We start from the raw sequence: 55,675 nt of genomic DNA on the forward strand, positions 1-55,675 counted from the left end.
GTACGTGAAGACCGGCGAGTACGTGCGGGATCCGAACGAATCCCTGCTGCAGACCCGGCCGGTGGCCAGCGACCTGAAGATCACCGAGCGCCAGGTGGTGCAGGGCGACACCGAGTACACCGAGCTGCAGGCCAGCTTCGCCATCACCGGCCCGGTGGGCGACACCGTGGTGCTTTCCGATCTGGACGGCAATGCGGCGCTCGAGGAAGTGGCCAGGACCGTCACCCGCACTGCGACGTGGCGCATCCCGGGGGCCGGCACTTATCCCGTAACCGTGCGCCCCTACAGCCCGGACGGCAGCGCCGGCGTGGCGGCCTCGGTGATCTACACGACCCGGGGCGCCGACGCGCCGCCGGTGCTGGTGGACTTGTTCGACGTTGAGCAGCTGAGCGGCGGTGTACGCCGCTATACCTGGGGCTTCTTCAGCGACACCATCCAGTCGGCCAACTTTGCCGGCGTGGAGATCCGCTACATCGCCGGCACGCACGCGGCACCGGCGTGGGATGAAATGACCCCGCTGGGCGACGACGGCTATCACGCGTCTGCCTTCGAGGCTGTCCTGCCGCCGGCGGGCGAGTGGACCTTCGCCTGCCGGTCGCGCAACACCGCTGGCACCTTGTCCACCGGCATGCAGGTGCTGGCCAAGACCCTGCCGGCGAACCTGGGCGAGGTCATCGGCGGTATCGAGGACTCGCTCGAGGAGCAGATCCAGAAGCAGGTCGAGCAGCAGCAGCAGATCGACCGCGATCGCGCTGACAGCATTGCGCGTGACGCCGCTGAGGCTGCTGAGCGGGCGGCTGCCTTCGCGCAAGCGCAGGTCAACCTGGTCAACGAATCGGCCCTACGCCTGGCCGACGTGCAGAGCGTCCGGGACCGGGTGGTCGCCGTGGCCGAGGACGTGGCCGAAGAAGAGGCCGCCCGGATCCAGGCGATGCTCAACGCGAAGCTGGAATGGAAGGCCGATATCGCGGTGGAGACCACTGCGCGGCAGAGCGATGTCGAGTCGCTGGCGCGGCAGGTGTCGTCGGTCGCCGCCGGCAGCGGCACGCAGTTCGACAGCAAGCAGGTGTGGTACTTCGACGCCACCGTGGAAGGCTGGACCGGCAACGGCACGCCGACCATCGTGGACGGCTGGCTGCGGCCGGCCAACCAGGCCAGCAATCCGTACATCACCTCGCCGGCCGCGCTTGCGGTGGACGGCGCGGCGTACCGCTTCATCAAGTTGCGCCTGCAGCGCGTTGGCACCCCAACCTGGCGGGGCCTGGTCCAGTGGATCACCAACGCGGACACCACCTGGAACACCGCCAAGTCGGTGACCATCCCGGCGCCGAACTTCGACGCCAACGGCATGGCCACCTTCGACGTGGACAACGTGCCGTGGAATGGAGCCTCGCCCGTCAGGCAGATCCGGCTGTCGCTGGCCAGCAACCAGACGGCGACCGCCTACCTGCTGTTCGATTACATCGCCATCGGCCGCCCGACGCCCGGCGCCAGCGTTGCGCTGGTCCAGCAGGAGACCTTGGCGCGCCAGACCGCTGACGCCACCGAGGCGACCCAGCGCAACACCCTGGCGGTGCAGTTGCGCGGCGACTACGCCGGCAACGACGCCGCGGCCGCGCAGGGCATGATCGGGCAGGTCAACTCGGCGCGGATCGAGGGCGACCGGATCATCACCGAGCGCACCAGCCTCATCGAAGGCCGCCTGCCGGCGGGCAACGGCCAGCTGGCCAGCCAAGCGTCGGTCAGCGATGTAGAGCGGGCCAGCATCGAGCGCGACAACGCCAACGCCCAGTCCATCACCAACGTCAAGAGTGGCTTGGACGGCGTGCTGCGCAGCTTCAATGCCATCCCCAATGGCGCATTCGACGTTGACACTTCCAGCTGGGCGGCTTCCGGCTCGGGGAGCAGCTTCAGTTGGGACCCGCTGGAGAAGGCGCTGCGCTCCGGCGCAGGGTCTATTCGGGTGGCGAACACGACGCCGATCACCATCAACCCCGGCGACGCGATCACGGTCAATTTCAGGACCAAGAGCAGCGACGACATCACGGGCACGGATTCGGTCACCGTTGGGTTCATTCCCAGCCTGGGGAACCCGACTGGGTGGGTGCAGAGCTGGTCGAACTGGATCAATGCGGTCGGCGGCGCGTGGGCATCGCGGTCCTACACCTGGACCGTTCCGAGCACCTTCAACCCGCAGCAGCTCTATCTGCGCTTTGCCGCCGGCAGCATCCGTCCGCTCACCAGCGCCTATGTGCTGATCGATGACGTGGTGGTGCAGACGCCAGGCAGCATCGGCGACCTGCAGACCCGGGTTGCGGCCAATGCCCTGTCCACCGCCGCGCTCACCACGGAGGTGACCAACGTAAAAGGCCAGGTGACGGCCCAGGGCGCGGCGCTGACCCAGACCCAGCAGGAGGTGGCGGGCAAGGCGTCCAACGCGGCCCTGCAGAGCCTGACGGGGCGTGTAGACGTCCACGATGGCCAGATCAGCAGCCAAGGCGCGGCGATGACTGCCGTGCAGTCGCAGTTGGGCAACATCGGCGGCGACAACCAGATCGGCAACAGCAGCTGGGACGGGACCAACGGGCTTGGGAGCAGTGCCGGCTGGACCTCCGGAAGTGGAGGCACAGGAAGCGCCACGATTGCGCGCACTTTCGTGGATTCGATTCTGCCCAACAGCACGAAGGCCTACCGTTGGGACATCGCCAACCTGCCGACCTCGGGTTACTACGAGACCGTCAGCAATGGAAGCGTTCAGCCTTCGCGCATCGACGCTAGCAAGAAGTTCGTGCTCACCGCCTACGTGCGCGGCACCCCTGGCGTGCGTGTGTTCCTGCAGATGCGCATCTTCAGGGCCGACGGCACGTCCGTATACAGCGGCACGCCCGGCGGCGAGCCCTACGTGGTCACCGAGAACTGGGAACGCAAGCAGCTGGTGGTGACGGCTCCGGTCGGCGCGGTCACCGTGCAGTGCTACGTGCGCGTGTACGGCGCCAATGTCCCAGACCAGTGGTTCGAAGTGGACAACGTCCAGGGGCAGGTTGGCGAGGTGGCCACGGGCTACGCGCCATCGGCGGGTGAGATCAGCAGTGGGCTCGCCGCCAATGCGGCCGTCACCAGCGGCCTCTCCACGAAGGTCACCAGCCTGGAGGGCGCCGTTACCGCTCAGGGCAACTCGATCACCAATGTGCAGGTCGATCTTGCCGCGGCCAACGTGAATCTGGACCGCGCGTTGCGCTCTGGCAGCAACATGGTCGTAGACGGCAGCTTCGAGCTGCGCCCGGTCGGTACTGTGATCCACTCCTGGGCAGTCAGCGTGGCCGGCGGCCGCACCGGGGCCAACGCACTGCAGCTGAGCTTCGCGTCAAATGTTCGAAGCACGCAAATCCAAGTCTTCGAAGTTCAGCCTGACCGCGTTTACTACTGCGAAGCGTGGGCCAAGCGAGTAGGCCCGGCAGCGGGCACGGTGCAGCTTCGTTTCCAGCTGAGCGACAACGGCGCGTTGCAGACCTACCCGCCCTTCCAGTCGTTGAACCTGAGTTCCATTTCTGAAACCGAGTGGACGAAGGTCAGCGGCTACTTGCGGGTGGCAGCCGGGAAGAACCGCGCGGTCCTGCAGTTGAACAGCGCAGCCGCCACCACGGCAGCCACGCAGCTGCTGTGGGATGACTTCGTGCTGATGGATGTGACAGAGGCCTACAACGCCCAGCAGACGGCCACGGCGGCGGCGCAGGCTACCAGCACGCTTGACGGCAAGGTCACGCTGATCGACAGCGTCGTCACCGCGCAGGGCCAGGCCATCACCACGGTCAGCGCCGCTGCCGGCGCCGCCGACGCGAAGGCCGGAACGGCTCAGGCTGCTGCCCAGGCTGCAGCTGACGCGGCCGGGGCCAAGGGCAAGGTGCTGTATCAGGCCGCCGCGCCGGCTGCGGCGGATCGGCTGGCGCAGAACCTGTGGATCGACACGACGGGCAATGCCAACACGCCCAAGCGCTGGAACGGCTCTGCGTGGGTTGCGGTGACGGACAAGGCCGCTGCCGATGCGGCTGCTGCCGCGGCCGCAGCTCGCTCGGTCGCCGATGCTACTGCCAGTGGCCTGTCGGCCACCAACGCGTGGGTACAGGCCGCTGACGGCGTGCTCAACGCGCACACCACGCAGATTAACCAGGTGCAGGCAGAGGTCGGCGGCAAGGCCTCTTCTTCGGCGCTTATCCAACTGGACGCCAAGGTCAGCGCGAACATTACCGGTGGCGGCAACCTGCTGACCAACGCGTCATTCTCCGAAGGCGGGCGCAAGCCGTGGGGCTTCCTGTGGAACGACAACGGCTTCTATCAGGAAATCGAAAAGAACTATCTTGACCCCGGATTCTGGCCCAAGGGAATGAACAGCTTGGGATTTCGTGGCCCGGGTTTCCCGCCCGCCGGGCAGAGCCGCTTCGGTCTGGTGGCGAACGAAAATGTGATTGCCGCACAGCCGGGCAAGCGCTACATCGCATCGGTGTACTTGAATGGCCATCGCTGCGCTACGTGCTGCTATCTCGCGTTCTATGACAATGCGGGCAACAACGTGGGCGAGTGGACCGACCCTGAGCGAGTCGGTTACTCATTGGGCGGCAGCCCGTCGTTGGCCGAAATGCCGCGCCAGTTCGTGTCACAGATCGCACCACCGACCACGCGCACCGTCCGCATGGGCTGGCGTGCCCGGGCTCACGCGGACTTCGGTGGCGATCCGTACTTGTGGGCTGTTCGCCCGATGTTGGAACAGGTTCCCGACAATCAGACCCAGCCGTCACCTTGGTCCGCTGGCGGTTCGGAGGACCATGCAAGCATCAACCTGATGACCGACGTGAACGGCAACGTCAGCGGCATGCAGGTGAAGAACAGCGGCACGACCAGCGAGATCAACCTGCTGGCCAGCGTGCTGAATGTCCTGAGCCCAGGCGCGGTTGACGGGCTGGAGCTGCGCGACGGCTATCTCCGTGTCTGGCGGGGCAACGTCCAGCGCATCGTGGGCAACGGGTTCGGCCCCGACGGCTTGATGGACTACTTCGGTCCCAACGTCGGCGCCGGCAATGCCAGCAAGGGCATTGCCACGATGTGGATGGACGTCAACGGCAATGCCTACTGGGGCGGCGCCTTGGCGGCCGGTGTGCGGCGCAATGCCAACCAGTCCACCAGCATCCAGACCGTGGGCAACAACGTCCAGGTGGGGCCTTTCGACACCAACGGCGGCAACAAGAACGTCGTGGTCAGCTTCCAGCGCAACATCAGCCGGACAAAGTGGGCAGGTGGCAACACCGGGTTCGTCGCCGGCGGGGGCTCCAACTACGCCGTCATCCAGGTGTTCCGCCAGGTGGAAGGGCAGGGCGAAGGCTTGTGGGTTCAGTTCACGGTGGGCGGTGACGTGAACATCTTCAACCAGCTCGACGGCAGTGACAGCGCCGAGTCGTACTGGTCCGGGTCGTACACGTTGAACGACCAGAGCGACGGCACCGCTCGCCGTACTTACCGGGCAGTGGTCGCCGACTACGGCGAGCGAACCGTTACCCACCAGTCGGGCTCCTTTGATACGCAGAACGTCACCCAGAGCCTGTCGCTGGTTTCCATCGAGCAGTAACGCTGCAGGGCCGCCGGCGCGTGCGCGGTCCATCTTTTCCAAGAGGTGGCACACATGAATTTCGATACCGTATTGAACCTCCGCACCGAGAGCGCTGGCCAGCGTGGCGTGGTCATCCTGCAGTTCGTCCCGCAGCAGGCCATCGGCACGCAGCAGCTCACCCTCTCCACTGCACCCGCGACCGCCGCAGCCATGGAGGTCGGCGCCCGCTACAACTGGACAGCCGTGAAGGTTGAACCAGGTGAAGGCGGCACCGGTGGCGCGTCGACCGCCATGAGCTTCGCGGCCACGTTGAACCAGCGTACCGAGTCCGCGAGTCAGCCTGGCGTGGCCACCCTGCAGTTCCTGCCGGAGGCCAGTATCGGGGCGCCCCAGCTGACCATGACGGTGCCGCTGGCCGTGTCTTCCCCGCTCGAGGTCGGCTCCACCTACCGCTTTGAGGCGGTCAAGGTCGAGGAGCCGGACGCCGAGGCACAGGCGCCAGCTGATCCGGTCGAAGAGGCTGCGTAAGGGCCTGGCAACGCCTACGCAACGGCCGCGAGCAAATCCGGCACGTTGTTCCTGGGCGAGTTGACCGCGCGACTGACGCGGTAGGCCTCCATCGCCGGAGCCTCGCTGGCCAGCAGCATCGCCAGGGCGTCGTCGGGTTCCGCGGCCATCCACTCGTCCACCTGGTCAGGTTGCAGCCACACCGGCATGCGGTCGTGGATGTCCGCTGACACGCCGCTGCTGTCGCCGGTGATGATGGTGAAGGTGCCGAGGTTGCCCTCGGCTAGGATAGGGCTGGTGTCTTCCCACAGGCCGGCAGCCAGCAGCGGCCCGGCCGCGTGCAGGAACCACGGATCCTTCTTCCCGTCCTCGGGGCTGACCGACCATTCGTAGTAGCCGGCCATGGGCACCACGCAACGGCGCTTCTTGAACGCAGTCCGGAACGCCGGCTTTGTGGCCACGGTTTCGATCCGGGCGTTGATGGTCGAGCCCTGCAGCCCCTTGGCCTTGGCCCAGAAGGGCAGCAGACCCCATGCCAGCCGGGTGACTTGGCGGCCCGTGCCGCGATCGAGGATGACCGACGCGCGCTGGGTCGGTGCCAGGTTGTGGCTGGGCGGCAGCTCGAGTAGGTCCTGCGCCAAGTCGGGCAGGCCGAGCTGGTCAGGTTTGAATATCGGGGTCTGGACGAATCGGCCGCACATGGCTCTTGTCTAACGCGCCGATTGTGAGCTGTCTGCGAAAGCATGCTGTAGCAGCCGTCACGACCGCATAGCTGCCGAGTGCGTATCGTGGAGGCCCCCCTAGGGAGGTGGTGATGCCAGTTCGAGCTCTGGTTTACGTGAGTCAAAAGTCCGAACGCTTGGGCGAGCACGACTTGGATGCACTTGTCTCGGATGCCGCGAATTTCAACGCGACAGCTGATGTCACCGGCATCCTCCTGTTCGATGGGCAGAGATTCCTGCAGTACCTAGAGGGGCCCGCGGCCGGCGTAGAAGCTGCCTTCCGGCGTGTATGTGGTGCCACCAGCCACAAAGAGATAATGCTGCTAGCCGGGGGGATCGTCGGCGCTCGCTTCTATCCGTCCTGGTCAATGATGCTCATCGGCGCTGACCGCTCAAGCCTCGGCCAGATTGCCTCGGGGGATTGGAACGGCTTCGTGCGGAGGGGAACAGTCGCGCGGCCCACTGCGGTGGATCACATGCTTACGCTTACCGAGAAGGCCTAGGCACGCTCGCTCATGCGCGAGCGATCAAGCCTTTTTGGGCTGGTTGCCAAGTCCGGCATTTGCAACCGCCTCCCGGGCGCCACAGCTCGGGCAGATGAGGATGACTCCCCCGGGGAGATGCCGGGCTGCATCTATATCCGCAGTCGTAATGATGACTAGTTCATACTAGGCACGAGCCATTAAATTGACCTCTAGCTTAACCACGGGCAGGCTCACAGCAAGCACAGGGGATTGTTGCATTTCGCTCACGCCAGCTCAGGGACCGCTGTGCCAATTCAGGCTATCTCGTACACCAGTCGGGCAAGCCCTGCGCTTGGGCTCGATGCCGTCGACCAGCTGGCGCGCTCTGCCGCAGCCTTCAATGTGCAAGCAGGAGTGACCGGACTGTTGCTTTTCGACGGCAGTCGATTTTTACAGTACCTCGAAGGTCCTCGAGACGGCATGGCAGTAGTCTTCGCCAGGGTGCAGAACTCCCGCTCTCACTTCGACTTGGCCGAGCTGGGGCGCGGCTTTCCTGGCCGGCGCTTTTTCCCGTACTGGTCGATGCAGCTATTGCCGGCGGAGCCGTCGGATATCCACGGCGTGGCCGACGCTGACTGGTCACGGCTTGTGCTGCGGAAGTCTCGGGACGAGGGAGAGCCGGAGTCTGGCGTTGAGCGTTTGGCGCGTCTCACGGTTCCCCACTGGGTCGACCGGCCCTTGGCCCCCTGAGGGGGGGCGGATGGTATCGGCCCGTGAGACTGGCCCGGCCTATGCTCCGGCCCCATGGATGCCGACACACAGACCCTGACATCGATGCCCGAAGGCTTCTGCTGGAAGCCGCGGTGCCGTCTGGACACGCTGCCGACGGGGTTATTCCTGCACGGGGTGCAGGTGGCCTCGATGCAGCAGCGTGTCGACGGGTCGTGGCTGGCTAGGCTGAATCCCGAGGATGGGCTGCATGCCCCGCTGCTGCTCAGGCCGTGCAGCTCGTTCGATGCCGGCCGGCGCGGGTGCGAGCTATGGGCCTTGCGCCATGAGCAGGTGCTGCGCCGGAAGGTGGCGAAGAAGCTGCAGTGGATCCAGGACCACGTCGTGCTGCGGGGCAGGGGGAAGCAGCTGGACCCAGGCGACGTGATGGGGCACCACTGACGCAGTCAGCTGCCGTTGCCTGCGTATCGGTTCATGCGACGGCACCTCATCACCATAGGTCCATGGCAAATACGAACATCAGCAAGGCGCGCTGGGCGCGCGCACGCAGTGCCTCGCTCGAAGAACAGGCCAAGTTGTTGGAGCGGGAGAAGGACGGAGGGTGGGAGGCACGTGCGCGGAGGCGCAGAAGCGCTGATCGCCTGCGGACCGAGGCGGCGACGATGAGGCAGATTGCCGCTCGCTTTGACCCCGCTGGCGCCTGCGAAGTGTCACCCTATGAGACTGTAACTATCTGATCTATATGGGCGTGGAAGGGCATGTTTGGCGCGGCCGCCGAAGGTCGGTTTTCCGCTCCAATCATCCGCTTAGCCCAATCAGGGCTGCTGCCTGGGGGGAAGACGTTCGAACTATGGACAGGTAGTTGTGTCAGAAAGGGAAATCAACCCACTCCATTAGCTCTGTCAGAGTTGATTGGTACTTGGTGTTACCTCTCGATTTATGTGCGCGCGCGAGCTGTTTTAAATGCGCGGTCGCTTTCGGCTTAGTATCTTCGGGCAGAGTCGGAAGCTCAAAGGTCAAGTACTGCGTTGCATTTGGCATTGCCTCGCTAGTTAGCACTTGCTTGAGAGAAGCGCTAAGCCACCCTCCAACCTGTTCAGGGCTGAGAAAGCGTGCTAAACCCTGGGTCTGACGGAAATCTCCATCGGTCCGTCCAACAACGTTGCCGATTAGGTAATCGATTACGATGCTCCGATCCTCCGACTCGAGATGCTCGATGTCAGCTGGGCGGAAGAAGGCCTCACTGAAAAGCATGATCTCCGCCTCGGCACCGTCATGTACAAGGTCTTTAAATTGCTTCGCTGCGGCTTGCTTGATCGCCAGCGGGGATTGCTCAACAGCTAGCCGATACGCTCCCGATATTCTTGAAAGAACAGAGCGATCGACCAAGTAGAGCGAATCATCGAGACTATGCTTCGTGTATGCGTCGGGCAGGACGCTGGCGATCAGTCTCTCAGTCTCCGATTGACGCATGGCGCGCACCAAGTGAACCAGGATCGGCATGCATCCACTGTCTGTCTCGATCTTTCTGAGTAGCTGGTCAGCAGTGAGTCCGCTTTGAGCACTGCGAACAGACGAGATCTCGCCGGCAATCTTAGTTACCAGCGCGGCAGAAATCATTGCATTGCTCTGGTCGGGCGCTGTTCCCTTATTGCGCAATATCCGACCGGGATGAATCAGGTTGCGGTAGTCTTTGATTGCGCCGCAAACCTTTCCAGTTGTTTCCGAAAGCTGTTTGGCACCCACGCATGCATCGATCGCTTGGTCAAAAGTCATGTTATGTGGACTTTTTTCCCCCTTCTTCGTTCCTACCCACTCCAGATGCTCAACCAGCAAGGCCTCAACGATGCTGCCAGCCAACACCAGAGCTGCTTTCCACGCCCCGCTTGATAGGCATTTTTCAAGCTCCTCGTGGTCATTCGTGAGCAGCTTTCTGTAGCTCTCCGTGGTGATGTAGTCAAAAGCCGGTTGCGTAAGTTCGTGCGTCGCCATCTCGGATAGGCTCACTAATTCGGAAATTCGGATGCGGGGCTAGTAAAAGCCAAGGGTCAGCGACTGCGGCTACGTCTGATACTGCCATATCCGAGCGCACGGAGGAGGCTGCACGCGGCGGGCGCAAAGCGCTTCGGAGCCGGGTGAGGGTCGCGGATCTCGAGCATGGATGCTGCGCTGAGTTGCCGTCAGGTATGCGATGCAGTACCGTTAAGCTTTGGTACGACACCGGACGTCAAATTGTCAATCCCTGCTTGGACTTCGTCTGGTTTTCTTCCGCCACATGACGCTCATGCTCCTGTGGCCGCGAATCCGCGTTCCCCCTACAAAGTGACAGTTGCAGACCTGGCGACTCAGCTTGTGGGCACGCAAGCAAGACGTCAGATTGTGGAGGGGCTTCTAAAGTATAGGGCTGGGCTTCACGCGGTGGGCTTGCAAGAAGGTTTCCAGTGGATTGATGGTAGCTTTTGCTCGGATGTCGAGATGCTAGAGGGAAGGCCGCCGGGAGACATCGACGTCGTTACGTTCGTAAGGGTTCCCGCTCACGTGGATCCAGGTCAGGTTGTGGCCGCTCATCCAGAACTTTTCGAAGCCAATCTTGCCAAACAAACATTTATGTGTGACGCGTATGTCGTGAGCCTTGATACGTCGCCTCACTTGCTCGTTGCTCAGTCCGCATATTGGTCTGGGGTCTGGGGCCACACGCGAAGCGGTGCGTGGAAAGGGTTTTTGCAGGTTGACCTAGATCCTGCCTACGATGGCGTGGCGTCCGGCTTGCTGGCGGCGAACGGAGTAGCCCCGTGAGAAACTCTGAGAAAGAATCAGTTCGAAGTGAAATTGCAGAGGTTAGCCGGCTTTTGGAGTTGGTCGGTGATGATGACGTCTTTTCAAGGCTTGGCCTTGAGCGGCGACGCCAGGAGTTGATCGCAAAGATCGATGCGGCGCCAGCGACGCACTTCCAGTCCCAGCTTACGTTCAAAGGATCACCGGTCGTCGGCACTTATGGCATATCGGCGGCATTCGGTGCAAAGGCCGTTGCTGCTTTCAGCGATGCAGTTTCGGCAGTTGGCGCATCCCTTCGAGGTAACTTGGCTCCGCGGGGGCCGGTAACTGCTCGAGAGGACTTCGACATGCTGATCACCGGGACTGCGATTGGTTCCTTTGGGTTTGAGCTGGAAGGCAGGAATCCGGCATTAATCGAAGGCGGCAACGTGGAAGACGCGGTTTCGAAGGCCATTGCGCTGTTAGAGGCATCATCGGTTGAAGAGGATGATGCTCTCGCCGAGGTGGCTGTTGATCTCGATCGCCGGGCTATCGTCGCGGTCCGCTCATTTGCTGATGTTCTAGCCGCCCACGGGGCTCTGTGCACCGTTGCTACAGAACGTAGAACCTTCACTTTTAACAATCATCTCGAGGTCCTGCAGAGTGTCGCTAGGCTTAGCGATGAGAACATCGTTGAGGCTGACGAAGTGCTGTATGGCGCATTGCTGGGCGTTCTTCCGGTCACGCGCTCAATTGAGTTCCGTACGGAAGTTGGCGAGGTGATCAGGGGTAAGGTAGACCGATCAGTAGGGGATCTGAGTGACCTCCATCAGACCCGGATGGTCCGCTCGTCGATCAACGTCAGGACTACCAAAGTTGGCGACGGCAAGCCGAAATACTTGTTCCTTGGCCGGCCGGTTCCTGTGGAAGGTGGGCTGCTTCGAGAAGACCCCGAACAGTAGGTTTCACGCTTACGGTCAAGTGCGTATAACCCGCTTCAATATCCGCAGTAATCAGCCCACGCCTCCATCATCTTGCGCCTTTTTTCGAGCATCGTGCCTCGCTTGTAGGCTGCCTTGGCCTTGTCTCGAATACGGTGTGCGAGCGCTGCCTCAGATAGGTCATCAGGAAATTCGGTCGTTTCTCCAGCCCAGTCCTTGAACGTGGACCGGAATCCGTGGACGGTAATATGGCCGAAGCCCATGCGTTTCAGCAGGGCTGACATGGCGTTCTCACTCAGTGGCTCCCCGCTCAGATCGTTGGGAAACAACAGCTTCCCGCTGGACCTCATCTCTGCGATTGCGAGGGCCGGTTTTGAGAGCGGGACCGTGTGCTCAACTTTTGCTTTCATCCTTTCGCCAGGCACGGTCCATGTTCCATTGGAAATGTCTAGTTCCGTCGGCACAGCCCCCAGCGTCATGCCCGTTCGTGCTGCTGTTAGGATCGTGAACTCCAAGGCACGCGCAGCCTCACCCTGGCGATCGCGCAGTTCGGCCATGAAACCGGGCAGCGCGGCGTAGGGAAGGGCAGCAAAATTCTCCACCTTGGTCACCGCGGTGGGCCTGGGCAAGATCATCGCCAGGTGTCCCTTCCACCGAGCTGGGTTCTCACCACTACGCTTGCGCTGGACGGTGGCGGCGTCAAGGACCGCCTCAATTCGCTGCCGCACCCGACTGGCGGTCTCGGTTTTAACCGTCCAGATCGGCCGAAGCACTGCAAGCACGTGATCAGTGTCGATGCGATCAACGCGCATGTTGCCGAGCAGGGGGCGGGCGTAGGCCTCCAGCGTGTTCGTCCACTGGTCGGCATGTTTGGGATTTGACCAGCCGGAGCGGCGCTCTTGGATATAGGCTTCTGCTGCCTCCCAGAACGTGGGTATCGCTGCCGCGACGACCGACGCAGCTCGGCGGTCAGCGAGGGGGTCGGTCCCAGCCTGTATCATCGTGCGGGCAGCGGCCGCTGCTTCACGTGCTTCGGCCAGGCCAATGACGTGCAGGGGCCCGAGACCCATTTCTGGCCGGCGACCCTCGAAGCGGTAGCGGAGCACCCAGCTCTTCGCCCCAGAAGCGGTGACCTGCAGGTACAGCCCTGCGCCGTCAGCGTGATAGCCAGGGTCAGTGATTGTGGCCACGCGGCGCGCCGTCAGGCGGTTCATCTTTACTGCCATTTCTTCCTCTACCCATCCATGTACCCGCCCGCCGGCCGCCGATTGAAGCGAAGGCTAGCGAATCTCTGCGAATAGTGAGACCTAGGCGTCTCAAGGGATGAGACCTGTTTGGCGAAGAGAAGCGGACGCCTGCGAAGGGCGCAGCCACGGACTCTCGCTCCGCCATATATGAAAACGCCCGCAGATACTGTCTGCGGGCGTTTTTTTTTTCGCTCTTGATGCCGCCTCGTCGGCTTCATGCTGCGCGACCGCCTGACCCGTCATGCCGTGTTGCAGGCCACGAGAGGTCAGGTGATGCGGAGCATTACAGCGCCAGGTCGAAAACCAGCACCTCGGCATCATTGCCGTTTTCCAGTGTCAGCTGGGATTCGTCGCGCACCTGTAGCGCATCGCCCGCTTCCAGGGTGATCCCGCTGACCTGCAGCTGGCCACGCGCGACCTGCACATAGGCGCCGCGACCGCTCGCCAGGGTGTGGTTGAGGCGTTGTGCGCCATCCAGGATGGTGGCGTAGATGCGTGCATCCTGGTGGATCAGAAGCGAACCTCCGGCACCGTCCGGCGAGGCGATCAAGCGCAGCTGGCCGCGCTTGTCCTCGGGGCTGAAGTTGGTTTCCTGGTAGGACGGCGCGATGTTCTCCTGGTCCGGGAACAGCCAGATCTGCAGGAAGTGCACCGTCTCATCGGCCGAATGGTTGAACTCGCTGTGGCTGACGCCGCTGCCGGCGCTCATGCGCTGCACATCGCCGTAGCGCAGCACCGAACCGGTGCCCATCGAATCCTTGTGCTCCAGCGCGCCGCCGAGCACGTAGGAAATGATTTCCATGTTGCTGTGGCTGTGCGTGCCGAAGCCCTGGCCGCCGATCACCTTGTCTTCGTTGATCACCCGCAGCGGGCCGAAGCTGGTGTAGCGAGGGTCGTAGTAATTGGCGAAGGAGAAGGTGTGCATGGAGTTCAGCCAGCCATGGTCGGCCTTGCCGCGGGTGGCGCTCTTACGGATCTGGATCATGGTGGTGCTCCTTGTTCGATGGTTTCGACGTGGGACCTCGTGGCCGTGCAGGCCTGTGGTTACCCGTCGCGAAGAAGTATCCGCTTGCCCTAGCGCTTTGAAAAACGGATAGTTTCGCAAGCCATCATCGAAAATTTCGAATGCTCAAGCTCAGCCTCGACGCCCTGCAGATCCTGGACGCCATTGACCGTCGCGGCTCGTTCGCTGCGGCCGGCAAGGCGCTGCACAAGGTGCCCTCGACCATTTCCTACACCGTGGCCAAGCTGGAAGAGGATCTGGGCGTGCAGTTGTTCGACCGGGTCGGGCCACGCGCGGAGATGACCCCGGCCGGGCGGGCGCTGCTGGATGAGGGCCGCCACCTGCTGCGGGCGGCGCGCGAGCTGGAGCTGCGGGTACGCCGGGTAGCCTCTGGCTGGGAGGCCGAACTGACCCTGGCGGTGGACTCGATGTTCCCGACCTGGCTGCTGGGCCCGGATATTCGGGCCTTCCGTGACGTCGCGGCGCAGACCCGCCTGCGGCTGATCGGCGAGGCCCTGTCGGGTACCTGGGAAGCGCTGCTGGATCGTCGCGCGGACCTGCTGGTGGGCGCGGCGGGCGAGGGCCCCAGCGGTGGGGGCTACGTGGTGGAGCCGCTGGGCAGCGTCGAGTTCGTATTCGCGATCGCGCCGGGCCATCCGCTGGCCGCAGTGCCTGGCGTGCTGCGTCGCGAGCAGCTGGTGGAGCATTGTGCGATCGCCGTTTCCGATTCGGCGCGTCGGCTGTTGCCGCGAACCGTTGGCCTGTTGATGGGGCAGGAAACCCTCAGCGTGCCGGACATGGCCAGCAAGCTGCGGCTGCAGCGCGAGGGCATCGGCTTTGGTTTCCTGCCGGCGCCGTGCGCGCGTGCGGCGGTGGACCGGGGTGAACTGGTGATCCGTGAGGTCCAAGAGCACAAGCCGGAGGAAACGTTCTGGCTGGCATGGCGCACTGGCGAAGATGGCGCGGCCCTGCGCTGGTGGCGCGAACGGCTACGCACGCCGGGCACGCTGGAGGCCTGGTGGCACGCGATGCGCTGAGCCCGGTAGCGCCGACCCATGTTCGGCGAGCGCAGCGGCAGGTGGCGCATGCAAAAAAAACAGCAGGCCGAGGCCTGCTGTTTCTTCGAATATTGGTGCGCCCGGAGAGATTCGAACTCCCGACCGCCTGGTTCGTAGCCAGGTACTCTATCCAACTGAGCTACGGGCGCACGGTGTACTGCCTTTTACTGCTGCATCAACGGCGGCGTTGATGATCGCGTCACTGGTGCGCCCGGAGAGATTCGAACTCCCGACCGCCTGGTTCGTAGCCAGGTACTCTATCCAACTGAGCTACGGGCGCATGTGACAGCGATTTTCCTGTTACTCACACCAACGGCGGGTTGGTGTTCCTGTTGATGGTGCGCCCGGAGAGATTCGAACTCCCGACCGCCTGGTTCGTAGCCAGGTACTCTATCCAACTGAGCTACGGGCGCCCTGCAACAGGAGCGGAATTATGCGGATTACCGCTGCATCCGTCAACGCCTTTGTGAAGAATTTCAGTCAAATGAACGCAACAGCGCCTGTGCAACCGCCTGCGGCGCCTTCATCCAGTGGAAGTGGTCGGCACGCGTGCGCAGCATGGCGGCATCCAGCACGGAGGTCGTCACCCGCACGTCGGGCAGCTTGGCCAGCAGGGCCTGCATAGATCCCGTAGGTGCCAGCCAGTCATCGGCCATCAGCACGGCGCGCGCCTGTCCCTGCACGAGCCGCAGCTGGCTTTCGAGGTCCTCGGCCATGCCTGCGGCGGCATAGCGGTTGCTCAGCCCCACGCGCGACCAATCCTGGATCAGGCCGCGTGCTTCATTGCCGCCAAAGCCGAGCCGGCGGCCTGGCAGCACGCCGTTGCGCCGCGCCAGCCAAGGCAGGAAGCGGTAGGCCAGTGGCAGCAGCCAGCCGCGCGGGGCAGGGAAGCTGCGCCACCACGGCGTTCCGCTGGCCACCAGCCACAGATGCTCGAAATCGGCGGGGAAACGCCCGGCATGCAGGCACGCCAACTGCCCACCCAGGCTGTGGCCGCCTACGATCCACGGCAGCACGCGGTCTTGCTGGTCATGTTGGAACAGCAGCTGTTGGCTGGCCGGCAGGTCCTGTTCGAGGATTTCCCGGTAGCCCCAATCCTGTATGCGCGAAGGCCGCAGCGAACTGCTGCCATTGCCGCGCCACTCATGCAGGTATACCGCGATTCCCTGCGCAGCCAGCGCCTGGGCCAACGGCAGGTAATGGCGCGCGGCCACGCCCAGCGCAGGCAGCCACAGCAGGCGCGCTCGCGGCTGCGCGGGCAGGCAGTGCAGCAGGGCGAAGGCGTGTCCGTCGGCCGCCCGCAGCGAGGTGCTGTGCGCGTCCAGGGTCATGCGTGGGACGCAGCGCCGAAGTGATCCAGCACCAGCACCGTGCTGCGGCCGGGCGTATGGCCCTGTTGCAGGGCGCGCGCCACGTAATCGATGGCGGCCTCGCAGGCGTTGGCCAGGCTCAGCCCGTTGCACAGCTGGGCGGCGATCGCCGACGCCAGCGTACAGCCGGTCCCGTGCGCGTCCACCGGCAGCCGGGCATGGATGAAGGTCTCGCTGCTCACGCCGTCGAAGAAGCGGTCAATGACCCGGTTGCCCTCGTGCAGGTGACCGCCCTTGAGCAGTACCGCACCCGCACCCAGGTCCAGCAGCAGTGCCGCGGCGTGTTCGGCGTCATCGCCGTCGAGGATGCGCCGGCCGACCAGCAGCTCGGCTTCCGGGGTGTTCGGGGTGACCAGCGTGGCCAGCGGCAGCAGGCGCGTACGCAGCGCATCCAGCGCGCTGTCTTCCAACAGGCGCGCGCCGCTGGTGGCGATCATCACCGGGTCCAGCACGATGTGCGGCGGGCGATGTTTCTCCAGTGCATCGGCCACGCAGTGGATCACCTCGGCGTTGGCCAACATGCCCAGCTTGACCGCATGCACGTCGAAATCATCGAAGCAGGCGGCGATCTGGGCCTGCAGGAACGCGATCGGTGGCACATGCACGGCGGTGACGCCGCGGGTGTTCTGCGCGGTAAGCGCGGCGATCGCCGAAAGGCCATGCACGCGGTGCGCGGCGAAGGCTTTCAGGTCGGCCTGGATGCCGGCACCACCGCCGGAATCGGATCCGGCGATGGTGAGGGCGGAAGCGGGCGTGTTCGGGCTCATGGGTCGATTGTAGGGCCCCGCCACGCCCGCCTGCGCGATAGCATCCGCCGCTAGCCCTGTTTGCCGCCGTTGGCATGGAACTCGGAGAACGTGCCGAGTTCCGGATCGAACACCGCGCCCCAGAACATCGACCCGCCATCGCAGGCGCGCATCGCCTCGCGTGCCGGGTTGAGGCCGCTGCCATCAGGCAGCTTGAAGGCATTGACGTAGATCAGCTCGCGGCCGTCGGCCTCGATCCCCACGTACTGCCGGTCGAAGTCCTGTGGTGCGCTTACCTGGCCCGCCAGCTGCGGCAACTGCGCCTCCAGCTGTTCGATCTGCACGCGGCTGGGGGCCCAGTAGCCGGTCACCCGGCCGGCATCGCGGCCTGGGCTGGGGCGCGAGCAGGTGTCCAGTACCTGCGCGGCCACCACCGGGCGGGTCACCACCCAGGACTGTCCGGTCTTGACCGCCGTGGGAATGCTGGGCGGACCCTGCACGGTGCTGCAGGCGCCCAGCAGGGCACCCGCAGCCAGTGGCAACAACACACGCGTCACTCGGTTCATAGCACCTCCGATGCATAGTCGGCCAGGCGCGAACGTTCGCCACGACGCAGCGTGATGTGCGCGCTGTGTGGCCAGTTCTTGAAGCGGTCCACCGCGTAGGTCAGGCCGGACGTGGTTTCGGTCAGGTAGGGCGTATCGATCTGTTCCACGTTGCCCAGGCAGACGATCTTGGTGCCTGGCCCGGCGCGGGTGATCAGGGTCTTCATCTGCTTCGGGGTGAGGTTCTGTGCTTCGTCCAGGATCAGGTAGCGCGACAGGAACGTGCGCCCACGCATGAAGTTCATCGAACGGATCTTGATCCGGCTGGCCAGCAGGTCGTTGGTCGCGGCGCGGCCCCACGAGCCGCCTTCCTGCGGCTGGGTCAGCACTTCCAGGTTGTCGGTCAGCGCGCCCATCCACGGCGTCATCTTTTCTTCTTCGGTACCGGGCAGGAAGCCGATGTCCTCGCCGACGCTGACCGTGGCACGGGTCATGATGATTTCGCGGTAGCGCTGCTGGTCCAGGGTCTGCGCCAGGCCGGCGGCCAGTGCCAGCAGGGTCTTGCCGGTGCCGGCGGTACCGAGCAGGGTGACGAAGTCGATGTCCGGATCCATCAGCGCATTGAGCGCGAAGTTCTGTTCGCGGTTGCGCGCGCTGATGCCCCACACCGCATGGCTGCCATGGCGGAAATCATCGACCAGCGCCAGGTTGACCGTGTCGCCGGTGACCTTGCTGACGCGCAGCTCCACCTCGTCCTCGCCGGGCAGGTAGACGTACTGGTTGGGATACCAGTCCTCGTCTTGGTGCGCTTCCACTTCGTAATGCGAACGTCCCTTGTCGCTCCAGCTGCGCAGGTCGTTTGCGTGGCGCTTCCAGAAGTCTTCCGGCAGTTCGGTGGCGCCGGTATACAGCAGGCTGAAATCATCCAGCGCGCGGTCGTTCTCATAGTCTTCGGACACGATCCCGGCGATGGCTGCCTTGATCCGCAGGTTGATGTCCTTGGACACGAATACCACCGGCACGTCCGGTGATTCCTCCTGCAGGGCGAGGATCGCGCCGAGGATGGCGTTGTCCGGGATGACCTTGCCGAAGCTCTTGCCGGCGTCGAAGTGGCTGGTCTGGAAGCGCAGCTTGCCGGCGCTGTGGATGCCGCGCAGCTGCAGGCCGTTCGGTCGCTGCAGCGGGATGCCTTCGGCCAGGTTGTCCAGCCCGGACGCCTGTACCAGTTCATTGAGGAAACGGCTTACCTGGCGGGCGTTGCGGCTCGCTTCGGAGGTGCCCTTCTTGCCATTGTCCAGTTCTTCGATCACCTGCATCGGCAGGTAGACATCGTGCTCCTCGAATTTGAACAGCGCGGTGGGATCGTGCATCAGCACGTTGGTATCCAGCACGTAGATGCGCTTGCCTCGGGTCATCATCGGTTCCTGGTGGACGGGCAGGGGAAAACCACCCCGGCCTGCACGCGGGCAGGGAGGTGGCGGACGAAGTAGGCGATGGGAGTCACTGTGCCTGGGCGGCCTTCAGTGCGTGGAGCACCGCATCGGCATGGCCGGCGACCTTGAGCTTGCGCCAGGACTGCACGATGCGGCTTTCCGGGGAAACCAGGAAGGTGCTGCGTTCAATGCCGCGCACCTGCTTGCCGTACATGCTCTTCAGCTTGATCACGTCGAAGGCGCTGCACAGCGCCTCATCGCTGTCACTGACCAGCGGGAAGCGGAAACCCTGCCTGGTGCAGAAATTGTCGTGCGATTTCACCGAGTCGCGCGAAACACCGAGGACCACCGCGCCGGCCTGCTCGAACTGCGGCAGCAGGGCATTGAAATCGAGGCCTTCGGTGGTGCAGCCCGGGGTGCTGTCCTTCGGGTAGAAGTACAGCACCAGCCATTGGCCGGCGAAGTCGCCGAGAGTGGCGTGGGCACCGCCGGACAGTTCCAGCGGGAGGGACAGGGTGGTGCGGTCCAGGGTGTCGCCGTTGTTCATGGGGTCCTTGCAGAGCCTGGGTGGAGCGTACATCGAGCACGCTCGACGCTACCGCTTCATGAAACATCGCACGCCCGTGACGGACATGCGAAAAAACAGTCAGAACTTCATCGGATCCATGATCGCGTCCAGGTTCAGGTGGTCGCAGAACTCCAGGAAATCATCGCGCAGCGCGGCGATGTGCATGTTCGCCGGAACGCCGATGGTGACCTGCGCGCTGAACATCTCCGCGCCGGTCTGCATCGCGCGGTAGCGGGTGCTCTGCAGGCTTTCGATGGTGATGCCCTGGCGGTCGAAGAAATCGGCCAGCTGGAACAGGATCCCCGGCTTGTCGGCGGCGATCACTTCCACGATGTAGGGCAGCAGGTTGGACTGTGCCTGCTTGGCTTCGGTGCGGTACCAGACCAGCTTGAGGCCTTCTTCGCGCTCCAGACGGGTCAGCATGGCCTCCAGCTTGGCCACCGAATCCCAGGAGCCGGTCGCCAGCGCGGTGACCGAGACATCGCGGCCCACCGTGGACAGGCGTGCGTCCACCAGGTTGCAGCCGCTGTCGGCGATGCGGCGGGTGACGGGCAGCAGGGGGGACTCCGGATGCGTCGTGTAGGCGTTGATCAGGAGATGGTTTTCGCTGGGCGAAGGGCGCGGGGTGGTGTCGGTCAAGGCGATTCCGGGTAATGCGTGCGTGAGTCTGAATGCCCCCAACGGTCGGGGATTCACCGGTGCCCAGCATACTTGCCCGCGCTTTCGCGCCGCAAGTAACATGCAGGGCGGCCGGTGCTCAGTGCCGTCCGGTTTCTCCCCCCTACAGCCACGAGCAGCACGCCTTGTCCCTTTCCGGCCTCATCACCGCGCTGGCGACCCCCTTCCGGGCCGACGGCTCCCTCGACACCGATGGTTGGCAGCGCCTGCTGCACCTGCAGCTGGAAGGAGGCGTGCACGGCGTGGTCGTGGCGGGCTCCACCGGCGAAGCGGCCACCTTGTCCGATACGGAATACGACCAGCTGCTGGCCAGCGCGGTCGAGCGCATCGCCGGCCGCGTGCCGGTACTGGCCGGTACCGGCTTGTCCGGCACCGCCAAGACCATCGAACAGACCCGCCGCGCCGCCGCGGCCGGGGCCACCCACGCGCTGGTGGTGACCCCGCCCTACGTGCGTCCGACCCAGGCCGGGCTCATCGCGCATTACCGCGCCGTGGCCGACCACGGTGGCCTGCCGGTGGTGCTGTACAACGTGCCCGGCCGCACCGGCTGCGACATGCTGCCGGAAACCGTGGCCGAACTGGCTGGCCATCCGAACATTGTCGGCATCAAGGAAGCGGTGGGTGACAACGGCCGGGTGAAGGCCCTGCTGGCGTTGCGCAGCGCCGACTTCGCCATCCTCAGCGGCGATGACGGCACCGCCGCGCGCTCGATCCAGGCCGGGATGGACGGCCTGATCTCGGTAGGCTCCAACGCGCTGCCGGGTGCTTACCGCCGCATGTGCGAGCTTGCCGCCGCCCACGATCATGATGCGACCGGAAGCTGGGACGCGCGCCTGCAGCCGTTCCATGATTTCTGTGGTGTCGAACCCAATCCGATCCCGGTCAAGGCGTTGTTGCGCCGGATCGGCATCGGCCATGACCTGCGCCTGCCGTTGCTGCCGCTGTCGGCAGCACACCAGCCCGCGGCCGAGCATCTGGCCGGCGACATCGCCGCGCTCGAAGCCCTTTCCAGCCACTGACCCCCTCGTGGCTTTCCAGGAGATTCCCATGCGTCAATCCGTTTCCACCTTCCGCGTGCTGTCCATCGCGATCCTTGCCCTGGGCACCGTCGTGGCCACCACCGGCTGCTTCAAGAAGGGTGCGCGCGGCGATTACGCGCTGGCCCCGGAAGTGCGCCCGCTGGAAGTCCCGCCGGACCTGACCGCACCGGCGGGTGCCGGCAAGGCCGCCACCACCGGTGAGACCGGCTCGGTGCTGGCCTCGCAGGCGTCGCGTCCGGCCCCGGCCGCTGCCGCGGGCCAGGCCCCGGCCGCGCCGGCCAACAATGCGTCCGGATTCAACGTCACCGCTGGCAAGGACCAGGCCTTCACCGACGTCGGTACCGCACTGGAGGCCATCGAGGGGCTCACCATCGCCACCCGCGCCCAGTTGCTGGGTTCCTACGACGTGGCCTTCGAAGGCAGCAACTTCCTGGTACGTGTCGTGGCGGTCAATGGCGGCTCGTACGTGTCGGCGGTCGATCCGCGTGGCCTGCCGGCTACCGCCGAAGCGCCGGTCAAGCTGATCGCTGCGCTGAAGGCCAAGCTGGCTCCGTAACCCGCGCCCGCCTTGGCGGGGCTGGCGGCAGCAACGAAGAAGGGCGCCCGAGGGCGCCCTTCTTCGTTGCCGTGCGCGGGATTCAGCGCTCCAGCAGCGGCAGTTTGTCCGGCTTGCCATCCCAGTCGCCGGCATCGGCAGGCGGGTCCTTGCGCACGGTCAGCACCGGCCATTCCTTCGCCAGTTCCGCGTTCAATCCCACGAACACTTCCTGTCCAGCCGGGACGTCGTCTTCGGGGAAGATCGCGTTGACCGGGCATTCGGGTTCGCACAGCGTGCAGTCGATGCACTCATCCGGATCGATCACCAGGAAGTTCGGGCCTTCGTGGAAGCAGTCCACGGGGCACACTTCCACGCAATCGGTGTGCTTGCACTTGATGCAGTTTTCAGTGACGACAAAGGGCATGGGGGGAGGCAGATCCGTCTTTCAAGCCGCTAATTCTAGAACAGGTTGGGGTGGGGGTGGTCGAACCGGTGGAACCCGCCGGCGGCTGGCGGGTTGTGTGGACTCGGTGCGCGGGTCGGCCGGCGGGGCTGGGCGGGGGACGGCAGAAGCCGCTCCTGCGGGCCTCGTTTCGCGCCCTCCATGGCGCTCAACGCCCCCGCCCAGCCCCGCCGCCCGAACCGCTGGCAGGTTCCGTGCAAACACGCGGTAGCGCCGACCCATGGTCGGCGGGAGGTGGCCAGGCCCCCGGGATTTGATGCACTGCACATTGCCACGTGGGATCGGGGCGGCAACACTCGATGTCCATCGGTGGACATCGCGACGTGGGAGTGGCGGGTGCGGCAGGAAAGCAGTGGGGAAGGGGCGGTCTATCTGGGAATCGACGCGGGGACGCAGAGCCTGAAGGTACTGGCTTACGATCCGGCAGCACGCCAGGTGGTGGGGCAGCAGTCGCGTTCGCTGGCGCTGGACAGCGCCGAGGATGGCAGTCGCGAACAGGACGCGGCCAGTTGGACCCGGGCCCTGCAGGAATGCGTGCTGGCGCTGCCGGACGCGGTGCGTGCGCGGGTCAGGGGGCTGGCGGTGTCGGGCCAGCAGCACGGCCTGGTGGCGCTGGCCGCCGATGATTCGGTGCTGGCACCGGTCAAGCTGTGGTGCGATACCAGCAGTACCGCCGAGTGCGATGCGATCACCGCCGCCGTCGGTGGTGAAAGCGCCTGTATCGCCGCGTCCGGCAATCCGCTGCGGGTGGGCTATACCGCCTCCAAGCTGCCGTGGACCAGGCAGCATCGGCCGCAGGCCTACGCAGCGTTGGACGGCATCGCGTTGCCGCACGATTACCTCAACCTGTGGCTGACCGGCGCGCGCTTCATGGAGTGCGGTGATGCTTCGGGCACCGGGTGGCTGGATATCCGCACGCGGCAGTGGTCGCCGACGATGCTGGCGGCGACCGATCCGGATCGCGATCTCGCCGCGCTGCTGCCGCCGCTGGTCGCTGCGGATGCCACATTCGCCCTGCTGCCTGCAATAGCTGATGCCCTGGGACTTTCGGCCGGGGTGCGGGTGGCGGTCGGCGGCGGCGACAACATGATGGCGGCGATCGGCACTGGTGCGGTGCGCGAAGGGCGCCTGAGCATGAGCCTGGGCACGTCGGGCACGCTGTTTGCCTGGAGCGCCAGCCCGAAGATCGATCCGCAGGGGCGCTGGGCCGCGTTCTGTGCCTCCGATGGCGGCTGGCTGCCGCTGATCTGCACCATGAACTGCACGGTTGCCACCAACCAGCTGGCCACCCTGCTTGGCCTGCACCATGGGCAGACCGAGGCGCTGCTGCAGGCCAGCCAGCCCGGCGCGGCAGGGCTGGTGCTGCTGCCGTTCTTCAATGGCGAGCGCAGCCCGGACCTGCCGCTGGCCAAGGGCGCCCTGCACGGCGTGGACCTGCACAACCTGTCCCCGGCCAACCTGTATCGCGCGGCGATGGAGGGTGCCAGCTACAGCCTGAAACTGGGCTATGACGCGATGCGCGAGGCGGGCCTGCAGGGTGCACGGGTGGTGCTCACCGGTGGCGGCGCCAACAGCGGCGCCTGGCGCCAGCTGATCGCCGATCTGTTCCAGTTGCCGGTCGAAGTGCCGGTGCAGGCGGAAGGCGCGGCCTTCGGTGCGGCACTGCAGGCGGCTTGGGCCTGCGCTGGCGCCCGCATGCCGCTGGCCGATCTGGTCGATGCGCATGTGGTGTTCGACCCGGCCCTGTCAGCGCAGCCCGACCCCGAACGCGGTGCCGCGTATGCGCGCGGCTACCAGCGTTTCAACCATTACCTGCAGGCCTCGCTGCCGTTGTACCGCCAGCGCCTGCCCTGATTTCCCCCAGACGATGTTGCCCATGAGTTCCTCGTTCTACGTTGGCCAGCGCGAGTTCTTCCCCGGTGTCGGTCGTATTCCCTTCGAGGGCCGCGACTCGGACAATCCACTGGCCTACAAGGTGTACGACGCCGACAAGCAGATCGGCGGACGCAGCATGGCCGAGCACCTGCGCTTCGCGGTGGCCTACTGGCACAGTTTCTGTGGGGCAGGGCACGACCCGTTCGGGCCTGGTACGCGCGCCTATCCGTGGGACCAGGGCGCCACGCCGCTGGCGCGTGCCGAGGCCAAGGCCGATGCCGCCTTCGAGTTCGTCACCAAGCTGGGGGTGCCGTACTACTGCTTCCATGACGTCGACCTGGCGCCGGATGCGGACGACATCGGCGAGTACCGTGACAACCTGCGCCACATGGTCGGGATCGCCGGCGAACGCCAGCGCCAGACCGGGGTCAAGCTGCTGTGGGGGACCGCCAACCTGTTCTCGCACCCGCGCTACATGAACGGCGCGGCGACCAATCCGGACTTCGCCGTGGTCGCGCGCGCTGCGGTGCAGGTGCAGGCGGCGCTGGATGCCACGGTGGCGCTGGGCGGCAGCAACTATGTGTTCTGGGGTGGGCGCGAAGGCTATGCCTGCCTGCTCAACACCGACATGAAACGCGAGCAGGCCCATCTTGCGCGGTTCCTCGCGGCGGCGCGCGACTACGGGCGCAGCATCGGCTTCCAGGGCACCTTCCTGATCGAGCCCAAGCCGATGGAGCCGATGCACCACCAGTACGATTTCGACAGCGCCACGGTGGTGGGCTTCCTGCGCGCGCATGGCCTGGACCAGGATTTCAAGCTCAACATCGAAGCCAACCACGCGACGTTGTCCGGGCACACCTTCGCCCATGACCTGCAGGTAGCCTCCGATGCCGGCTTGCTGGGCAGCATCGACGCCAACCGCGGCAACCCGCAGAACGGCTGGGATACCGATCAGTTCCCGACCGATCTGTACGACGCGGTGGGCGCGATGCTGGTGGTATTGCGGCAGGGCGGCTTCGGCGATGGCGGCCTCAATTTCGATGCCAAGGTCCGTCGCGAATCCACCGATCCGCAGGACCTGTTCATCGCCCACATCGGCGGCATGGACACCTTTGCCCGCGGACTGGAGGTCGCCCATGCCCTGCTCACCGCGTCGCCGTTGGAGCAGTGGCGCGGCGAGCGCTACGCCAGCTTCGAAAGCGGCCCCGGTGCGGCCTTTGCCAATGGCCAGCTGACGCTGCAGGATCTGTGTGCACACGCGCAGCAGGCCGGCGAGCCTGGCCAGCGTAGCGGACGGCAGGAAGCGTATGAGAACCTGCTCAACCAGTACCTGCTGCGCTGAGCGGCAGGCGTCCATCGCAACCGGGTAAACCCATGTCCACAGCGATATCTGCTTCCTCCGGCACACAGGGCGAGAACACCGCCTTCATCGTGCTGATCAGCTGCGTGGCCACCATTGGTGGCTTCCTGTTCGGCTTTGACAGTGGCGTCATCAACGGCACCGTCGACGGCCTTCGCAGTGCGTTCAATTCCAGCGAAGCCGCGCTCGGCTTCGAGGTGGCCTCGATGCTGTTGGGGTGTGCCATCGGTGCGTTCCTGGCCGGGCGGCTGGGTGACCTGCTGGGACGGCGCAGCGTGCTGATCATCTCGGCGGTGTTGTTCCTGCTGTCGGCGCTGGGGGCCGGTGCCGCGCACGCGTCATGGCTGTTTGTCACCGCGCGCGTGATCGGTGGATTCGCGGTCGGCGCGGCCAGCGTGATGGCCCCGGCGTACATCGCCGAAGTGGCCTCGGCGCGCTATCGCGGCAAGCTCGCCACGGTGCAGCAGATCGCCATCATCAGTGGCCTGTTCGCAGCCTTCCTGAGCAACTTCCTGCTGGCGCGCGCGGCCGGGGCCTCCACCGAAGTGCTGTGGCTGGGACAGCAGGCATGGCGCTGGATGTTCTGGATGCAGGCCATTCCTTCGCTGCTGTTCCTGGCGCTGCTGCTGGTGATCCCGGAAAGCCCGCGCTTCCTGGTGGCCAAGGGCCGCAGGTCGGACGCCTTGTCGGTGCTGACGCGCCTGTACGGCGCGGTGGAGGCGCAGGCCACACTCGGTGAAATCGAGTCCAGCCTGGCCCAGGACCAGCACCGGCCTTCGTTTGCCGATCTCAAGGACAAGGACACCGGCAAGCTGCGCGGCATCGTCTGGGTGGGCATCGGGCTGGCCGTGCTGCAGCAGCTGGTCGGCATCAACGTGGTGTTCTACTACGGCGCTGTGCTGTGGCAGGCGGTGGGCTTCTCCGAAAACGATGCGCTGCTGATCAACGTGCTGTCCGGTGCGCTCAGCATCGGTGCGTGCCTGGTGACGGTGGTGCTGATCGACCGCATCGGCCGCAAGCCGCTGCTGTGGGTGGGCTCGGTCGGCATGGCGCTCTCGCTGGCGTTGATGGTGGTGGCGTTCTCCAGCGGCAGCCTGGTCGATGGCAAGCTGCAGTTGTCCGATGGCATGGGACGGCTGGCGCTGGTGGCGGCCAACGTCTACGTGGTGTTCTTCAACATGTCCTGGGGCCCGGTGATGTGGGTGATGCTGGGCGAAATGTTCCCCAACCAGATCCGCGGTTCGGCGCTGGCCGTGGCCGGTGCGGCGCAGTGGACCTCGAACTTCGCCATCACCGTGACCTTCCCGATCCTACTGGCCGGCATCGGCCTGGCCGGTGCGTACAGCATCTATGCGGTGGCCGCGTTCCTGTCGATCTTCTTTGTCTTCCGCTACGTGCGCGAGACCAAGGGCAAGGAACTGGAACAGATGGAAGGCTGAGCTGTGCAGCGGGTCCGGCGCCACGGCGCCGGGCCTTCAGCGGCCGGCCTCGACCCGACGCACAGGCACAAAAAAACCCGCTCATGGCGGGTTTCTTGCTTCCTGCTGCAGTGACTGGTGCTCCCTAGGGGACTCGAACCCCTGTTTTAGCCTTGAGAGGGCCACGTCCTAACCTCTAGACGAAGGGAGCGTTTGAAGTGTCACTGCCGGGGCAGGCGCGCTAGTATATGCATCTCGATGCCATTGGGCAATCCCGAAACTTCAACCGGAAGCGCCAACATCATTCCCTCCGTGACAACCCCGATAAGCCTGCGCGTCATCCCGCGCGACCAGCACACCATCTCGCGCAAGGACATCAGCCCCAACGCCGTGCGCGTGCTGTACCGCCTGCGCGATGCCGGCTTCGGCGCCTACCTGGTGGGTGGCGCCGTGCGCGACCTGCTGGTCAATGGCCACCCCAAGGACTTCGACGTGGCCACCGACGCCACGCCCGAACAGGTCAAGCAGCTGTTCCGCAACTGCCGCCTGATCGGTCGACGCTTCCGCCTGGCGCATGTGGTGTTCGGCCGCGAGATCATCGAAGTGGCCACCTTCCGCGCCAACATCGATGACGGCAGCGGCGACCGCGAGATGGAAAACGGCATGCTGGTACGCGACAACGTGTACGGCTCCATCGAAGACGATGCCATCCGCCGTGACTTCACCTGCAACGCGTTGTACTACGCGATCGAGGATTTCTCGGTGCGTGATTACACCGGCGGATTCGAGGACGTGCAGGCCCGCCTGATGAAGCTCATCGGCGACCCGGAACAGCGTTACCGCGAAGATCCCGTGCGCATGCTGCGTGCCGTGCGACTGGCCGGCAAGCTCGGTTTCCAGATCGAGGAAAAGACCGCCGCGCCGATCCCGCAGCTTGCCAACCTGCTCAACGAAGCCGCCCCGGCGCGCCTGTTCGAGGAAGTGCTCAAGCTGTTCCTGGGCGGACACGGCGTGGCCAGCTTCGAAGGCCTGGAGCGTTACGGCCTGTTCGATGTGATGTTCCCGGAAAGTGGCAAGGCGCTGCGTTCCAACCGCAGTGGCGCGCTGCGCCGCATGCTGATCGAAGGCCTGGCCAACACCGACCAGCGCGTGGCCAACGACGAGCCGGTGTCGCCGTCGTTCCTGTTCGCGTTGCTGCTGTGGCCGGCGTTCTGCCGCACCCAGGCCACGCTGCTCAAGCAGGGTGTGGCCGAAGAAGAAGCGCAGCGTCGCGCCGCCGACCGGGTGACCCTGCACCAGCTGACCACCATCGCACTGCCGCGGCGCTTCTCGCTGCCGATGCAGGAGATCTGGCTGTTGCAGGCGCGCTTCGGCTCGCGCCAGCGCAAGCGCGTGTTCCGCACGTTGACCCACCCGCGGTTCCGCGCGGCGTTCGACTTCCTGATCCTGCGCCAGGTGGCTTCCAGCGAACACGCAGGCGACGTGGCGTTCTGGCGCGAAGCCCAGCAGCAGTCCGGCCGTGAGCTGGAAAGCGCGCTGGACGACCTGCACACGCATGACGCCGAAGAGGTGGGCGAGGAGCCGCGCAAGCGTCGTCGTCGCCGTCGTCGCCCGGGTGCCCCCGGCGCACCGGCTGCCGAGTAAGCGGGGTGGTCAGGGCATGGATCGGCCTGGGCGCCAACCTCGGTGACGCCGCCAGCACGGTCAGTGCGGCGATCGAGGCGCTGGACGGACTGGCCGGTACCGAACTGACCCGCGCTTCGCTGCTGTACGCCAGCCCGGCCTGGGGCAACCAGGACCAGCCGCCGTTCGTCAATGCGGTGGCCTGCGTCCAGACCGACCTGCCGCCGCTGGCCTTGCTCGATGCCCTGCTGGTACTGGAAACCGGCTTCGGCCGGGTGCGTGATCCGGCCGTGCACTGGGGCCCGCGCCTGCTGGACCTGGACCTATTGCTGTATGGCGACCAGGTGATCGACCTGCCGCGCCTGCAGGTTCCGCATCCGTACCTGCACCAGCGCGCGTTCGTGCTGGTGCCGCTGGCCGAAGTAGCGCCGGACCTGGTGATTCCCGGGCATGGTCGCGTGCGGGATGCAGTGATGCAGGTAACAGCCAGCGGGATCGTGCCGATAAGGAGATAATGGAGCGGTTATCACCCCCGGTTATTTCCTGATGAGCACCCACGCAGACAGCAAGCCCTGGACCGTCCCGGCGCTGGCCGAGGCCAAGCGCAATGGCCAGAAGCTGGTCATGTTGACCGCCTACGACGCCGGTTTCGCCCGTACCTTCGACGCCAACGGGGTCGACCTCATCCTGGTCGGCGATTCGCTGGGCATGGTCGTGCAGGGGCACGATTCGACCCTGCCGGTGACCGTGGCCGACATGGTCTACCACACCGGCGCGGTGGCCCGCGTGCTGCAGCGCGCGCTGCTGATTGCCGACCTGCCGTTTGGCGCCGACGCCACCCCGGAACGTGCCTTCGATGCGTCGCTGCAGTTGCTGCAGGCGGGCGCGGAGATGGTCAAGATCGAAGGCGCCGGCTTCAAGCTGGATATCATCCGCCACCTGGTGGAGCGCGAAATCCCGGTGTGCTCGCATCTTGGACTGACCCCGCAGTCGGTGCTGCGCCTGGGCGGCTACCGCGTGCAGGGCCGTGGCGATGCTGCCCGCCAGCTGGTGGAGGACGCCAAGGCCGTGGTCGCCGCCGGTGCCAGCATGGTGGTGCTTGAATGCCTGCCCACGCCGGTAGCCGCCGAGGTCACCGCCGCTGTTGCGGTGCCGACCATCGGCATCGGGGCTGGCCCGCAGTGCGACGGACAGGTGCTGGTGATGCATGACATGCTGGGCCTGGACAGCGGCCATCGCCGGCCGAAATTCGTCAAGGATTTCCTTGCCGAAGGCGGTTCGGTAGCTGGCGCCACCCGCGCCTACGCCGAGGCCGTGCGCAACGGCACCTTCCCCGACACCGAGCACGCCTACGCCTCATGATCCAGACCATTACCGAACTTGCCCAGCTGCGCGCGACCGTCAGCGGCTGGAAGCGCGAAGGCCTGCGCGTGGCGCTGGTGCCTACCATGGGCAATCTGCATGCAGGCCACTACTCGCTGGTCGCGCTGGCACGGCAGTACGCTGATCGCGTGGTGTCCAGCGTGTTCGTCAACCCGACCCAGTTCGGGCCGAACGAAGACTTCACCCGCTATCCGCGCACGCCCGAGGCCGATACCAGCGGCCTGGAAGCGGCCGGCTGCGACGTGCTGTGGCTGCCGACAGTGGAATCGATGTATCCGTTCGGCGTGGAGCTGGCGGCCAATGTCAGCGTGCCCGGGATCAGCGGGCTGCTGGAAGGGGCGCATCGCCCCGGGCACTTCGATGGTGTCTGCACGGTGGTGTCACGCCTGTTCAACCAGGTGCAGCCCGACGTGGCCGCCTTCGGCAAGAAGGACTACCAGCAGCTTGCGGTGATCCGCCAGATGGTGGCCGACCTGTCTTTCCCGATCCAGATCGTCGGCGGGGACATCGTGCGCGAAGACGACGGCCTGGCGATGAGTTCGCGCAACCAGTACCTGGATGGCGTGCAGCGCCCGGCATCGACGACGATCCATCGTGTGTTGCAGGGCATGCGCGAAGGCTACATCACCGGGCTGTCGCGTGAGCGCATCGAAGCCGATGCGGCCGCTGCCCTGCAGGCTGCGGGATTCCAGGTGGACTATGCGGCGCTGCGTACGCCGGACCTGATCGAGCCACCGCACGAGGGTGGGCCGCGCGTTGCGCTGATCGCCGCGCGGCTGGGCAGCACCCGGCTGATCGACAACCTCGAGTTCTGAGCGCGGGGGGGCGGGGCGAGGTCGTGACCCCGTTTTTCTACAGCTGTTCCAGCGCCCGCCGGACCAGGCCCTCGCGGTACCAGGTCCTATCAGGGTAGACCGGTTGCCCGCAGGCTATCCGCGCTTCATGGATGCGCACTGCGATCTCCATCGCCCTGGTTGATTCCAGATCGAGCAGGGTCGGCTCGGGCGGCGGATCGGCCTGCCCGCTGCCGGTCGCCGGAACGGGGGCAGCACCGCACACGCAGTAGCGGAAGCCGCTGGCCACCGACCTCGCCTTGTCCGCCTGTTCGGCTTCGTCCCAGGCCGCCCGCGACAGCCTGGCTTCCAGGTTCGCGATCCTGCGCAGCATCGGGTGCGCGGCATAGATGCCGGTGGCGGGGAACTGCAGCGGCTCCTCCGCCTTGGCCGTGGCCGCGACCGGCGCCGCGGCCACGTGCCGCGCGGGCGGCCGCTCCACGCAGCGCGGCTGTGGCGCGGCCGTCGGTCGGTGCAGGTTGCGTACGGCAACCGAGCGCAGCTGTCTCGGCCGGGGTTCTGCGGGAGCATCGCCGATCCGGGTGGGACCGGAAAAGCGGCGGACGAGCTGGTCGAAATCCTTGGCACGGCTGAGGGTGGCGAACATGGCAGCTCCTGGATGGAATCCCCCAGTTCACCGCACGGTGAACCGTCGCGCTTTCGGGAATCGTGCGTGGCAGGCGGGACCTGAACCGCTGTCTGACTGGCGTCGCACGCCGCTTTCGCCAATCCCCCAGGTGGTAGAATCCCGACTTTCCTTTACCGCGTTGCCTGTGCCATGCACCTGTCCCTGCTGAAGACCAAGATCCACCGCGCCACCGTCACCCATTCGGAGCTGAACTACGAAGGGTCGATCGCGATCGACGACAACCTGCTGGCGGCCACGGGCATCCGTGAGTTCGAGCAGGTGCATATCTGGGACGTCACCAACGGCGCCCGGTTCAGCACCTATGCCATCCGTGCCGAAGCCGGCAGCGGCGTGGTCTCGCTCAATGGCGGCGCCGCCCGTCACGTGCAGGTCGGCGACATCATCATCATCGCTGCCTTCGCCACGATGAGCGAGCAGGAAGCAGACAGCTTCCGGCCGAAGCTGGTATATGTGGATGGCAACAACCAGATCTCCCATACCAACGACAGCATCCCGACCCAGGCCGCATGACAACGAACAACGGACTCGACACGCTTCACTCCCATGCCCAGCGCCTGCGTGGCGCGCGCATCCCCGACCTGCTCGCGGCCGAACCCGGCCGGGTAAAGGATCTGGCACTGCGGGTCGGTCCGTTGTACGTCAACTTCGCGCGGCAGAAATACGACGCCGCCGCCCTGCAGGCATTGCTGTCGCTGGCCGCTGACCGCGATGTCGGCGGCGCCATCGCGCGCCTGTTCCGCGGCGAGCAGGTCAACCTCACCGAAGGCCGCGCCGCGCTGCACACCGCGCTGCGCGGTGATGTGGTCGATGCGCCGGTGGCTGCCGATGCCTACGCCACCGCGCGCGAGGTCCGCCAGCGGATGGGCGAGCTGGTGCACGCGCTGGAAAGCAGCGGCGTCACCGATGTGGTGAGCGTGGGTATCGGCGGCTCGGACCTTGGTCCGCGACTGGTTGCCGACGCCCTGCGTCCGGTGGATGGCAGCCGTCTGCGCGTGCATTTCGTGTCCAACGTGGATGGCGCCGCCATGCAGCGCACGCTGAGCACGCTGGATCCGGCGCGCACCGCCGGCGTGCTGATCTCCAAGACGTTCGGTACCCAGGAGACGCTGCTCAACGGGCAGATCCTGCACGACTGGCTGGGCGGCAGCGAACGCCTGTATGCGGTCAGTGCCAACCCCGAGCGTGCCGCCAAGGCCTTCGACATCGCCTCCAGCCGCGTGCTGCCGATGTGGGACTGGGTCGGCGGCCGCTATTCGCTGTGGTCGGCGGTCGGTTTTCCGATCGCGCTGGCGATCGGCTTCGAGCGTTTCGAAGCCTTGCTCGAAGGCGCCTCGCAGATGGACGCGCACGCACTTGATGCGCCGCTGGAGCGCAACCTGCCAGTGCTGCACGCCCTGACCGATATCTGGAACCGCAACGTGCTGGGCCATGCCACGCACGCGGTGATGACCTATGACCAGCGCCTGGCGTTGCTGCCGGCTTACCTGCAGCAGTTGGTGATGGAAAGCCTGGGCAAGCGCGTGCAGCGTGATGGCCAGCCGGTCGCCAGCGATACCGTGCCGGTGTGGTGGGGCGGGGCGGGCACCGATGTGCAGCACAGCTTCTTCCAGGCGCTGCATCAGGGCACCAGCGTGATCCCGGCCGATTTCATCGGCTGTGTCCGCAGTGACAATCCCTACACGGTCAACCACCAGGCGCTGCTGGCCAACCTGCTGGCACAGACCGAAGCGCTGGCCAATGGCCAGTCCAGCGACGATCCGCACCGCGATTATCCCGGTGGCCGGCCGAGCACGTTGATCCTGCTCGATGCGCTGACCCCGCAGGCGCTGGGTGCGCTGATCGCGATGTACGAGCACGCGGTGTACGTACAGTCGGTGATCTGGAACATCAACGCCTTCGACCAGTTCGGCGTGGAGCTGGGCAAGCAGCTTGCCGGCCAGCTGCTGCCGGCGCTGCAGGGCGAGGCGGTGGAGATCACCGATCCGCTGACCCTGGAAGTGCTGGGCCTGCTGAGGTAAAACCCGGTCGCGGCCCGCGGTAGTAACGGCCGCTGGCCGTCAGGGCCTTGGTAGGTGACGACCGCTGGCCGTCAGGGCCTTGGTAGGTGACGACCGCTGACCGTCAGGGCCTTGGTGGGTGACGACCGTTGGTCGTCACGCGGTTGCCATCCCCAGGCGCTACCGTGCCTAGCGCAAAGGCTCCGGGCTCGGCCGCTTGGCCAGCTTGCGCTGCAGCGAGCGCCGATGCATGCCCAGCAGGCGCGCTGCGGCTGACACGTTGCCACCGGTCTCATGCATCGCCTGCTGGATGTGCTCCCACTGCAGCCGGCTGATCGGTGTCATCGCATCGGGCAGATCCAGCTCGCCGTCGTCGTCGGGACCGTCATCTTCTTCGCCCAGTGCGCGCAGGATCATCGGCACCGTGGCCGGCTTGGGCAGGTAATCGTCCGCGCCCAGCTTGATCGCCTCCACCGCGGTCGCGATGCTGGCATAGCCGGTCACCAGCAGGATGCGCATGTCCGCGCGCAGTGCGCGCAGCGGCTGGATCAGCGCCAGTCCGGACTCACTGCCAAGCTTCAGGTCGATCAGGGCGAACGCCGGCGGCTGCTGCCGTGCCAGCAGCAGGGCGCTGGCTGAATCCTGCGCCGTGCGCGTCTCCAGCCCTTTGCGTGCCAGGCTGCGCTGCAGGGTGCGCAGGTACAGCTCGTCATCATCGACCAGCAGGCCATCACCGTGCAGCGAGGCCGGGGTGGGGAAGGGCGTGTTCATGGGATTTCCTCGCGGGGGACCAGGGGGATGCGGAAGCCGACCCGGCTGCCGGCGCCCTGCGCCGGACGCATCCACATTTCACCGTGCAGGCGTTCAATGGTGGCGTGGGACAGGGCCAGTCCCACGCCCATGCCTTCGCTCTTGCTGGAGCTGAACAAGGTGCCGGGCAGCACCGCCTTGCGCGTGTCGAAGCCGGGACCGAAGTCGCGCACCTCGCCGACCAGATCGTCGCCCTCGATGCGCAGCGACAGCTCCACTTCCGCGCGCCCGACCTGTTCGCCGGCTTCGGCGGCGTTGTTCAGCAGGACCATCAGCAGGTGGCCCACGCCGGCATCCAGCGGCCGGGTCAGCGGGGCGTCGGGGTTGCGGGTGAGGGTGATGGTCGGGCGCACCAGTCGCCACTGTTCCAGCACCTGCAGGGCGGTGGACGGTCCGCGACCGGGGGCATCCGGCGACGCCGGCGCGGCCAGCGCCAATACCCGTTCGCGGCACTGCACCAGCAGCTCGCGCAGGGTTTCCACGTCGTCGCGCACGTCGGTGCTCTGGTTCTGTTCGGCGATGTCGTCGGCCAGCAGGGTCATCGTCGCCAGCGGCGTATTGAGTTCGTGGGCGACCGAGGCCGCATGGGTGGCCAGTGCGACGATGCCTTCGTTGCGTGCGAAGCGCTCCCGCAGCAGCGAGAGTTCGTGTTCGCGCTGGCGCAGGGCGATGGCCAGCCGCGTGGAGAACGCCAGCACGACCGTCACCGAAATCAGGAAATTCGCCACCACGCCCCACTGCTGCAGGACTTCCGGCGCGAAGTAGCCGCCTGCGGGCAGCGGCAGGCCGAACGCTGCGCTGACGCAGTAGCCGATCAGGCAGGCAGCGGCCACCGCCAGCGTCCAGCGTGCCGGCAGGGCGAGCGCCGCCAGGGCGATCAGGATCAGGAACAGCGAGCCGAACGGATTGGTGATGCCGCCACTCCAGCCGACCATCCAGGTCAGCACGGTCACATCCACCAGGATGTGTCCGAATGCGGTTACCGGGGCGGTATCAGTGCCGTGGACGCGCAGCTGGGCGTAGGTGTTGAACAGCGCCAGCACGGCCACGCCGGCCCACAGCGGAACCTGCGGCAGGGGCAGGCCAAGCACCCACGTGGCGACCAGGATGGTGGCCGCCTGCCCGGCGGTGGCCAGCCAGCGCAGGCTGCACAGGGTCTGCAGGAAGGGGGCATCTGGGGATGTCATGATGGCCATCGTATGCGTTGCCCGCGTGCACTGCCTGCGACAATCGGCCGCACATGCCACCGCGGCTGAATGGGAGTCACCCGACGGTCGCGCAGCAGCGCTAGAATATTGCGATGCATGACGCCGTTTCCCGACCGACACCGCCCGCCGAGCCCACCTCCTGGCCGCGCCGACTGACCCAGCCTGTCCGCATCGGCGGCGTGGTGGTGGGCGGTGGCAAGCCGGTGGTGGTGCAGTCGATGACCAACACCGATACCGCCGACGTGGCGTCCAGCGTCAAGCAGGTCGCCGAGTTGTGGCGGGCCGGTTCGGAAATGGTGCGCCTGACCGTCAACAACCCCGAGTCCGCCGCGGCCATTCCGCGCATCGTCGACAAGCTGGCGATGATGGGCATCGAGGTGCCGCTGATCGGTGACTTCCATTACAACGGCCACCAGCTGCTGAGCGCCGAGCCGGCCTGTGCCGAGGCCCTGGCCAAGTACCGTATCAATCCGGGCAACGTCGGCTTCGGCAAGAAGAAAGACCTGCAGTTCGCGCAGCTGATCGAGTTCGCGATCCGCTACGGCAAGCCGGTACGCATCGGTGCCAACTGGGGCTCGCTGGACCAGTCGCTGGCGGCCCGGTTGATGGATGAGAACACCCAGCGCGATCAACCGTGGGATGCCGGCCGCGTGCTGCGCGAAGCATTGATCCGGTCTGCGCTGGATTCGGCCGAAACCGCGGTCGAACTCGGCCTGCCACGCGATCGCATCGTGCTCTCGGCGAAGGTCAGTGGCGTGCAGGAGCTGATCGCGGTGTACCGTGATCTTGCCCAGCGTTCGGACTTCGCCCTGCACCTGGGCTTGACCGAAGCCGGCATCGGCAGCAAGGGCATTGTCGCCTCGGCGGCGGCGCTGGCGGTGCTGATGCAGGAAGGCATCGGTGACACCATCCGGATCTCGCTCACGCCCGAACCGGGCCAGTCGCGGACCCAGGAAGTGATCGTCGCCCAGGAGCTGCTGCAGACCACCGGGCAGCGTGCGTTCACCCCGCTGGTCACCGCCTGCCCGGGCTGTGGCCGCACCACCTCCGAGTTCTTCCAGGAGCTGGCGAAAGTGGTTCAGAACCACGTACGCGAACGCATGCCGCTGTGGAAGATCGAACATCCCGGGGCGGAGAACATGACGTTGGCCGTGATGGGCTGCATCGTCAACGGGCCGGGTGAGTCGCGTCACGCCAACATCGGCATTTCGCTGCCGGGTACTGGGGAGGCACCCGCCGCGCCGGTGTTCGTCGATGGCGAGAAGAAGATCACCCTGCGCGGCGAGAACATCGCCCAGGATTTCGTCAAGCTGATAGACGACTACGTCGAACAGAACTATGTCCGAAGCGCCGGGTAAGTCGGGGATGACGTCCGGCTCGGAGGAACAGGCTGCCGGCGTCCGGCACTGGCTCTCGCGCAATGCCTGGCGGTTCGTGCTGTTGTTCGCCGGCGTGCTGTTGCCGCTGGCGGTGTTCGTCGAGCTTGCCGATGAAGTACACGAGTTCGAGGCTTTCCATTTCGACGCGCCGTTGTTGTGGCGCCTGCATGGCTGGCACGGGCCGGTACTGGACCAGATGGTGGTGATCATCACCCGGCTCGGCTACGAGTGGTTCCTGATCCCGGCCGATGTGGTCATCGTGGCGGCGCTGTTGTGGTTCAAACGATGGCGTGAAGCCGCCTTTGCCGCCATCGGCTTCGTCGGCTCGGCGCTGCTGAACATGGGCAGCAAGCAGTTCTTCCAGCGTGACCGGCCGAGCCTGTGGGAATCGATCGCGCCGGAATCGACCTACAGCTTCCCCAGTGGCCACGCGATGGGGTCGATGACCTTCGCCTGCGTGGCCGTGCTGCTGGCCTGGAACACCCGCTGGCGCTGGCCGGTTGTCGTGCTGGCGCCGCTGTTCGCGGTGCTGGTCAGCGTTTCCCGGGTCTACCTGGGCGTGCATTACCCTTCCGACATCCTGGCCGGCTGGTGCGCTGCGCTGGTCTGGGTGGTGGGGTGTTACCTGGTGATGTTCCGCCAGCGCCGGCCTTGGCGCGGAGGCGCAGATGTTCCCGTGGCGTGAATGAATCATAAAGATTGGGCCGTTAGTAGGCTATATTGATCTCAAAGGACCAATCATGGCGGTCCCCGGAATGCCAGAGCCGGGGCAATGTGATTCCCGCCGCAATTCGGAACAAGGTGTCGGGAACTGCGCTTGTGGGACGTCTTCCCGGTACCTACCGTGGAAGTCGGAAGCGGTAGTGAAAGGGGAAGATGCATGACGATTCGTGTCTATCTGGTGGACGACCACGCGTTGGTCCGCACCGGGATGAAGATGATCCTGTCCGGCGAAACCGATATGGAGGTCATCGGCGAGGCAGAGTGCGGCGAAGATGCGCTGCGCGAGATCCGGCAACTGAAGCCGGACGTGGTGCTGTGCGATCTCCACCTGCCGGGCGTCAGCGGGCTGGAAGTCACCGAACGGATCGTGCGCGGCCAGGAGGCCACGCGGGTCGTCATCGTGTCGGTGCTGGAAGACGGGCCGATGCCCAAGCGCCTGCTGGAAGCCGGTGCATCGGGCTACATCAGCAAAGGCTGCAACGCGCAGGAACTGCTGCGCGCGGTTCGCGATGCGTCACTTGGGCGGCGTTACCTGGGCAGCAACATCGCGCAGAACCTGGCCCTGTCCACGGTGGAAGGCAGTGCCTCGCCGTTCGACAGCCTGTCGCCGCGCGAACTGGAGGTGGCCCTGCTGCTGACCCAGGGGCTGCGCCAGGAAGACATCGCGCGCCGGCTCAGCCTGAGCGCCAAGACCATCAACACGCACAAGGCGCGCCTGTTCGAAAAGATGGGAATCCACGACAACATCGCACTGGCCCGCATGGCCAGCCAGTACGGCCTGGTGGACCCCGCACGCCCTATGTAACCGCGACGGGTGGTGGGTGACGACCACGGGTCCTGGTGGGTGACGACCGTTGGTCGTGGTGGGTGACGACCGTTGGTCGTCACGCTCTTGCTCAGCGACCGCGCACCCGCGCCACGATCTTCGCCGCACCGGCGGCGGCATCGCGCACCTTGTCCCACGCCCCGTCGGCGATCCAGTTGCCCGGCACCATCCACGAACCGCCGATGCAGACCACGTTCTTCTGCTCCAGATACTCTGCGGCGCTGTCTTCGGTAATGCCACCGGTCGGGCACAGCTTCAGGTCCGGCACCGGTCCGGCCAGGCCCTTGATCATCGCCAGCCCACCCACGGCGGTCGCCGGGAACAGCTTGCAGACCCGGAAACCGCGCGCGTAGAGCGCCAGCAGTTCGGTCGGTGACGCCGCCCCGGGAACCACCGGCAGCGGCGCAGCGGCGAGCGCTTCGGCCATGTGCGCCGGAGTGCCCGGAGTGACCAGGAAATCCGCGCCGGCATCGATGGACTGCTGCATCTGCTCCACCGTCAGCACCGTGCCGGCACCGACCACCACGCCCGGCAGCTCGCGCTTCAACATCGCCAGCGCGTCCATCGCCACCGGCGTACGCAGGGTCAGCTCGATGGCCGGCAGGCCGCCTTCCAGCAGCGCCGCACTGACCGCCCGCGCCTGATCCAGCGTATGCACCGTCACCACCGGCAGGATCCCCGCCGCCGTCAACAATTCCGCCGCCCGCACCTGATGCTGCTGAATGCTCATGCCCTGCTTTTCCTTTTTATTTGTCTGCGACGCGTGGATGCGCCGACATGTGTCCGAGGTGGCGGTGGGAATGCCGCCGCCGGGACCGCTCTCGCGCACGACGCGCGAGTGCAAGCCCCATGGATGGGTTCACGGCGGGTCCTGGCGGCGGCATTCCCACCGCCACCGACAGCCGACCAACCCGCCGCGCAATGCGCCTCAGGCGTCCTTCGCCTCATGTGGCGCATCCGCCGCCGCGGCATCATGCCCCAGCTCATATTCCGCATCGTAATCCCACGCACTGCCATCGGCGGCCGCCGGCCCGCACGAAATCGAGATCGCGCCCTGGTCGGCCGGTCCCACCACCAGGCGGTTGACCGCGAACAGATTGCGTCCCAGATCATTGGCTGCCGGCGCGGTGTTCGGCGCATGCGTGCGCGCCGCCCATTCGGCCTCGTCGACCAGAACTTCCAGTGTGCCGGCCTCACCATCCAGGCGGATGATGTCGCCCTCGCGCAGCTTGCCCAAGGGGCCGCCACGCGCCGCTTCCGGGGTCATGTGGATCGCCGCGGGAATCTTGCCCGACGCGCCGGACAGGCGCCCATCGGTCACCAGCGCCACGCGCCGGCCCTGGTTCTGCAGCAGGCCCAGCAACGGTGCCAGTGAATGCAGTTCCGGCATGCCGTTGGCGCGCGGCCCCTGGTAACGCACCACGGCCACGAAGTCCTGCGGCAGCAGGCCGGCGGCATGCAGCTTGTTCAGCACCTGCGGCGCATCCACGACCACCGCAGGGGCCTCGATGCTGCGGTACTGCGGCTTCACCGCCGACAGCTTGATCAGCGAACGACCGAGGTTGCCGCGCAGCAGGCGCAGGCCGCCCTGGCTTTCGAAGGGATTGTCCACGCCGCGCGCGACGTCTTCATCGGCACTGCGGATGATGCCGTCCACCCAGACCACCTGGCCGTCCTGCAGGCGTGGCTCGCGCGCGTAGTCGGCCATGCCACCGCGTGCCACGGTGACGATGTCGCCGTGCATCAGCCCGGCGCGGATCAGCTCGCCGAACACGAAGGCGGGGCCGCCTGCGGCCGCGAAGCGGTTCACGTCGGCCTCGCCATTGGGATACACGCGGGTCAGCAGCGGGATCAGCTGGGACAGCTGGTCCATGTCGTCCCAGGTCACCACGATGCCGGCGGCGCGGGCCACCGCGATCCAGTGGATGGTGTGGTTGGTCGAACCGCCGGTGGCCATCAAGGCGACGATCGCGTTGATGATCGCGCGCTCGTCGATGATCCGCCCGATGGGGCGGTAGTCATCGCCCAGCGCGGTCATTTCCAGCGCACGCACGGTCGCTTCGCGGGTCAGGGCGCCGCGCAGGGTCTGCTCGGGGTTGACGAACGAGGCACCCGGCAGCTGCACGCCCATCGCTTCCAGCAGCACCTGGTTGGAGTTGGCCGTGCCGTAGAACGTACAGGTGCCGGCGCCGTGGTAGGAGGCCGCTTCGGCTTCCAGCAGTTCCTCGCGGGTGGCTTCGCCGGCGGCATAGCGCTCGCGCACTTCGGCCTTCTGCTTGTTCGGAATACCCGGCGTCATCGGGCCGGCCGGCACGAACACCGAGGGCAGGTGGCCGAAGGCCAGCGCGCCGATCAGCAGGCCCGGCACGATCTTGTCGCACACGCCGAGGTAGATCGCCGCATCGAACATGTCGTGGCTGAGCCCGATGGCGGTGGACTGGGCGATGACATCGCGCGAGAACAGCGACAGCTCCATGCCGCCGCGGCCCTGGGTCACGCCGTCGCACATCGCCGGCACGCCGCCGGCCACCTGCGCGGTCGCGCCCCATTCGCGGGCGATCTCACGGATCTGCTCGGGATAGGTCTCGAACGGTTGGTGCGCCGACAACATGTCGTTGTAGGAGGTGATGATGCCGAGGTTCGGCGTCACCCCGCCACGCAGGCGGCCCTTGTCGGTGCCACCGCAGGCGGCGAACCCGTGGGCAAGGTTGCCGCAGCTCAGGCGGCTGCGGAACGGGCCATCGCGCAGGGCGGCGTCGATGCCGGCCAGGTAAGCGGCGCGCGAAGCGGCGCTGCGGCGCACGATGCGCTCGGTGATGGCGTGCAGTTGCGGATGCAGACTCATTGGCTACCAGCGTGGAAGAGGTGGCGAGAGGGAACGTCGGATCAGTCGGCCCAGTGCACGCGCAGGCGCGGGCCGGGCTGGTCGATGGCGGCGAGGATCGGGTACTGCTGGACATCGTTGCTGTCCAGTGCGTGCTGCAGGACTTCCAGTTTCTGCTTGCCACGCAGCAGCAGCAGGCGCTGGCGGCAGGCGCGCAGGCCGTGCGGGGTCAGCGTGATGCGCAGCGGCCACTGGTTCGAGCCGGGGCAACCGGTCGCGTCCAGTGCGGCATAGGGCAGGGTGCTTTCCAGCGCGCGTTGCAGGTCGCGCGAGCCCGGGAACAGCGAGCAGGTATGCCCGTCATTGCCCATGCCCAGCGCCACCAGGCTGGGTGGCAGGCTGTACTGCGCCTGCAGGTTGGCGGTATAGACGCACTCCGGCAACGGCTTGCCGATGCGCACCAGCGGATCGAAATGAGCCCCTTCGGCGCGTTGCAGGAAGCTTTCGCGGACCAGGTGGGCGTTGCTGTCGCGATCCTGCGGCGACAGCCAGCGCTCATCGGCCAGGCTCACTTCCACGCGGTCCCAATGCACGTCCAGTTCGGCCAGTGCCTGGTACACCGGTGCCGGCGTAGTGCCGCCGGACAGCAGCATGCGCGCGCGGCCGTGTTCGGCGATGTCGCGGTCGAGGATCTTCGCCATGTCGGCGGCGACCGCTTCGATCCAGCCGTCGGCCTCGCGGTGGGCGATGAACTCGACGCGATCGGAAGAGAACGGGGTAGGCATCAGGCAGCAGCTCCAGCGACGGCGCACTCGGCATCGACGGCGTACGCCGCCGCACCCAGCAGGCCCGGATTGGGATGGATCACCGCCAGCGACGGAACCCGGCCCATGATCGAAGAGAAGCGCCCCTTGTGTTCGAAGCGCTGGCGGAAACCGGAATGCTGCAGCGATTCCAGCATGCGCGGCACCAGGCCGCCGGTCAGGAATACGCCGTCCCATGCCCCCTGGATCAGCACCAGATCGCCGGCGATGGCGCCGAAGATCGCGCAGAACAGGTCCACCGCGCGCATCGCCTGCGGATCACCCGCGCCGGCGCGTGCGGTGACGTCAGCCGGCTTCAGGTGGCCCGGGTCGAAACCCGCCATCTCGCATACGGCGCGATGGATGTTGACCAGGCCGGGGCCGCAGATCAGGCGTTCGTTGGAGACCCGGCCAAAGGTTTCCGAGAGGATTTCCAGGATGCGGATTTCTTCCGGCGTGCCCGGCGGGAAGCTGACATGGCCGCCCTCGGTTTCCAGCGGGAAGCAGCGGTCATGGCGGATCACCAGCCCGCCGACGCCCAGCCCGGTGCCCGGGCCGATGACGCCGTAGTTGGCCGGCGCACCGCTGCGTCGCGGGCTCCAGCTGGCGCCACCGATCTGCACCACATCCTTGGGCTGCAGCAGCGAAATGGCCATCGCCTGGGCAGCGAAATCGTTGATCAGGTGCAGCTCGGTAAAACCGAGCATGGCGGCGGTGCGGCTGCGCGAAATCACCCAGGGATGATTGGTGATGCGGGCTTCATCGCCGTCCACCCGGCCGGCCACCGCGAACACACCGCGGCTGGCTTCGGCGCCCACTTCCTGCAGGTAGTGGCGGGCGGCATCACCGAGCGAAGGGAAGTCCACCACCGGGAATTCGCGGATGCTGTCTTCCAGCAGGGGCGTGTCATGCGCCGTGTCCGCCAGCGCGAAGCGCGCGTTGGTGCCGCCGATGTCGGCGACCAGGATCGGCTGCGCCAGCACCGTCATGCCTTGTCCCCGGCCGTGCTGCCATCGACATCGCCGGGCAGGAAGCCGGCCGCGGCGTCCGGGCCCCACGAACCGGCGGGGTAGGGTTGCAGCGGCAGCGCGGCGTCCTTCCAGGCATCGGCCACGCTGTCGATCCACTGCCAGGCCGCGCGCACTTCGTCATCGCGTACGAACAGCGCATGGTTGCCGTTGAAGGCATCCAGGAACAGGCGTTCATAGGCGATGCGGCGGTGCAGGCCGGTCGGCACGGACAGCTCCAGTTCCAGCGGCTGCAGTTCCAGCGCGCCCCATTCCGGGCCGGCCAGGCTGCTCATCAGGCCCAGTTCGATGTTTTCCTGTGGCTGCAGCTGGAACACCAGTCGGTTCGGCGTGGCCTGGCCACGGTGCGGGCGCTCGAACAGCCAGTGGGTGACCGGCTTGAGCGTCACCACCACGCGGCTGGTGCGCTCGGGCAGGCGTTTGCCGGTGACCAGGTGGAACGGCACGCCGCTCCAGCGCCAGTTGTCGATATGCGCGGTGACGCCGGCGAAGGTCTCCACGTCGCTGCCTTCCGGCGGCTGGTAGGCCTGGGCCGGCTGGCCGTCGATGGTGCCGGCGGTATAGCGGCCACGGACGCTGTCACGCGCGGCGTGCCTGGCATCGAGCGGACGCAGCGAGCGCAGCACCTTGACCTTCTCATCGCGGATGCGATCGGCTTCCAGCGATGCCGGCGGCTCCATCGCCACCAGGCACAGCAACTGCAGGATATGGCTCTGCACCATGTCGCGCAGTGCGCCGGAGCGTGCGTAGTACGCATCGCGGCCGTCCACGCCTTCGCTCTCGGACACCAGGATGTGCACCGATTCGATGTAGTTGCGGTTCCACACCGCTTCCAGCAGCGTATTGCCGAAGCGCAGTGCGATCAGGTTCTGCACCGCCGCCTTGCCCAGGTAATGGTCCAGGCGGAACACGCGGTCTTCGTCGATCCACTGGCCGATGGTGGCGATGATCTGCTCGGCACTTTCGCTGTCGCTGCCGATCGGCTTTTCCAGCATCAGCCGGTGCGGTGCCGCCAGCGCGCCGCCCTTGGCCAGGCCTTCGCAGGTGGAGATGTACAGGCCCGGCGGAATGGCCAGGTAGCTGACACAGCGGCGGTCGACCAGGTCGGACACCGCTTCGGCCACCGAATCGGCGTTGCGCAGGTCCACCGAACGGTAGTCGATGCGCTGCAGCAGCGAGGCGATGTCCTCGGCGCTGGCCAGTGGCATGGCCTGCTGCAGGCGCGGGCGCAGGATGTCCCGGAACGCCGCGGTGTCATGCGGTGAGAGCGCCAGGGCGCGGACCTTGAAGTCTTCCGGCAACAGGCCGTCGCCAAGCAGGCGCAGCAGTGAAGGGAAGAGATAGCGCTGGGCCAGATCGCCAGTGGCGCCGAACAGGAAGAGGGTATCGTGCATCGCTCGAGTTTCAGATCCGGGTGACATCGTTGTCAATCGCTGCCTGGCTGGGTTCCGGGGAAGGTTTGGCATTGCTTTGTCCGCCTGCTGCAACGGGCCATCCGGCGTCTGCCGATACGACCCGCCACGGGCGGGCGGGGTACTGTCCGTACATCGTGACGCAGATGATGCGTTCCGACCTAGGGATACTGCCACGTGAAAACGTTTACATGGCAGAATGTGCAACTGTATTCGATTGCATTGGCGCCGTCATGCGGCACTGAGGCAAAAACACTGCCGTCGGGAGGGCCGAAGGCAGTCCACGTGCAACAGCCCCGGTGACGGGCGGACTGGAAGAGTGAAATGGCAAAAGTGCAGTTGCAGGGTGTGCGCAAGGTCTACGACAACGGCCAGGTCGCGGTTAAGGACGCTACCTTCGAGGTCGCCGATGGCGAGCTGATGGTATTGGTCGGCCCGTCGGGCTGCGGCAAGTCGACCCTGCTGCGGATGATCGCAGGCCTGGAAGAAATCAGTGGCGGTACGCTGACCATCGGCGAGCGCGTGGTCAACGACGTGGCGCCCAAAGACCGTGACATCGCCATGGTGTTCCAGAGCTACGCGCTGTACCCGCACATGACCGTGGCCGAAAACCTGGCCTTCGGGCTGAAGCTGCGCGGCCATGACAAGGCCACCATCGACAAGCGCATCAGTGAAGCGGCGCAGACGCTTGGCCTGACCGACATGATGGACAAGCTGCCCAAGGCGATGTCCGGTGGTCAGCGCCAGCGCGTGGCGCTGGGCCGTGCACTGGTGCGCGAGCCGGCGGTGTTCCTGCTGGACGAACCGCTGTCCAACCTGGATGCCAAGCTGCGCCACAGCGTGCGCACCGAGATCGCACAGCTGCACCGCAAGCTGGGCACCACGATGATCTACGTGACCCATGACCAGGTCGAAGCGATGACCCTGGGCCAGCGTATCGTGGTGCTGAAGGACGGCGTGATCCAGCAGATCGACACGCCGATGGAGCTGTATGACCGTCCGGCCAACCTGTTCGTGGCGGGCTTCCTCGGCAGCCCGGCGATGAACGTGCTGCGTGGCACCCTGCAGGGCAGTGCGGCCGGTGTGGTGGTGCGCGATGGCGACTGGACGGCGCCGCTGGGCCAGGCGACCATCGATCCGCGCTGGCTGGACAAGCCGATCGCGGTGGGCGTGCGCCCGGAGCACCTGCAGCCGGCCGACATCGGTGCCGAATGGACCTTCGATGCGCGCATCGAAGGCATCGAGCCGGTAGGCAACGAAATCTTCGTGAACCTGGTCAGCGGCCAGCATGCGCTGACCATGCGGGTGGCGCCGCGTGCGCTGCCGGCAGTGGGTGAGACGCTGAAGCTGGCCGTGCAGCCCAATGCGCTGCATTTCTTCGATGCGGAAACCGGCGAACGCCTGGGCGCCTGATTCCGGTCAGTGACGGCCGTGGTGGGTGACGACCGTTGGTCGTCACGCTCTTCACCGGGAAAAGGCGCCGACCAAGGTCGTCACTACAAGCGCGGTCAGCGCGCCAAACCATCGTGCAGCGGCAACCGCTGCGCCGGTTCGCCGCCCACGCTGAGCGCCCCATCGCTGGTTTCCAGCGGCAGCACCGCCAGTGCCAGCCGATCGGCCACGCTGGCGATGCTGCCCAGCACGCTGCCGTCCTGCTCCACGCTGGCGCCGGGCTCTGCGGGCGCCGACAGCTGCAGCAGCTGCAATGCCCGCTTGGCCTTGCCCAGGAAATGCGTGCGCGCGACGATTTCCTGGCCGGGGTAGCAGCCCTTGCGGACGCTGTAACCGTTCAGCCGATCCAGTCCCAGCTGCTGCGGGGTCCAGTGTTCGCGCTGGCTCGCCACCAGGCGGGGCAGGCCCAGCCGCAGGTCGGCCTGGCGCCACGCGGCGGTCAACACCGCATCGGCGTCCGCCGTCTTGATGCCGGCGACCGTCGGGGTGATGCGCATCACCCGCAGCAGATCCGCTCCGCCAAGGTCCAGTTCAAGCATTTCTTCCAGCGAACCGGCCACGGCTGAGCCGACCGCGGCCTGCGGTGCAGCGAAAGCAGCCCGCACCCGGAGATCGTCGCGGCGCGTGATCTTCACCTTCCGACGGAACACAAAACGCTGCAACTGCGAAGCAATCGCATCTGCATCGCCGTCAGCGAAGACCAGCAGGAGCGCGTCGGAGCTGAGCCGGATGAGCTGAAACACCGCGATCGTGCGGCCTTTGGCGGTCAACCACGCACTCCAGTGCCAATGCGAATCGCTCAACGCGGCCACATCGCTGGAGAACTGCGCCTGCGCGAACGTCACCGCATCGGGGCCGGCAAGGGAGACCAGCTGGCGGTCGTCCAGCAGGGCATATGCAACTAAATCAGGGGAAAGGTTGTCAGGCACGTGAACGAGGTCTAGAATTTGTGCGTTGCGAGAATCCTGATGATAGGCCAAACAACCCCCACTCCCGACACCGAAACTGAAGCCCCGCTGGATCCGACGGCGCCCGCGCCCGAAGGCATGCCTGCCGAGCAGAAGGAATACGGTGGACGCGGCGGACTTGATCCGGTGCGCTACGGTGATTGGGAGAAAAACGGACGCTGCATCGATTTCTGATCCAGCATTGAGCCAACGCGGCATTGTGCCGCCCAGCCGAGACAACGAGCCCAGCGAATGGCGAGCAGAGAACGTCCCCTATCCCCGCACCTGCAGGTGTACCGCTGGCAGATCCAGATGGTTGCCTCGATCCTGCATCGAGCCACCGGCATCATCCTGTCGGTGGGCGCCCTGATCATTGCCGGCGGCCTGCTCGCCCTGATGATGGGTCCCGCGTCCTGGACCTGTTTCACCGACCACGCCGGTGCCTGGTACGGCCAGCTCATCCTGTTCGGATGGACCTGGGCCTTCGCCTACCACCTGCTCAACGGCATCCGCCACATGTGCCAGGACTTCGCCATCGGCATGAGCATTCCCTCGTTCGTGCGCAGCGCGTGGATTTCGGTGATCGGCTCGCTGCTGATCACCGCCCTGGTGTTCGGCTACGTGCTGCTTGCCGGAGGTGCCGCATGAGCCGTTTCCGCACCCCGCTGAAGAACGTGCGAGGCCTGGGTGCCGCCAAGACCGGCACCGAACACTTCGTCAACCAGCGCCTGACCGCCACCGCGCTGGTCGTGCTGTCGATCTGGTTCCTGGTGTTCGTGGTCGGCCTGATGGGCGACGACCATGCGACCGCCATGGCCGCTGTCGCCAAGCCGTGGAATGGGATCCTGGTGGTCGGGTTCCTGGTGGCCATGTTCTGGCATGCCCAGATCGGCCTGCAGGTGGTCCTTGAGGACTACATCCATAATTCGCTGCTGGCCGTCGCGCTGCAGACCACGGTGAAGTTCATCGCCGTGCTCGGTGCCATCGTCAGTGTGTTCGCTGTGGTCCGCATCGCGCTCGGCGCGGCCTGAACCCAGGCACCAAGACAGGAATACAGAGTAGATGTCCGCTTACAAGATCACCGAACACAAGTACGACATGGTCGTGGTGGGCGCCGGCGGTGCCGGCCTGCGCGCGACCTTCGGACTGGCTGCCAAGGGCCTGCAGACCGTGTGCCTGACCAAGGTCTTCCCGACCCGTTCGCACACCGTTGCCGCCCAGGGTGGCATCTCCGCCGCGCTCGGCAACATGGGCGAGGACGACTGGCGCTACCACTTCTACGACACGATCAAGGGCTCGGATTGGCTGGGTGACCAGGACGCCATCGAGTACATGTGCCGCGAGGCGATCCCGGCGATCATCGAGCTGGAACACTACGGCGTGCCGTTCAGCCGTACCGAAGAGGGCAAGATCTACCAGCGCCCGTTCGGTGGCATGACCACCAAGTACGGCGAAGGCCCGGCGGCGCAGCGCACCTGCGCGGCGGCCGACCGTACCGGCCACGCCATGCTGCACACGCTGTACCAGCAGTCGTTGAAGCACGATGCGCGCTTCATGATCGAGTACTTCGCACTGGACCTGATCTTCGACGAAGACGGGACCTGCCGCGGCGTGCTGGCCATCGACATGGCCGAAGGTTCGCTGCACCTGTTCCGCGCCCAGGGCGTGGTGCTGGCCACCGGCGGCTACGGCCGTGCGTACTTCAGCGCCACCTCGGCCCACACCTGCACCGGTGACGGCGGCGGCCTGGCCATGCGCGCGGGCATCGCGATGCAGGACATGGAGTTCGTGCAGTTCCACCCGACCGGCATCTACGGCGCGGGCTGCCTGATCACCGAAGGCGTGCGCGGCGAAGGCGGCATCCTGCGCAACAGCAGCGGCGAGCGCTTCATGGAGCGTTACGCACCGCACTACAAGGACCTGGCGTCGCGTGACGTGGTCGCGCGTTCGATGACCGTGGAAATCCGCGAAGGTCGCGGCGTCGGCGAGCACAAGGACCACATCCTGCTCGACCTGACCCACCTCGGCCCGGGCGTGATCGACGACAAGCTGCCGGGTATCGCCGAAAGCGCGCGCATCTTCGCCGGCGTGGACGTGCACAAGCAGCCGATCCCGGTCATCCCGACCGTGCACTACAACATGGGCGGCATCCCGACCAACTTCCATGGCGAAGTGGTGCGCATCGACGGCGACAACCCCGATGCGGTGATCCCGGGCCTGTACGCCATCGGCGAAGCGGCCTGCGTGTCGGTGCATGGCGCCAACCGCCTGGGTTCCAATTCGCTGCTGGACCTGGTGGTGTTCGGTCGCGCGGTGGCCAACCGCTGCGCCGAGACGATCAAGCCGGGCGCTACGCACAAGCCGCTGCCGGCCGATGCCTGCGACAAGGCACTGGGCCTGCTGGACAAGCTGCGTTACGCCAAGGGCGATACGCCGACCTCGGTGATCCGCGACAACATGCAGCGCACCATGCAGGCCGATGCCGCCGTGTTCCGCACCAGCCAGACGCTGAAGGAAGGCTGCGAGAAGATGGCGGGTATCTTCGATTCGTTCCAGGACGTCAAGGTCAGCGATCGCTCGCTGGTCTGGAATTCCGACCTGATCGAAACCTACGAGCTGAACAACCTGCTGCTCAATGCAGTGGCCACGATCAACTCGGCCGAGCAGCGCAAGGAAAGCCGCGGTGCGCACGCGCACGAAGACTTCCCGGACCGCGACGACGTCAACTGGCACAAGCACACGCTGGTCAAGGTCGACGACAAGGGCAAGTGCAGCTTCGATTACCGTCCGGTGCACATGTACACGCTGACCGACGAGGTCGACGTGGTGCCGCCGAAGCCGCGCGTGTACTGATCGCGACCCCCGCCTACCATGCAATCCGCGCCTTGACGGCGCGGGCCGCCTGAGCCAACGAGAGCAGCCATGGCCGAGTTTTCCCTGCCGAAGAATTCAAAGATCACGAAGGGCAAGCACTTCCCCGCCGCCAGCGGCGCGAAGAACCTGCGGACCTTCAAGGTCTACCGCTGGAGTCCGGACGACGACAGCAACCCGCGTACCGATACGTATGAGATCGACCTCGACGCGTGTGGTCCGATGGTCCTGGACGCGCTGATCAAGATCAAGAACGAGATCGATCCGACGCTGACCTTCCGTCGTTCGTGCCGCGAGGGCATCTGCGGTTCGTGCGCGATGAACATCGACGGCACCAATACGCTGGCCTGCACCCGCGCCATCGCCGACTGCGGCAAGGCTGAAGTGCCAATCTACCCGCTGCCGCACATGAGCGTGGTCAAGGACCTGGTGCCGGACCTGACCCACTTCTACGCGCAGTACGCGTCGATCAAGCCGTGGATCCGCACGCAGACCCCGGCACCGCCGGACCGCGAGCGCCTGCAGTCGCCGGAAGACCGCAAGAAGCTGGACGGACTGTACGAGTGCATCCTGTGCGCATGCTGCTCCACCAGCTGCCCGAGCTACTGGTGGAATGGCGAGCGCTACCTGGGCCCGGCGATCCTGCTGCAGGCCTACCGCTGGATCATCGATTCGCGTGATGAGGACACCGGTGCGCGCCTGGACGATCTGGAAGATCCGTTCAAGCTGTACCGCTGCCACACCATCATGAACTGCGCACGGACCTGCCCGAAGGGCCTGAACCCGGCGCTGGCGATCGCCGAGATCAAGAAGCTGATGATGGCCCGCCGCGCCTGAGTGGTGCGGTTGCCGTGAAGTACCCCGCGACGCCGAGCCCTGCTCGGCGTTGCGTTATCCGGGAATGACGATGGACGAAGCGATCCTGTTGAAGAAGCTGCGCTGGCGTTGCCGCCGCGGCATGCGTGAGCTGGACCAGCTGTTCGAGCATTACCTCGACCGCGAGTGGGCTGCGGCCCCGGCCGAAGAGCGGGAGGTTTTCCTGTTCCTGCTCGATTGCGAGGACGATAAGTTGTGGCGGTGGTTCATGGGTTACGAGGCCTGCCCGCATGCACACGCCGTCCCCTTGCTCGACCGGATCCGCACCCTCAAGGCTTGAATGGCGCCCGTCGCGGCTGCAGGCCGTGGCCGAGGCGATGGTATTGCTGGCCGCACCGTGGTTGATCGGTGCCAGTGGGATGCCGGTGCGGCTGCAGCCGCCGGTCGTGCTGCTGTGCTGGTTGGTGCAGGCGGTGCTGCTGTGGCGGCGGCTGGGTGCGCCTTGTCGCGTGCTGTGGTTGCAGGACGCACCTCGCCCCCTGCTGCTGGACGGAATGGAACTGGAAGATCCCGCGCTGCACGTGCGCGGCCCATGGCTGCAGCTGCGCTGGCAGGGCCCGGGGAAAAGGCGCGGCGTGCTGCTCTTCTGGCCGGATGTGCTGTCTCCCGGCCAACGACGTGAACTGCGTCTGGCCGTCCGTGCACGGCAGGTTTCCCGTAAGCCGCCGTAGGTGGCACCATATGCTGAATCTACTGGCGCACCTGCATGTTCAAACCCATTCCCGTGTCCATCGGCCTGCGCTACCTGCGGGCCAAGCGCCGCAACGGCTTCATCTCCTTCATTTCGATGGCATCGATCCTGGGCATCGCGCTGGGCGTGACGGTACTGATCACCACGCTGGCGGTGATGAGTGGTTTCCAGAAGGAAATCCGCGACCGCCTGCTGCAGATGTCCGCGCACACCACCATCACCCGCGACGGCGAGCCGATGAGCGACTGGCAGCGCGCCGTGGACGTGGCCTACCAGGATCCGCGCGTGGCCGGTGCCGCGCCGTACATCGAGATCCAGGCCATGATCAGCGGCCCCCGCGTGCAGGGCGCGGTGGTGCAGGGCGTGGACCCGGCGATGGAGCCGAAGGTCTCCGTGGTTGCCGAGAAAATGAAGAAGGGCCGCTTCGACAGCCTCACGCAGGGCAGTTACAACATCATCCTCGGCCAGGAGCTGGCGACCTGGCTGGGCGTGGGCGTCGGTGACCAGGTGGTGGCAACGCTGGCCGAAGTGCAGGGCACGCCGATGGGCGCGATCCCGCGCATGAAGCGCTTCACCGTCAGCGGCATCTTCGAAGCCGGCTACAACGAGATCGACCGCGGCGTGGCGTTCGCCAACATGAAGGACCTGGAGCGTGTGCTGCGCATCGACGGCGCCACCGGCGTGCGCCTGAAGCTGCATGACATGGACCAGGCGCTTACCGTCGGGGTGGATCTGGCGCAGCGCCTGGGCGGTGCCTACCGGGTCAGTGACTGGACCCAGCAGAACGCCAACCTGTACCACTCGCTGCGCATGGAAAAAGTGGTGATGGGCATCCTGCTGTCGCTGATCATCGCGATGGGCGCCTTCAACCTGGTGTCCTCGCAGGTGATGCTGGTGACCGACAAGCAGGCCGACATCGCCATCCTGCGCACGCTGGGGCTGACCCCAGGCGGGGTGATGGGGGTGTTCATGGTGCAGGGTTCGCTGATCGGCATCATCGGCACCGTCGCCGGCGTGATCGGCGGCATCACCCTGACCCTCAACCTGGAACGCATCCTCGGCGCCATCGAGGCAGTGTTCAACGTCAAGCTGCTGCCGGAAGACGTGTATTACATCACCGGCCTGCCGACCGACATGCAGACCGCCGACATCGTGGTGATCACCGTGGTGGCGCTGCTGATGAGCTTCCTGGCCACCCTGTACCCGGCGTGGCGCGCCGCCCGCACCCAGCCCGCGGAGGCGCTGCGTTATGAATGAGGTTTTCTCCCCCGGGCAGGAAGTGATCCGCGCGCAGGCGCTGGGCAAGACCTACGCCGAAGGCCGGATGCATACGCCGGTGTTCGATGGCCTGGACCTGCAGGTCAGCGCCGGCGAAACCGTGGCCATCATCGGTGCCTCCGGTGCAGGCAAGAGCACGCTGCTGCACCTGCTGGGCGGGCTGGACACGCCGAGCGCGGGCGAGGTGTTCGTCACCGGCCAGCAGATGTCCACGCTGTCCGACGGCGCGCGTGGCCTGCTGCGCAATCGCGCGCTGGGCTTCGTGTACCAGTTCCACCACCTGCTGCCGGAGTTCACCGCGCTGGAAAACGTGATGATGCCGGTGCTGCTCGGCGGTGGTGAAGTGGCCGCGGCCAATGACCGCGCCAGGCAGTTGCTGGAGTCGGTCGGCCTGGGCCATCGCCTGCAGCACAAGCCCGGTGAGCTGTCCGGTGGCGAGCGCCAACGCGCCGCCGTGGCCCGCGCGCTGGTCAACCAGCCGGCCTGCGTGCTCGGCGACGAACCCACCGGCAACCTGGATGACCGCACCGCCGGCACCGTATTCGAGCTGATGCTGGAACTCAACCGCGCCCGGCACACCTCGCTGGTACTGGTCACTCATGACCGCAGCCTGGCGCGCAAGCTGGACCGCGTGCTGGAACTGCGCGAAGGCAAGCTGCACGCATTGGCCCACGCCAACGTCTGAGGGTAGTGACGGCCAGCGGCCGTCACTACCGGGTTCACGGGCGCGGTTGCATCATCGGCTTGATCCCCATGGAATCCTGCCATGAAACGTCTGATCCTTGTCTTCCTGTGCGGCAGCCTTGCGGCCTGTGCCAGCAGCGGGCGATTGAGCAGCGTTGAGCGGCTGGCGCTGTACCGCGCCCACGCCGGTGCGCCGCAGAGTGACATGCCTTTCCAGGGCAGCCTGAACGGCTGGAACGAGCTGGGCGACAGCGCACTGGCGGTCTGGACCCGTCCGGGCCAGGCGTTCCTGCTGGAGCTCACCGGGCCGTGCCCGGACCTGCCGTACGCGCAGGCGATCGGGCTGAGCAGCCGGGTCGGGCGGGTATCGGCGCGGCTGGACAAAGTCCTGGTGCGCGGGCCGGGACCGGGGCCGCAGATGCCGTGTTACATCGGCAGTATCCGCCCGCTGGACGTCAAGGCGCTGCGCGCTTCAGAGCAGCAGCTTCGGCATGCCCAGATCGAAGGGCGCCAGGAATGATCAGGCTTCGGGCACGAAACCCGGCGGCTTTTCCGCATTGCCGGCGAACAGGTACTTGACCAGTTCTTCCTCCAGGAACGCGCGGTGCTTGGGATCGCGCGGTGACAGCCGGTTTTCGTTGATCAGCATGGTCTGGTGGGCCAGCCAGGCGCTCCAGGCAGGCTTGCCGATGTTGGCGAAGATGCGCTGGCCGAGCTCGCCGGGGTAGGGCACGAAATCGAGGCCTTCGGCATCGGCTTGCTGGTACTGGCAGAAAATGGTGCGGGGCATGGGCAGGTACTCGTGTTCGAAGCGATAGTGTAGCGCCGAGCCACGCTCGGCGGCCTTCGTCGGGCATCGTCAGGCTCCCGGCCAGGAGCCTCCGAGCACGCCCCGACGCCAACCGGTGCGTGCGCTCAGCGCGCCTGCAGCAGCTTGCGGATGGGCGCGGGCAGGCCCAGCGCGGGCAGGTCCTCGGCTGCCACCCAGCGCAGCATCGGATGCGCGTGTTTCAGGCCTTCCACGCGGGTGCGCAGTACCTGCAGGTGCAGGCGGTAATGACTGAAGGTGTGCTGCAGCACGGGCAGTTCCTCGGCATCTTCCAGGGCCCCGTCGACGTTCGCATCGAACCACGCCTGCAGCGCCATGCCGCTGTCGGCCTGCGGCAGGGTCCACAGCGACGCCCAGATGCCGGTCTCCGGGCGCTTCTGCAGCAGCACGCGCCCGTGTCCGTCGCGCAGCCACAGGGCCATCGCTTCCCGCTCCGGCAGCACTTTGCCCGGCTTGGCCGTCGGCAGTTCGGCGGTACGTCCATCGCGGCGCGCCACGCAGTGGTCCTGCAGCGGGCAGATCACGCAGGCTGGTCGGTTTCGGGTGCACAGCGTTGCGCCCAGGTCCATCTGTGCCTGGGTGTAATCGGCCATCCGTCCGGCTGGTACGTGGGCCACGTGCGCTTCGGCCAACGTCCACAGCGGCCGCTCGACAGCCGGCAGGCCGGGGAATCCTTCGATGCCGTGGTAGCGGGTCAGCACGCGTTTGACGTTGCCATCCAGGATGGCGAACGGATCGTCCCAGGCCTGGCTGAGGATCGCCCCGGCGGTGCTGCGGCCGATACCCGGCAGTGCGTGCAGCGCATCGAAATCACGCGGCAGCTCGCCACCGTGGGCGTCCACGCAGCGCTTGGCGGCGGCATGCAGGTTGCGTGCGCGGGCGTAATAGCCGAGCCCGGCCCACTGCGCCATTACCGCATCGTTGTCGGCCGCGGCGAGGTCGGGCAGGGTGGGGAGGTGCTGCAGGAACTTGAGGAAGTACGGGATGACCGTAGCGACCTGGGTCTGCTGCAGCATGATCTCCGACAGCCACACCCGGTACGGCGTGCGCGGGTGCTGCCAGGGCAGGTCATGGCGGCCATGCTGGTCGAACCAGTGCAGCAGCCGCGCGACGAACCGGTCATCACCGCCGGCGGCCGACGCCTGCGGTGGCGTGGCCGCAACCGCGGTGGCGGCCTCAGGCACTGCCGAGAGCTTCGGGCAGCAACGCGTCGACGAAGGCTTCCGGATCGAACACGCGCAGGTCTTCGGGGCGCTCGCCGATGCCGGCGAAGCGGATCGGGATGCCGAATTCCTGGGCCAGCGCGAACACCACCCCCCCCTTGGCGGTGCCGTCCAGCTTGGTCACCACCAGGCCGGTGACATTCACCGCCGCGTTGAACTGGCGCAGCTGCGAGAGTGCGTTCTGGCCGGTGGTGCCATCGATCACCATCAGTACTTCATGCGGCGCGCCGGGATCGATCTTGCCGAGCACGCGGCGGATCTTGCCCAG

At 66.0% G+C, this 55,675-nt stretch carries 55 protein-coding genes and 4 tRNA genes (1 of these 59 cut by a window edge); 32 read left to right on the forward strand and 27 right to left on the reverse strand.

The genetic code is table 11. The features are described 5' to 3' along the window. The first annotated feature begins 22 nt into the window (after positions 1–22). Both CXG43_RS19285 and CXG43_RS09930 read left to right on the forward strand, forming a co-directional pair. Positions 23–5,617 carry a hypothetical protein gene (locus CXG43_RS19285; RefSeq protein WP_232767717.1) on the forward strand — a complete coding sequence of 1,865 codons (5,595 nt, stop codon included), beginning with the start codon at positions 23–25 and terminating at the stop codon, positions 5,615–5,617. Between the two features lie 54 nt (positions 5,618–5,671). Further along, positions 5,672–6,127 (forward strand): hypothetical protein, encoded by a 456-nt coding sequence (locus tag CXG43_RS09930; protein ID WP_101099826.1) that lies wholly within the window; start codon positions 5,672–5,674, stop codon positions 6,125–6,127. Positions 6,128–6,141: 14 nt separating this feature from the next. On the opposite strand, the gene CXG43_RS09935 is transcribed toward CXG43_RS09930, so the two are convergent. Next, on the reverse strand, positions 6,142–6,807 hold the full coding sequence (locus tag CXG43_RS09935) for an SOS response-associated peptidase (protein ID WP_101099827.1): 666 nt from the start codon (positions 6,805–6,807) through the stop codon (positions 6,142–6,144). A 113-nt stretch (positions 6,808–6,920) separates the two neighbouring features. Here CXG43_RS09935 and CXG43_RS09940 point away from each other — a divergent pair, with 113 nt between their 5' ends. The 3 genes from CXG43_RS09940 to CXG43_RS09950 all read left to right on the forward strand — a co-directional run bounded on the left by CXG43_RS09940 (position 6,921) and on the right by CXG43_RS09950 (position 8,462). After that, entirely contained in the window at positions 6,921–7,331 is a 411-nt protein-coding gene (locus tag CXG43_RS09940; protein WP_101099828.1) for a BLUF domain-containing protein, read from the forward strand. Positions 7,332–7,598: 267 nt separating this feature from the next. After that, positions 7,599–8,042: a BLUF domain-containing protein gene (locus CXG43_RS09945; RefSeq protein WP_101099829.1), complete on the forward strand. Its 444-nt coding sequence runs from the start codon at positions 7,599–7,601 to the stop codon at positions 8,040–8,042. Between the two features lie 84 nt (positions 8,043–8,126). Beyond that, entirely contained in the window at positions 8,127–8,462 is a 336-nt protein-coding gene (locus CXG43_RS09950; protein ID WP_101116699.1) for a hypothetical protein, read from the forward strand. A gap of 426 nt (positions 8,463–8,888) precedes the next feature. Here the strand turns inward: CXG43_RS09950 and CXG43_RS09960 are convergent, their stop codons facing one another. Next, positions 8,889–10,013 (reverse strand): hypothetical protein, encoded by a 1,125-nt coding sequence (locus CXG43_RS09960; RefSeq protein ID WP_101116085.1) that lies wholly within the window; start codon positions 10,011–10,013, stop codon positions 8,889–8,891. An 800-nt stretch (positions 10,014–10,813) separates the two neighbouring features. Here CXG43_RS09960 and CXG43_RS09965 point away from each other — a divergent pair. Then, entirely contained in the window at positions 10,814–11,737 is a 924-nt protein-coding gene (locus CXG43_RS09965) for a hypothetical protein (RefSeq protein WP_157824977.1), read from the forward strand. Positions 11,738–11,772: 35 nt separating this feature from the next. On the opposite strand, the gene CXG43_RS09970 is transcribed toward CXG43_RS09965, so the two are convergent. Both CXG43_RS09970 and CXG43_RS09975 read right to left on the reverse strand, forming a co-directional pair. After that, complete coding sequence (locus CXG43_RS09970; protein WP_232767721.1) at positions 11,773–12,930, reverse strand: site-specific integrase; 1,158 nt, start codon at positions 12,928–12,930, stop codon at positions 11,773–11,775. A gap of 316 nt (positions 12,931–13,246) precedes the next feature. Beyond that, positions 13,247–13,948, reverse strand: coding sequence for a pirin family protein (locus CXG43_RS09975; RefSeq protein WP_101099835.1), 702 nt, complete (start codon positions 13,946–13,948; stop codon positions 13,247–13,249). 140 nt (positions 13,949–14,088) lie between these two features. Between CXG43_RS09975 and CXG43_RS09980 the strand changes: the two genes are divergently transcribed. Continuing rightward, the gene (locus CXG43_RS09980) at positions 14,089–15,003 is read left to right on the forward strand and encodes a LysR family transcriptional regulator (protein WP_101099836.1); all 915 of its coding nucleotides are present in this window, start codon (positions 14,089–14,091) and stop codon (positions 15,001–15,003) included. 93 nt (positions 15,004–15,096) lie between these two features. Here the strand turns inward: CXG43_RS09980 and CXG43_RS09985 are convergent. The 9 genes from CXG43_RS09985 to CXG43_RS10025 all read right to left on the reverse strand — a co-directional run bounded on the left by CXG43_RS09985 (position 15,097) and on the right by CXG43_RS10025 (position 20,325). Next, positions 15,097–15,173: transfer RNA gene (locus tag CXG43_RS09985), tRNA-Arg, on the reverse strand. A gap of 54 nt (positions 15,174–15,227) precedes the next feature. Then, a tRNA-Arg gene (locus CXG43_RS09990) sits at positions 15,228–15,304 on the reverse strand. A gap of 56 nt (positions 15,305–15,360) precedes the next feature. Further along, positions 15,361–15,437, reverse strand: a tRNA-Arg gene (locus CXG43_RS09995). A 63-nt stretch (positions 15,438–15,500) separates the two neighbouring features. Then, positions 15,501–16,355, reverse strand: a complete 855-nt coding sequence (locus CXG43_RS10000; RefSeq protein WP_101099837.1) for an alpha/beta fold hydrolase — start codon at positions 16,353–16,355, stop codon at positions 15,501–15,503. Further along, positions 16,352–17,161 (reverse strand): bifunctional hydroxymethylpyrimidine kinase/phosphomethylpyrimidine kinase, encoded by an 810-nt coding sequence (thiD, locus tag CXG43_RS10005; protein ID WP_101099838.1) that lies wholly within the window; start codon positions 17,159–17,161, stop codon positions 16,352–16,354. Before thiD ends, CXG43_RS10000 begins: the two co-directional genes overlap by 4 nt. Positions 17,162–17,211: 50 nt before the next feature. Then, positions 17,212–17,706, reverse strand: a complete 495-nt coding sequence (locus CXG43_RS10010) for a hypothetical protein (RefSeq protein ID WP_101099839.1) — start codon at positions 17,704–17,706, stop codon at positions 17,212–17,214. Then, on the reverse strand, positions 17,703–19,100 hold the full coding sequence (locus CXG43_RS10015) for a PhoH family protein (protein ID WP_101099871.1): 1,398 nt from the start codon (positions 19,098–19,100) through the stop codon (positions 17,703–17,705). Before CXG43_RS10015 ends, CXG43_RS10010 begins: the two co-directional genes overlap by 4 nt. An 85-nt stretch (positions 19,101–19,185) precedes the next feature. Continuing rightward, complete coding sequence (locus CXG43_RS10020; RefSeq protein WP_101099840.1) at positions 19,186–19,665, reverse strand: peroxiredoxin; 480 nt, start codon at positions 19,663–19,665, stop codon at positions 19,186–19,188. Between the two features lie 99 nt (positions 19,666–19,764). After that, positions 19,765–20,325 carry a glycine cleavage system protein R gene (locus CXG43_RS10025; protein ID WP_042615184.1) on the reverse strand — a complete coding sequence of 187 codons (561 nt, stop codon included), beginning with the start codon at positions 20,323–20,325 and terminating at the stop codon, positions 19,765–19,767. 164 nt (positions 20,326–20,489) lie between these two features. Here CXG43_RS10025 and dapA point away from each other — a divergent pair, with 164 nt between their 5' ends. After that, positions 20,490–21,383, forward strand: a complete 894-nt coding sequence (dapA, locus tag CXG43_RS10030; RefSeq protein ID WP_101099841.1) for a 4-hydroxy-tetrahydrodipicolinate synthase — start codon at positions 20,490–20,492, stop codon at positions 21,381–21,383. 28 nt (positions 21,384–21,411) lie between these two features. Further along, on the forward strand, positions 21,412–21,960 hold the full coding sequence (locus CXG43_RS10035) for a hypothetical protein (RefSeq protein ID WP_101099842.1): 549 nt from the start codon (positions 21,412–21,414) through the stop codon (positions 21,958–21,960). Between the two features lie 82 nt (positions 21,961–22,042). Here CXG43_RS10035 and fdxA read toward each other — a convergent pair whose 3' ends face one another. Next, positions 22,043–22,366 (reverse strand): ferredoxin FdxA, encoded by a 324-nt coding sequence (gene fdxA, locus CXG43_RS10040; RefSeq protein ID WP_042615187.1) that lies wholly within the window; start codon positions 22,364–22,366, stop codon positions 22,043–22,045. Positions 22,367–22,720: 354 nt separating this feature from the next. Here fdxA and xylB point away from each other — a divergent pair, with 354 nt between their 5' ends. Genes xylB through CXG43_RS10055 form a run of 3 tightly spaced genes read left to right on the forward strand, consistent with a single transcriptional unit; the run spans position 22,721 to position 27,079 of the window. Beyond that, entirely contained in the window at positions 22,721–24,259 is a 1,539-nt protein-coding gene (xylB, locus tag CXG43_RS10045) for a xylulokinase (RefSeq protein ID WP_232767726.1), read from the forward strand. Between the two features lie 22 nt (positions 24,260–24,281). Next, positions 24,282–25,622, forward strand: coding sequence for a xylose isomerase (gene xylA / locus CXG43_RS10050; RefSeq protein ID WP_101099844.1), 1,341 nt, complete (start codon positions 24,282–24,284; stop codon positions 25,620–25,622). A gap of 32 nt (positions 25,623–25,654) precedes the next feature. Then, positions 25,655–27,079, forward strand: a complete 1,425-nt coding sequence (locus tag CXG43_RS10055; protein ID WP_101099845.1) for a sugar porter family MFS transporter — start codon at positions 25,655–25,657, stop codon at positions 27,077–27,079. A 115-nt stretch (positions 27,080–27,194) separates the two neighbouring features. Here the strand turns inward: CXG43_RS10055 and CXG43_RS10060 are convergent. After that, positions 27,195–27,269 (reverse strand) — tRNA-Glu (locus CXG43_RS10060). Positions 27,270–27,322: 53 nt separating this feature from the next. On the opposite strand from CXG43_RS10060, the gene pcnB reads away from it, so the two are divergent. Genes pcnB through panC form a run of 4 tightly spaced genes read left to right on the forward strand, consistent with a single transcriptional unit; the run spans position 27,323 to position 30,879 of the window. After that, positions 27,323–28,702: a polynucleotide adenylyltransferase PcnB gene (gene pcnB / locus CXG43_RS10065; RefSeq protein WP_101099846.1), complete on the forward strand. Its 1,380-nt coding sequence runs from the start codon at positions 27,323–27,325 to the stop codon at positions 28,700–28,702. A gap of 5 nt (positions 28,703–28,707) precedes the next feature. Then, positions 28,708–29,196, forward strand: a complete 489-nt coding sequence (folK, locus tag CXG43_RS10070; RefSeq protein ID WP_101099847.1) for a 2-amino-4-hydroxy-6-hydroxymethyldihydropteridine diphosphokinase — start codon at positions 28,708–28,710, stop codon at positions 29,194–29,196. Between the two features lie 31 nt (positions 29,197–29,227). After that, entirely contained in the window at positions 29,228–30,043 is an 816-nt protein-coding gene (panB, locus tag CXG43_RS10075) for a 3-methyl-2-oxobutanoate hydroxymethyltransferase (RefSeq protein ID WP_101099848.1), read from the forward strand. Further along, the gene (gene panC, locus CXG43_RS10080) at positions 30,040–30,879 is read left to right on the forward strand and encodes a pantoate--beta-alanine ligase (protein WP_101099849.1); all 840 of its coding nucleotides are present in this window, start codon (positions 30,040–30,042) and stop codon (positions 30,877–30,879) included. The genes panB and panC overlap by 4 nt, the downstream gene beginning before the upstream one ends. Positions 30,880–30,916: 37 nt before the next feature. Here panC and CXG43_RS10085 read toward each other — a convergent pair whose 3' ends face one another. Further along, positions 30,917–31,504 carry a hypothetical protein gene (locus CXG43_RS10085; RefSeq protein ID WP_101099850.1) on the reverse strand — a complete coding sequence of 196 codons (588 nt, stop codon included), beginning with the start codon at positions 31,502–31,504 and terminating at the stop codon, positions 30,917–30,919. A gap of 171 nt (positions 31,505–31,675) precedes the next feature. Here CXG43_RS10085 and panD point away from each other — a divergent pair, with 171 nt between their 5' ends. Both panD and pgi read left to right on the forward strand, forming a co-directional pair. Beyond that, a complete protein-coding gene (gene panD, locus CXG43_RS10090) occupies positions 31,676–32,056 on the forward strand; it encodes an aspartate 1-decarboxylase (RefSeq protein ID WP_042614028.1) in 381 nt (126 codons plus the stop codon). Beyond that, complete coding sequence (gene pgi / locus CXG43_RS10095) at positions 32,053–33,564, forward strand: glucose-6-phosphate isomerase (RefSeq protein WP_101099851.1); 1,512 nt, start codon at positions 32,053–32,055, stop codon at positions 33,562–33,564. The genes panD and pgi overlap by 4 nt, the downstream gene beginning before the upstream one ends. A 168-nt stretch (positions 33,565–33,732) precedes the next feature. On the opposite strand, the gene CXG43_RS10100 is transcribed toward pgi, so the two are convergent. Together CXG43_RS10100 and CXG43_RS10105 are read right to left on the reverse strand one after the other, a co-directional pair. Further along, on the reverse strand, positions 33,733–34,314 hold the full coding sequence (locus CXG43_RS10100; protein ID WP_101099852.1) for a response regulator transcription factor: 582 nt from the start codon (positions 34,312–34,314) through the stop codon (positions 33,733–33,735). Beyond that, positions 34,311–35,540, reverse strand: a complete 1,230-nt coding sequence (locus CXG43_RS10105; protein ID WP_101099872.1) for an ATP-binding protein — start codon at positions 35,538–35,540, stop codon at positions 34,311–34,313. Before CXG43_RS10105 ends, CXG43_RS10100 begins: the two co-directional genes overlap by 4 nt. Before the next feature lie 113 nt (positions 35,541–35,653). Between CXG43_RS10105 and ispG the strand changes: the two genes are divergently transcribed. The 3 genes from ispG to CXG43_RS10120 all read left to right on the forward strand — a co-directional run bounded on the left by ispG (position 35,654) and on the right by CXG43_RS10120 (position 38,468). Further along, positions 35,654–36,919 (forward strand): flavodoxin-dependent (E)-4-hydroxy-3-methylbut-2-enyl-diphosphate synthase, encoded by a 1,266-nt coding sequence (ispG, locus tag CXG43_RS10110; RefSeq protein WP_101099853.1) that lies wholly within the window; start codon positions 35,654–35,656, stop codon positions 36,917–36,919. Further along, positions 36,900–37,625: a phosphatase PAP2 family protein gene (locus CXG43_RS10115; protein WP_101099854.1), complete on the forward strand. Its 726-nt coding sequence runs from the start codon at positions 36,900–36,902 to the stop codon at positions 37,623–37,625. Before ispG ends, CXG43_RS10115 begins: the two co-directional genes overlap by 20 nt. Positions 37,626–37,820: 195 nt before the next feature. Continuing rightward, positions 37,821–38,468 carry a response regulator gene (locus CXG43_RS10120; protein WP_042614023.1) on the forward strand — a complete coding sequence of 216 codons (648 nt, stop codon included), beginning with the start codon at positions 37,821–37,823 and terminating at the stop codon, positions 38,466–38,468. A gap of 91 nt (positions 38,469–38,559) precedes the next feature. Here the strand turns inward: CXG43_RS10120 and eda are convergent, their stop codons facing one another. The 5 genes from eda to zwf all read right to left on the reverse strand — a co-directional run bounded on the left by eda (position 38,560) and on the right by zwf (position 44,538). Continuing rightward, positions 38,560–39,219 (reverse strand): bifunctional 4-hydroxy-2-oxoglutarate aldolase/2-dehydro-3-deoxy-phosphogluconate aldolase, encoded by a 660-nt coding sequence (gene eda / locus CXG43_RS10125; protein WP_101099855.1) that lies wholly within the window; start codon positions 39,217–39,219, stop codon positions 38,560–38,562. 198 nt (positions 39,220–39,417) lie between these two features. Then, positions 39,418–41,334, reverse strand: coding sequence for a phosphogluconate dehydratase (gene edd, locus CXG43_RS10130; protein WP_101099856.1), 1,917 nt, complete (start codon positions 41,332–41,334; stop codon positions 39,418–39,420). Positions 41,335–41,375: 41 nt separating this feature from the next. Beyond that, the gene (gene pgl, locus CXG43_RS10135) at positions 41,376–42,098 is read right to left on the reverse strand and encodes a 6-phosphogluconolactonase (RefSeq protein ID WP_101099857.1); all 723 of its coding nucleotides are present in this window, start codon (positions 42,096–42,098) and stop codon (positions 41,376–41,378) included. After that, positions 42,098–43,105 carry a glucokinase gene (gene glk, locus CXG43_RS10140; RefSeq protein ID WP_101099858.1) on the reverse strand — a complete coding sequence of 336 codons (1,008 nt, stop codon included), beginning with the start codon at positions 43,103–43,105 and terminating at the stop codon, positions 42,098–42,100. Before glk ends, pgl begins: the two co-directional genes overlap by 1 nt. Next, complete coding sequence (gene zwf, locus CXG43_RS10145; protein WP_101099859.1) at positions 43,102–44,538, reverse strand: glucose-6-phosphate dehydrogenase; 1,437 nt, start codon at positions 44,536–44,538, stop codon at positions 43,102–43,104. The genes glk and zwf overlap by 4 nt, the downstream gene beginning before the upstream one ends. Before the next feature lie 342 nt (positions 44,539–44,880). Between zwf and ugpC the strand changes: the two genes are divergently transcribed. Continuing rightward, on the forward strand, positions 44,881–45,969 hold the full coding sequence (ugpC, locus tag CXG43_RS10150; RefSeq protein WP_101099860.1) for a sn-glycerol-3-phosphate ABC transporter ATP-binding protein UgpC: 1,089 nt from the start codon (positions 44,881–44,883) through the stop codon (positions 45,967–45,969). Positions 45,970–46,064: 95 nt separating this feature from the next. Here ugpC and CXG43_RS10155 read toward each other — a convergent pair whose 3' ends face one another. Further along, positions 46,065–46,937, reverse strand: coding sequence for a folate-binding protein YgfZ (locus tag CXG43_RS10155; RefSeq protein WP_101099861.1), 873 nt, complete (start codon positions 46,935–46,937; stop codon positions 46,065–46,067). Positions 46,938–46,976: 39 nt separating this feature from the next. Between CXG43_RS10155 and CXG43_RS19440 the strand changes: the two genes are divergently transcribed. From CXG43_RS19440 to CXG43_RS10205, 10 genes are all read left to right on the forward strand, one after another. Next, the gene (locus tag CXG43_RS19440; protein ID WP_080335156.1) at positions 46,977–47,150 is read left to right on the forward strand and encodes a DUF1674 domain-containing protein; all 174 of its coding nucleotides are present in this window, start codon (positions 46,977–46,979) and stop codon (positions 47,148–47,150) included. Positions 47,151–47,207: 57 nt separating this feature from the next. After that, positions 47,208–47,603, forward strand: coding sequence for a succinate dehydrogenase, cytochrome b556 subunit (gene sdhC, locus CXG43_RS10165; RefSeq protein ID WP_042614014.1), 396 nt, complete (start codon positions 47,208–47,210; stop codon positions 47,601–47,603). After that, the gene (gene sdhD, locus CXG43_RS10170) at positions 47,600–47,986 is read left to right on the forward strand and encodes a succinate dehydrogenase, hydrophobic membrane anchor protein (RefSeq protein WP_101099862.1); all 387 of its coding nucleotides are present in this window, start codon (positions 47,600–47,602) and stop codon (positions 47,984–47,986) included. The genes sdhC and sdhD overlap by 4 nt, the downstream gene beginning before the upstream one ends. A gap of 31 nt (positions 47,987–48,017) precedes the next feature. Next, positions 48,018–49,808 carry a succinate dehydrogenase flavoprotein subunit gene (sdhA, locus tag CXG43_RS10175; RefSeq protein ID WP_042614012.1) on the forward strand — a complete coding sequence of 597 codons (1,791 nt, stop codon included), beginning with the start codon at positions 48,018–48,020 and terminating at the stop codon, positions 49,806–49,808. Positions 49,809–49,877: 69 nt separating this feature from the next. Continuing rightward, entirely contained in the window at positions 49,878–50,663 is a 786-nt protein-coding gene (locus CXG43_RS10180) for a succinate dehydrogenase iron-sulfur subunit (protein WP_101099863.1), read from the forward strand. A 70-nt stretch (positions 50,664–50,733) separates the two neighbouring features. Next, positions 50,734–50,982 carry a succinate dehydrogenase assembly factor 2 gene (locus tag CXG43_RS10185; RefSeq protein WP_101099873.1) on the forward strand — a complete coding sequence of 83 codons (249 nt, stop codon included), beginning with the start codon at positions 50,734–50,736 and terminating at the stop codon, positions 50,980–50,982. 25 nt (positions 50,983–51,007) lie between these two features. After that, complete coding sequence (locus tag CXG43_RS10190; protein ID WP_332870934.1) at positions 51,008–51,373, forward strand: hypothetical protein; 366 nt, start codon at positions 51,008–51,010, stop codon at positions 51,371–51,373. A 35-nt stretch (positions 51,374–51,408) separates the two neighbouring features. Then, positions 51,409–52,650 (forward strand): lipoprotein-releasing ABC transporter permease subunit, encoded by a 1,242-nt coding sequence (locus tag CXG43_RS10195; RefSeq protein ID WP_101099865.1) that lies wholly within the window; start codon positions 51,409–51,411, stop codon positions 52,648–52,650. Continuing rightward, positions 52,643–53,356: a lipoprotein-releasing ABC transporter ATP-binding protein LolD gene (gene lolD / locus CXG43_RS10200; RefSeq protein ID WP_101099866.1), complete on the forward strand. Its 714-nt coding sequence runs from the start codon at positions 52,643–52,645 to the stop codon at positions 53,354–53,356. The genes CXG43_RS10195 and lolD overlap by 8 nt, the downstream gene beginning before the upstream one ends. Before the next feature lie 81 nt (positions 53,357–53,437). Further along, positions 53,438–53,875 (forward strand): DUF6491 family protein, encoded by a 438-nt coding sequence (locus CXG43_RS10205; protein WP_101099867.1) that lies wholly within the window; start codon positions 53,438–53,440, stop codon positions 53,873–53,875. On the opposite strand, the gene CXG43_RS10210 is transcribed toward CXG43_RS10205, so the two are convergent. The 3 genes from CXG43_RS10210 to ftsY all read right to left on the reverse strand — a co-directional run. Next, positions 53,876–54,145, reverse strand: a complete 270-nt coding sequence (locus tag CXG43_RS10210) for an oxidative damage protection protein (protein WP_042614005.1) — start codon at positions 54,143–54,145, stop codon at positions 53,876–53,878. A 125-nt stretch (positions 54,146–54,270) separates the two neighbouring features. Next, on the reverse strand, positions 54,271–55,287 hold the full coding sequence (gene mutY / locus CXG43_RS10215) for an A/G-specific adenine glycosylase (protein ID WP_232767728.1): 1,017 nt from the start codon (positions 55,285–55,287) through the stop codon (positions 54,271–54,273). A gap of 73 nt (positions 55,288–55,360) precedes the next feature. Then, positions 55,361–55,675 carry the end of a signal recognition particle-docking protein FtsY gene (ftsY, locus tag CXG43_RS10220; RefSeq protein WP_101099869.1) on the reverse strand. 1,035 nt of this gene lie beyond the right edge of the window, so the window shows 315 of its 1,350 coding nt (coding positions 1,036–1,350); the start codon falls outside the window, past its right edge; it ends in the stop codon at positions 55,361–55,363.

The organism is Stenotrophomonas sp. Bg11-02 (genome assembly GCF_002836635.1).
In the GTDB taxonomy this organism is placed as follows: Bacteria; Pseudomonadota; Gammaproteobacteria; order Xanthomonadales; family Xanthomonadaceae; genus Stenotrophomonas; species Stenotrophomonas lacuserhaii.

Coding starts and splice junctions, on each gene's coding strand:
- CXG43_RS09960 (WP_101116085.1), bottom strand. CDS start 10,013: ATGGCGACGCACGAACTTACGCAACCGGCTTTTGACTACATCACCACG.
- lolD (WP_101099866.1), top strand. CDS start 52,643: ATGAATGAGGTTTTCTCCCCCGGGCAGGAAGTGATCCGCGCGCAGGCG.
- CXG43_RS10210 (WP_042614005.1), bottom strand. CDS start 54,145: ATGCCCCGCACCATTTTCTGCCAGTACCAGCAAGCCGATGCCGAAGGC.
- CXG43_RS09980 (WP_101099836.1), top strand. CDS start 14,089: ATGCTCAAGCTCAGCCTCGACGCCCTGCAGATCCTGGACGCCATTGAC.
- CXG43_RS09970 (WP_232767721.1), bottom strand. CDS start 12,930: ATGAACCGCCTGACGGCGCGCCGCGTGGCCACAATCACTGACCCTGGC.
- sdhA (WP_042614012.1), top strand. CDS start 48,018: ATGTCCGCTTACAAGATCACCGAACACAAGTACGACATGGTCGTGGTG.
- panD (WP_042614028.1), top strand. CDS start 31,676: ATGCACCTGTCCCTGCTGAAGACCAAGATCCACCGCGCCACCGTCACC.
- CXG43_RS10105 (WP_101099872.1), bottom strand. CDS start 35,540: ATGACATCCCCAGATGCCCCCTTCCTGCAGACCCTGTGCAGCCTGCGC.
- thiD (WP_101099838.1), bottom strand. CDS start 17,161: ATGAGCCCGAACACGCCCGCTTCCGCCCTCACCATCGCCGGATCCGAT.
- CXG43_RS10115 (WP_101099854.1), top strand. CDS start 36,900: ATGTCCGAAGCGCCGGGTAAGTCGGGGATGACGTCCGGCTCGGAGGAA.
- sdhD (WP_101099862.1), top strand. CDS start 47,600: ATGAGCCGTTTCCGCACCCCGCTGAAGAACGTGCGAGGCCTGGGTGCC.
- xylA (WP_101099844.1), top strand. CDS start 24,282: ATGAGTTCCTCGTTCTACGTTGGCCAGCGCGAGTTCTTCCCCGGTGTC.
- CXG43_RS09935 (WP_101099827.1), bottom strand. CDS start 6,807: ATGTGCGGCCGATTCGTCCAGACCCCGATATTCAAACCTGACCAGCTC.
- CXG43_RS10100 (WP_101099852.1), bottom strand. CDS start 34,314: ATGAACACGCCCTTCCCCACCCCGGCCTCGCTGCACGGTGATGGCCTG.
- CXG43_RS09975 (WP_101099835.1), bottom strand. CDS start 13,948: ATGATCCAGATCCGTAAGAGCGCCACCCGCGGCAAGGCCGACCATGGC.
- pgi (WP_101099851.1), top strand. CDS start 32,053: ATGACAACGAACAACGGACTCGACACGCTTCACTCCCATGCCCAGCGC.
- eda (WP_101099855.1), bottom strand. CDS start 39,219: ATGAGCATTCAGCAGCATCAGGTGCGGGCGGCGGAATTGTTGACGGCG.
- edd (WP_101099856.1), bottom strand. CDS start 41,334: ATGAGTCTGCATCCGCAACTGCACGCCATCACCGAGCGCATCGTGCGC.
- CXG43_RS10180 (WP_101099863.1), top strand. CDS start 49,878: ATGGCCGAGTTTTCCCTGCCGAAGAATTCAAAGATCACGAAGGGCAAG.
- CXG43_RS10010 (WP_101099839.1), bottom strand. CDS start 17,706: ATGAACCGAGTGACGCGTGTGTTGTTGCCACTGGCTGCGGGTGCCCTG.
- CXG43_RS09940 (WP_101099828.1), top strand. CDS start 6,921: ATGCCAGTTCGAGCTCTGGTTTACGTGAGTCAAAAGTCCGAACGCTTG.
- CXG43_RS10085 (WP_101099850.1), bottom strand. CDS start 31,504: ATGTTCGCCACCCTCAGCCGTGCCAAGGATTTCGACCAGCTCGTCCGC.
- glk (WP_101099858.1), bottom strand. CDS start 43,105: ATGACGGTGCTGGCGCAGCCGATCCTGGTCGCCGACATCGGCGGCACC.
- CXG43_RS10000 (WP_101099837.1), bottom strand. CDS start 16,355: ATGACCCTGGACGCGCACAGCACCTCGCTGCGGGCGGCCGACGGACAC.
- CXG43_RS10015 (WP_101099871.1), bottom strand. CDS start 19,100: ATGACCCGAGGCAAGCGCATCTACGTGCTGGATACCAACGTGCTGATG.
- CXG43_RS10020 (WP_101099840.1), bottom strand. CDS start 19,665: ATGAACAACGGCGACACCCTGGACCGCACCACCCTGTCCCTCCCGCTG.
- panC (WP_101099849.1), top strand. CDS start 30,040: ATGATCCAGACCATTACCGAACTTGCCCAGCTGCGCGCGACCGTCAGC.
- pgl (WP_101099857.1), bottom strand. CDS start 42,098: ATGCCTACCCCGTTCTCTTCCGATCGCGTCGAGTTCATCGCCCACCGC.
- CXG43_RS10185 (WP_101099873.1), top strand. CDS start 50,734: ATGGACGAAGCGATCCTGTTGAAGAAGCTGCGCTGGCGTTGCCGCCGC.
- panB (WP_101099848.1), top strand. CDS start 29,228: ATGAGCACCCACGCAGACAGCAAGCCCTGGACCGTCCCGGCGCTGGCC.
- ugpC (WP_101099860.1), top strand. CDS start 44,881: ATGGCAAAAGTGCAGTTGCAGGGTGTGCGCAAGGTCTACGACAACGGC.
- CXG43_RS19440 (WP_080335156.1), top strand. CDS start 46,977: ATGATAGGCCAAACAACCCCCACTCCCGACACCGAAACTGAAGCCCCG.
- zwf (WP_101099859.1), bottom strand. CDS start 44,538: ATGCACGATACCCTCTTCCTGTTCGGCGCCACTGGCGATCTGGCCCAG.
- CXG43_RS10055 (WP_101099845.1), top strand. CDS start 25,655: ATGTCCACAGCGATATCTGCTTCCTCCGGCACACAGGGCGAGAACACC.
- sdhC (WP_042614014.1), top strand. CDS start 47,208: ATGGCGAGCAGAGAACGTCCCCTATCCCCGCACCTGCAGGTGTACCGC.
- ispG (WP_101099853.1), top strand. CDS start 35,654: ATGCATGACGCCGTTTCCCGACCGACACCGCCCGCCGAGCCCACCTCC.
- fdxA (WP_042615187.1), bottom strand. CDS start 22,366: ATGCCCTTTGTCGTCACTGAAAACTGCATCAAGTGCAAGCACACCGAT.
- CXG43_RS09930 (WP_101099826.1), top strand. CDS start 5,672: ATGAATTTCGATACCGTATTGAACCTCCGCACCGAGAGCGCTGGCCAG.
- CXG43_RS10120 (WP_042614023.1), top strand. CDS start 37,821: ATGACGATTCGTGTCTATCTGGTGGACGACCACGCGTTGGTCCGCACC.
- CXG43_RS10195 (WP_101099865.1), top strand. CDS start 51,409: ATGTTCAAACCCATTCCCGTGTCCATCGGCCTGCGCTACCTGCGGGCC.
- CXG43_RS10205 (WP_101099867.1), top strand. CDS start 53,438: ATGAAACGTCTGATCCTTGTCTTCCTGTGCGGCAGCCTTGCGGCCTGT.
- CXG43_RS09950 (WP_101116699.1), top strand. CDS start 8,127: ATGCCCGAAGGCTTCTGCTGGAAGCCGCGGTGCCGTCTGGACACGCTG.
- CXG43_RS10035 (WP_101099842.1), top strand. CDS start 21,412: ATGCGTCAATCCGTTTCCACCTTCCGCGTGCTGTCCATCGCGATCCTT.